The sequence below is a fragment of the Serratia sp. CY71090 genome (assembly GCF_052166845.1).
GTDB lineage: Bacteria > Pseudomonadota > Gammaproteobacteria > Enterobacterales > Enterobacteriaceae > Serratia > Serratia nematodiphila.
Window position 1 is genome coordinate 1 of sequence record NZ_JBJNOA010000009.1, and the last position, 57671, is coordinate 57671.

A 57671-nucleotide genomic window follows, 5' to 3' on the forward strand; every position below is an offset into this window, starting at 1 on the left:
CATGAATTTTACTTCAGTTAGTCACTCTTCAAGACTTGATATTTTTTTGCATCCGAAGATGCTGGATATCGTCTTGTGGAGTGCCCACACAGATTGTCTGATAAATTGTTAAAGAGCAGTGAGTTAGGCGCTTTCGCTTGCTAACTCGAGGTGGCGTATATTACGCTTTCCTCTTTCAGAGTCAACCCTAATTTTCAGGATTTTTTCTCTTTCTTCCCGGCCGCTGTGTGAAGTGAATCACTTGCGCCGTGTCGATGGAGGCGCATTATAGGGAGCCGGTTCAGAATGACAAGCGATAATATGCATTTTTTATCTGACCGCTCACTATTCATGCGTAACGCCTATTAAACCCGCTTTTTGATGGCTGCCGGCAGGTCCGCCAGGCTATTTAGCACCCAATCGGCCAGCTTTTCACCCTGCTCCGTCACCGGCTTGCCGGTACGCACCAGCACCTTGGTGCCGACGCCGGCCGCGATCGCCGCCTGCATATCTTCCGGTTTATCGCCCACCATATAAGAAGCGGCCATATCGATGTTCAATTCCTGCTGCGCTTGCAGCAGCATGCCCGGCTGCGGTTTACGGCAGTCACAGACCTGACGATACTCTTCCACTACCGCCTCCGGATGATGCGGGCAGAAATAGATGCCGTCGAAGTCGACGTCGCGATCGGCCAGCGACCAGTCCATCCACTCGGTCAGGTACATAAACTGGTCTTCGCTGAACTTGCCGCGCGCAATGCCCGACTGGTTGGTCACCATCACCAGCGCGAACCCCATCTTTTTGAGTTCGCGACAGGCGTCAATCACGCCGTCAATAAAGTGGAAATTGTCGATTTCATGGACATAACCATGGTCAACGTTAATCGTACCGTCACGATCGAGAAAAATTGCTGGAACGCTTTGTGTCACCGCTTTGCTCCTGAGGGGCTGAATACGCTGACAGTATCGCATGTTTTACCCCGCACTGAGAACGCCGGAGAACGTCGCTGGCCGTTGACTTAGACGTCTAGACGCCTTAACATCTGATCCATACCTTGGTTCCACGCCGAGGTTTACTTTTATCTAGCCACGGGCAACCACGCTAAAATAAGAAGAATATGATTAAACTTTCTAACATCACTAAAGTGTTCCAGCAGGGTTCGCGCACCATTACCGCGCTCTCTGACGTGACCCTTCACGTCCCTGCAGGGCAAATCTATGGCGTTATCGGCTCTTCCGGCGCCGGCAAAAGCACGCTGATCCGCTGCGCCAACATGCTTGAGCGCCCTACCTCCGGCCAGGTGCTGGTCGATGGCCAGGATCTGACGTCTCTGTCGGAAAGCGAACTGACGCGCGCCCGTCGCCAAATCGGCATGATCTTCCAGCACTTCAACCTGCTCTCTTCCCGCACGGTGTTCGGCAACGTGGCGCTGCCGCTGGAGCTGGACAATACGCCGCGCGCCGAGATCAAAAAGCGCGTGACCGAACTGCTGGAGCTGGTCGGCCTGGCGGACAAACACGACGCCTATCCGGCCAATCTGTCCGGCGGCCAGAAACAGCGCGTGGCGATCGCCCGTGCGCTGGCCAGCAATCCCAAAGTGCTGCTGTGCGACGAAGCCACCAGCGCGTTGGATCCGGCCACCACCCGCTCCATCCTGGAGCTGCTGAAAGACATCAACCGCCGCCTGGGCCTGACCATTCTGCTGATCACCCACGAAATGGACGTGGTGAAACGCATCTGCGACCAGGTCGCGGTCATCAGCCAGGGGCAGCTGATCGAAAAAGACAGCGTCAGCGAAGTGTTCTCACACCCGAAAACCCCGCTGGCCCAGCAGTTCATTCAGTCCACGCTGCATCTGGATATCCCGGACGACTACGCCGCGCGCCTGTCGCCGGAGCGTCAGGGCGACCGCCAGCCGCTGCTGCGCCTGGAGTTCACCGGTCAGTCGGTCGATGCGCCGCTGCTGTCTGAAGCCGCTCGCCGCTTCAACGTGAACAACAACATTATCAGCGCCCAGATGGATTATGCCGGCGGCGTGAAATTCGGCGTGATGCTGGCGGAGCTGCACGGCAGCGACGAAGACGCGCTGGCGACGATTAAGTTCCTGCAAGAAAATCAGGTAAAAGTAGAGGTTCTGGGTTATGTCTGAGGCAATGATGTGGTTGATGGCGCGTGGCGTGTGGGAAACCGTCATGATGACCTTTGTCTCCGGCTTCTTCGGTTTCGTGCTCGGCCTGCCGGTAGGTGTGCTGCTGTATGTCACCCGCCCGGGGCAGATCATCGCCAACAATTCGCTGTATAAGATCCTGTCCGGGCTGGTGAACATCTTCCGTTCCATTCCGTTCATTATCCTGCTGGTTTGGATGATTCCGTTTACCCGCATGATCGTCGGCACCTCGATCGGCCTGCAGGCGGCCATCGTGCCGTTGACGGTGGGCGCCGCGCCGTTCATCGCGCGCATGGTGGAAAACGCCCTGCTGGAGATCCCGTCCGGCCTGGTGGAAGCCGCGCGCGCCATGGGCGCCACGCCGATGCAGATCATCAAGAAAGTGTTGCTGCCGGAAGCCCTGCCGGGCCTGGTCAACGCCGCGACCATCACCCTGATCACCCTGGTGGGCTACTCCGCCATGGGCGGCGCGGTCGGCGCCGGCGGCCTGGGCCAAATCGGTTACCAATACGGTTATATCGGTTATAACGCCACAGTGATGAATACCGTATTAGTATTACTGGTAGTTTTGGTTTATCTGATCCAATTCTGCGGCGATCGCATCGTCAAAGCCGTTACCCATAAATAGTTTCACCGCATGTTAATGCGAGTCTAATGAGGAAGGGATATGTCGTTAAAATTTAAATCCATCGCGGCAATTGGCGCACTGATCGGCACGCTGGCTCTGGCGGGCTGTGGCCAGGATGAAAAGAATCCGAACCACATCAAGGTCGGCGTGATCGTCGGCGCTGAGCAGCAAGTGGCTGAAGTGGCGCAGAAAGTGGCGAAAGAGAAGTACGGTCTGGACGTTGAACTGGTCACCTTCAACGACTACGTGCTGCCTAACGAAGCGCTGAGCAAAGGCGATATCGATCTGAACGCCTTCCAGCACAAGCCTTATCTGGATCAGCAGATCAAAGACCGCGGTTACAAGCTGGTGCCGGTCGGCAACACCTTCGTTTACCCGATCGCCGGTTACTCCAAGAAAATCAAATCGCTGGACGAGCTGAAAGAAGGTTCGCAGATCGCGCTGCCTAACGATCCGACCAACCTGGGCCGTTCGCTGCTGCTGCTGCAGAAAGTTGGTCTGATCAAGCTGAAAGACGGCGTTGGCCTGCTGCCGACCGTGCTGGACGTGACCGAGAACCCGAAAAACCTGAAGCTGGTTGAGCTGGAAGCGCCTCAGCTGCCGCGCTCTCTGGACGATCAGCAGATCGCGCTGGCGGTGATCAACACCACCTACGCCAGCCAGATCGGCCTGACGCCGGCGAAAGACGGTCTGTTCGTGGAAGATAAAGACTCGCCTTACGTCAACCTGCTGGTTGCGCGCGAAGATAACAAAGATGCGGAAAACGTGAAGAAATTCGTTCAGGCCTATCAGTCTGACGACGTTGACGCGGCCGCCAACAAAATCTTCAACGGCGGCGCGGTGAAAGGCTGGTAAGCGCTTATTCACCCATTTTATTCCTATAATTGCAAGACGGGCCAAGGCCCGTCTTGTTATTTCCGCCATAGCTTGCTTCAATAGCGCCACTTTCATTAAGGCAGAGGAATCTCAATGCGTGTTTTACCTCTCTGTTTGTTAGCGCTCGCGCTGGCCGGATGTTCATCGCAGCGTATCGCGCCGTCCTCAACAAGCAGCACCAGCAAGCCGACTACCACCGCTCCGGCCAAAACTACGCCGGCCGCCCGCCCCGCACCGGTAAAACTGTACAAAAGTGCAGAAGAACTCGTGGGTAAACCGTTCCGCGATCTGGGTGAAGTGTCCGGCGAATCGTGCCAAACCACCGTGCAAGACTCTCCACCGAATCTGGCTACCGCCCGTAAACGCATGCAAATCCGTGCGTCTTACATGAAGGCCAACGCCGTGCTGCTGCACGACTGCCAAATTGTCAGCGGCGTCGCCGGTTGCTATCAACAGGCCGTTTGTCAGGGCTCGGCGCTTAACGTCTCCTCCAAATGACCGAATTCGTTTTCGAGCAGATCGGCGTGATCCGCTCGCCGTATAAAGAAAAATTCGCCGTGCCCCGCCAGCCGGGGCTGGTCGAAGACGGCGGCGGCGAACTGCTGCTGCTGCCGCCTTACAACCAGGCGGAAGCGGTGCGCGGCCTCAGCGATTTCAGCCATCTGTGGGTGATGTTCATTTTCCATCAAACCATGGAAGGCGGCTGGCGCCCGACGGTGCGTCCGCCGCGTTTAGGCGGCAATGCCCGCATGGGCGTGTTCGCCACCCGCTCCACCTTCCGCCCCAACCCGCTCGGCATGTCGCTCATTGAGCTGAAGGGCGTGCGGGTGAAAAACGGTGAAGTGGCGCTGGAACTGGGCAGCCTCGACCTGGTCGACGGCACCCCGGTGGTGGACATCAAGCCTTATCTGCCGTTCGCCGAGAGCCAGCCGCAGGCCCGCGCCGGCTTTGCCCAGGCCGCGCCCGCCGGCGATATGCCGGTGCGTTTCGCACCGCAGGCCGAGCAACAGCTGCAGCAACATCAGGCGCGCTACCCGCAATTAAGGCGTTTTATCAGCCAGGTGCTGGCGCAAGATCCCCGTCCCGCCTATCGTAAAGGAGAGGACGTCGAACGGGATTACGCCGTCTGGCTGTTGGATTTCAACGTGCGCTGGCGCGTCGTGGACGGCCGCACCGAAGTGTTGGCGCTCGACCCGCGTTAAAATTCCGCCGCCTCTCTTTTGGCGACCCGCTCGCGCTGGTAAACTAAACCACTTTTGTCACTTTTGGCCGCCACTCTGGCAGCCCGATGCAATTTGCAGTTCTAACGGAACCAAAACACCATGCGTACTAGCCAATATCTGCTCTCCACACTGAAGGAGACACCTGCCGACGCCGAAGTGATCAGCCACCAGCTGATGCTGCGCGCCGGGATGATCCGCAAGCTGGCCTCCGGTCTTTACACCTGGCTGCCGACCGGCCTGCGCGTTCTGAAGAAGGTTGAAAACATCGTTCGCGAAGAAATGAACAATGCTAACGCGATCGAAGTGTCCATGCCGGTGGTTCAGCCTGCCGATCTGTGGCAGGAAAGCGGCCGTTGGGAGCAATACGGCCCCGAGCTGCTGCGCTTCGTCGACCGCGGCGATCGTCCGTTCGTGCTGGGCCCGACGCATGAAGAAGTGATCACCGATCTGATCCGCAACGAGATCAGTTCGTACAAACAGCTGCCGCTGAACTTCTTCCAGATCCAGACCAAGTTCCGTGATGAAGTGCGCCCGCGTTTCGGCGTGATGCGTTCCCGTGAGTTCCTGATGAAGGATGCCTACTCCTTCCACACCTCACAGGAGTCTCTGCAGGAGACTTACGACGCAATGTACGAAGCGTACAGCAAAATCTTCAGCCGCATGGGCCTGGATTTCCGCCCGGTGCAGGCGGATACCGGCTCGATCGGCGGCAGCGCCTCGCACGAATTCCAGGTGCTGGCGCAGAGCGGTGAAGACGATATCGTGTTCTCCACCGGTTCCGACTTCGCCGCCAACATCGAGCTGGCGGAAGCGGTCGCGCCGGCAGAGCCGCGCGCCGCAGCCAGTGAAGAACTGCGCCTGGTAGATACGCCGAACGCCAAAACCATCGCCGAGCTGGTCGAGCAATTCCAGCTGCCGGTGGAAAAAACCGTGAAGACGCTGATGGTGCGCGCCACCGAAGAGAGCGGCCACAAGCTGGTCGCCCTGCTGGTGCGCGGCGATCACGAGCTGAACGAAATCAAGGCCGAGAAGCTGGCGCAGGTTGCCGCGCCGCTGACCTTCGCCACCGAAGAAGAGATCCGCGCCATCGTCGGCGCCGGCCCGGGTTCCCTCGGCCCGGTCAAGCTGCAGATGCCGGTGGTTGCCGACCGCAGCGTAGCGGCGATGAGCGACTTTGGCGCCGGCGCCAACGTTGACGGCAAACACTACTTCGGCATCAACTGGGAGCGCGATCTGCCGCTGCCGCAGGTGGCCGATATCCGTAACGTGGTGGAAGGCGACGCCAGCCCGGACGGTCAGGGTACGCTGCTGATCAAACGCGGCATCGAAGTGGGCCATATCTTCCAGCTCGGCACCAAGTACTCGGAAGCGATGAAAGCGACCGTGCAGGGTGAAGACGGCCGCAACCAGGTGCTGACCATGGGTTGCTACGGCATCGGGGTCACGCGCGTCGTGGCCGCCGCCATCGAGCAGAACCACGACGAACGCGGCATCATCTGGCCGGACGCCATCGCGCCGTTCCAGGTCGCTATTCTGCCGATGAACATGCACAAGTCGTTCCGCGTACAGGCGCTGGCAGAAGAGCTGTACAACACCCTGCGTTCCCACGGCATCGACGTGATCCTCGATGACCGCAAAGAGCGTCCGGGCGTGATGTTCGCGGATATGGAACTGATCGGCGTGCCGCACTCTATCGTTATCGGCGATCGTAACCTCGACAACGAAGAGATCGAGTACAAGAACCGCCGCATCGGCGAGAAGCAGATGATCAAAACCGGCGAAATCGTTGATTTCCTGCTGGGCCAGATCAAACGCTAAGCGTCGATCGCCAGAGAATAAAAAAACCCGCCTAGGCGGGTTTTTTTATATCCGAAACGCGTTACTTGCTGCTGCAGCTTTTACTGCGGTCGAACGCGATCTTGCCGTCCGGCACCACCGCTTTTTCAATCTGCCCCTCTTCCATCGACGGCTGCACGCTGAAGTGCGCGTTGAAGGTCAGGAACACCGGCTCGCCGGCAGTCTTATTGGCCTTAGCGTAACCTTGCTCCAGCGCGATGTTGTTATCCACCGGGAAAGTGATGCCGGTGGCGCAATCTTTGAACACCGCCGCGTCGGCCATATAGCTGTAGCTGCCTTTCATCGCCATCGGGGTTTTAGGCAACGGTTTTTCAACCGGCTCCAGACGGTAATTCAGCTTGGACTCGATCGGCGCGCCGCTGCGATCCAGCATCTCCAGGCTCTTGCCCACCGGACGGAAGTAGCGTTTCTCGCCGGTGCTATCGGTCAGCACCAGCTTATCCGCGGTGCGCGCCCATTTGCCGTAGTCGGCAAAGGTCTGATCGCCGTCTTTGCTGCCGCGATAGGTTTCCTGCAGCACGAAGGTGCCGTCTTCATCCAGGAACAGCGCCGTATCCAGACCGCCGCAATCAGCGCAAGGCAACACCCCTTGATAACTCTGCGGCATCGCCTGCAGCGGTTGTTCCTTCGGCTGATAATGATTATTGCATCCCAACAACGAGAGTGCACCTGCCGCCAAGAACAGGGCTATCGTAATTTTCTTCACAGTTATTCTCCTACTGTGTTCATGTATTCCTAAGTGCGAACCTTGCCGCGCAGCGCCTTGGTGGCGCCTTTACGCGTCTTGCCTTCCAAACGACGCAGTTTCGCTCCTTTCGTCGGCTTGGTCGCCTTGCGCGTTTTTTCCACCACCATCGCCTGCTGAATCAACGCGACCAGCCTGGCCAACGCCGCTTCGCGATTCAATTCCTGACTGCGATACTCTTGCGCCTTGATAATCACCACGCCATCGGCGGTAATTAAATGGTGATTCAGCGCCAACAGCCTTTCCTTATAATACTCTGGCAGGCTGGATGCCCGGATGTCAAAGCGCAAATGGATCGCCGTTGAGGTTTTGTTCACGTGCTGGCCGCCCGCGCCCTGCGCGCGGATCGCCGTCAATTCCAGCTCATTATCCGGTATGGCGACGTTTCTTGACAGTTCCAGCACCGGTCACACCTGCGCCCGCTGCCACTCGGCAAACTGGATTTCCAGACTATTCTGAGCATCGGACAGCCAAATAGTTCCCTCCTGCAGCGTCGCCTGCAGCGTCATGGTGCGGCTGGCCAGCGCCGTCAGCCGCGCCAGCTGCTCGTCATCGAGGAAACGCACGCTCAGGTTCTTGTAACCGGCCACCTTGCCCTGCATTCCCTGCCACCACACGTGCGCGGCGCGCTCGCCGTAGGCGTACAGCACCACGCGCGGCGACTGGTTGCAGGCCTTGCGAATGCGCTTCTCGTCGGGCAACCCCATCTCGATCCACATTTCCAGCCCGTTATGGTCGTTGCGCTGCCAGATCTCCGGCTCATCGTCGGCGCTCAGCCCTTTGGTGAACACCAGCCGCTCGTCGGCATGGCAGATCCAGGCCAACAGGCGCAACATCATGCGCTGTTCATTTTCGGACGGGTGTTGCGCCAGCGTCAGCGTGGCGTCGTGATAGAAGTGACGATCCATATCAGCGATATTGACCGCGGCTTTATAAATGGTTGCTTTCAGCGCCATGGGTGACCTCGTTATTATTCGGCGACAGTGTACTTGATCAGGGGCGAACGCCGCCAGCGCAGCCCGGTTCGGCGCAGAACGAAAGGCGTGTCGAGGTGCTGATAACTCCATAACAGCTGTGCTATAGTCGTCTAGGATAGGATAAAACTCCGAGAGCCTGCGCCTCATCGCGAGAGCGGTCTTGATGATGCAGAGGTTCTTAAGGGAGGAAACTGTGCAACAATACTGTGAGTTAGTACGCCGTACTTACGCCGAGATTGGCAGTGGAGATCTTGGCTACGTGCCTGATGCGCTGGCTTGTGCGTTAAAGGCATTGGACGATGTCGCAGCGAACGACGCGCTACCGTCCTCCGTTAGGGAACAGGCGGCCTTTGCCGCCGCTAACTTATTGGTGAGCGACTATGTTGATGAATGATGAGTACCAACCCATCAATTGCGATGACTACGACAACCTGGAACTCGCCTGTCAGCATAAACTTATTCTGAAGCTGGAGTTACGCGACGGAGAAGTGATCGAGGCCAAGGCGATCGACCTGCTGCAAAAGAAACGCGTTGAGTATCTGACCATCGAACAGAACGGCCAGCAGCGCGACCTGCGTCTGGACCATATCAGCAGTTTCAGTCATCCGGAAATCGGTACCGTGGTCGTCAGTCTGTCGGACTGAGCAGCGGTAACCCCATCCCAACAGGGCAGCCCGACGGCTGCCCTCGTCATTTACGGCTTCAGGCTGGCATAGTAAGCCGCCAGATCGGCGATGTCGTTATCCGACAGCCCCGACACATAGGCCTTCATCACCTCGGCCTGGCCGCCGTTGCGCTCCCCTTTCCTATACGCCTGCAGCGCATGCTGCAGGTACATGGCGTTCTGTCCGGCCAGATTCGGGTACATCGGCACCGTCACCTTGCCCTGCGCGCCGTGGCACGCCGCACAGGCGGCGGCTTTCGCCTGACCGGCGGCCGCATCCCCCGCCGCCAACGCCGGCAGGCTGAACAGGCCGGCGGCCAACAGCGTGATCCCCACAAACTTCATCATTGCTCCTCACGATTATGATTTTTTTCCCAGCGCAGCCGCCACGGGCGTTCGCCTTCCGCCACCTGCCCCGCCTCACAGACGAATGCGCCCAAGGCAGCGATCAACTGCTCATCATAATAAATCAACGGGATGCGATCACGCTGCCAGGGAGGGATCCCCAGCTCCTGCCACAGTTTTTTTATCGGCCGCGAATGGGCGCGCCCCACGATGCGCACGGCGCCCTGCACGCCGCCGAAACGAATGCTGATCCGCTGCGATGACAGCGGCGCGCGCAGCGCCAGATCGCCCTCACCGGCGATCAGGCGCCCCAGCCCGTCCGGCAACGTCAGCGGCTCGTCAGGCCGCCAGAGCAGATGCACACCACGCAGCGCCGCCAGCGGCGGCAGCAGGTGCAGTCGGCCACGGAAACGGCGGATCTGATAGGCGCCGAGCTGCAGCTGCGGTTCGGCGTCTTCCCGGCTGAGTGCCACCTCCTCCCACAGGCGCTGTAGCTGCTCACGCGCCGGCATAGTGACGTTAAACAACGCGATCCAGCGCCGCAACAAGGCGAAACGCCGCACCGGCGAACAGTCGGTCAGGCCGTCGATCGCCAATGAGCGATCCGCCGCCAACAGGCTTTGCAGCGGTTCCGCCAGCAGTTCGTCCAGCAGCTGCTCCTGCTCGGCGCACAGGCTGGCGCTGCGCGCCACCGCCGAAGCGAAGTGCGGCCAGCGCTGATTGAGCAGCGGCAAAACCTGCAAACGCAGGAAATTGCGATCGAAGCGCGTGTCCTGATTGCTGTCGTCATCTATCCAGCTTAAGGCGTGGCGCTGCGCGTAGCTTTCCAGCGTTTGACGCGAGCAGCCCAGCAACGGCCGCAACAGCAAGTGCTCGCCCAGCGTGGCGCGCGCCGCCATCGCCGACAACCCCGCCGGCCCGCTGCCGCGCTTGAGCGCCAACAGGAAAGTTTCGCTTTGATCGTCAAGGTGTTGAGCGGTAAGCAGCGCTTCTCCCTCCGCCAATGCTGCGCTGAAGGCGGCATAGCGCGCCGCACGCGCCGCCGCTTCGATGCCGCCCTGGCGGGCATCCACCTGCACGTGCGTCACCGTCAGCGGCACCCGCCAGTCGGCGCACTGGCGGCGGCAATGCTCAACCCAACGGTCGGCAAAGGCGCTCAGGCCATGATGCACGTGCAGCGCACGCAGCTGCAGCGCCGGACGCTGGCGGCGCAACGTCGCCAGCAGATGCAGCAGCACGCTGGAATCCAGGCCGCCGCTGAACGCCACCAGCAGCCGCTGCTGCGCGCCCAGCTGGTCCGCTACCTGCGTCGTTAATTGATCAGTATCCATCGGTAGGCTTTGTCACTTCTACATAGCTGCACGTTAACCCCGCCTACCGCCATCAATCAAGCATTAACCGTCCGGGCCTGGCGCCGCGTCAGCAGCCACCAGCCGCCCAGCACCGCGATCACCGCCAGCGCGCACCCGGCCGCCCCCCAGCCGATCTGGGCGAAAATGCGGCCATACGCCTGCATCGCCGCCCCCTCGATGTGGTCTTCGGCGGTCTGATTGGCGATGATGCCCGCCAGATAGTTGGCGATCGAACCGGTCGCCAGCATATAGATACCGGTCAACACGCCGGTGGCGCCGGGGATATTCAGCCGGGTGATCTGCGCCATCGCCACCGGATCGATAAACAGTTCGGCGAAGCCCATCACCGCCAGGCCGGCGATCATCAGCCCCATCGAACCCGGCCCGTGCAGCCGCGTATTGAGCGCCATCAGCATAAAGCCGACGCCGATCAGCAACAGGCCGAAGGCGAACTTGCACCAGATGCGCAGCGTCCGGTCGCCCGCGCCACCGCCGCTCGCCAGCCAGGCCAGCGCCACGCCGCCCAGCATCACCGCGCAGGCGTTAACCGACTGGAACAGCGCGGTCGGCACCGTCCAGCCGAACCAACGCCGGTCGACGAAGTGATCGATAAACAGGCTGATGGAGCTGCCGCCCTGCTGGGCAAAAGCCCAGAACAGCGTGCCCAGCAGCATCAGTACGATGATCTGCCACAGCCCCCGCCGCTGGCCGGCGTCCGCGCGCAGCATAATGCGCGCCACCAGCGCCACCGCCGCCACGCACACCAACCCGAGCAAATAGCCGGCCCAGTCGCGTTCAAACAGCAGCGTGAAGAACAGCGGCGACGCCAGCAGCGCCGCCAGCAGCCAACCCCAGTGCGGCAGGCCCAGGCTTTTGGCGCGCATCAGCGGCACATTGACGCCGCGGGTGTGGCGAAAATGGCGCCCGCCGAGCAGGAAGATCGCCAGGCCGGCGAACATGCCGATCCCGGCCAACGCAAAACCGACGTGCCAGCCATAGCGTTCAGCCGCCAGCCCGCAGGCGATCGGCGCCAAAATGGAACCGACGTTGCCGGCGGCGTACAGCAGCGAGAAGCCTCCTTCGCGGCGCGAGTCCTGCGCCGGGTACAGCTCACCCAGCAGGCAGCTGATATTGGATTTGAACAGGCCGTAACCACAGATGATGATCGCCAGCGCCAGATAGAGCGACTGGGCGGAGACCGCGCTCAGGCCAAGCACGATATGCCCCAGGGTCATCAGCGCCGCGCCGGCGATCACCGCGACGCGGTTGCCCAGCAGGCGGTCGGCGAGCCAGCCGCCCAAAATTGGAGTGACGTAAACTAACGAAGCGTAAGCGCTGTAGAGATCGATGGCGTGGCTGTCGGTATAGCCGAGTTGGTGGGTCAGATAGAGGATCAGTAACGCACGCATGCCGTAAAAGCTGAAATATTCCCAAATTTGTATCGCTACGACATAGTAGATTGCGCGCGGCTGTGAGGGTGTTTTCATGGTGGTCTCCCATCAGTCGGTGAACGACAAAGGGGAAGCGCGAGCGCCTCCCCTGTTTTTGGCTGCGGTTATTTCGCCTTCAGCACTTTCACCCGATAACGTCCGTCCGCCTGACGGTAGGCGCCGTGAATGTCGGTTTCAAAGCCCGGATAATGCGCGCCGATTTCGCACAGCATCTGCAGGAACTCCAGCACCGGCCGGCTCTCTTCGGTCAGCATCTCGCCCGGCATCACCAGCGGCACGCCCGGTGGGTATGGCAGGATCATGTTGGCGTTGACCTTACCGACCATCTCTTCCAGATAGACCTCTTCCACTTCGCCGTGCAGCTCTTTCTGGAACGCCTGGTACGGGTTCATCACCATGGTTGGCAGCACTTCGAACGCGCGGTACATCAGGTCCGGCAGGTTGTGTTGCTCCACCAGGCGGTGAATGTTCTGCGCCAGATCCTGAATGCGCATGTTTTCATAGAAATCAGGCGCTTCCTGATACAGAGAAGGCAGCATGTTTTTCACCCGCAGGTTCAGGTCGAACGAGCGTTTGAAGTCGGTCATCGCGCGCAGCAGGCTGAGCGCCTTGGTTTTATCGATGCCGATGCTGAACAGGAACAGCAGGTTGTACGGCCCGGTTTTCTCGACGATGATGCCGCGCTCGTCGAGGTATTTCGCCACGATGCTGGCCGGGATGCCGAACGGCTGCATCTCGCCTTCCTTGCTCATCCCCGGCGTCAGAATGGTGACCTTGATTGGGTCCAGATACATGTGTTCATTGTCGATGTTCTTGAAACCGTGCCAGGCGCTGTCGGAGCGCAGCGGCCAGCACTCCGGCTCATCGATGTGCTCCGGCTGCCAGACGTCGAAGAACCAGCCGTCGGATTCGACTTTCAGACGTTTGATCTCTTTACGGAACTTGATCGCGCGTTCGATAGAACCGTGGATCAGGCGCTTGCCGGCGTTGCCTTTCATCATCGCCGCAGCGGTTTCGGTCGAGGCCACAATGCCGTAGTGCGGCGAAGTGGTGGTGTGCATCATGTAGGCTTCGTTGAAGGTCTCTTCGTTGATGTCGCCCTTCACGTGGATCATCGACGCCTGCGAGAAGGCCGCCAGCAGTTTGTGGGTGGACTGGGTTTCATAGATCACCTTGCCCTCCACGCGGCCGCCGCTCATGCCGCACTTGCCTTTATAGATCGGATGGAAGTTGGTGTAAGGCACCCAGGCGGAATCGAAGTGGATAGACTTCACGTCCAGAGTGTTCTTGATAAAGTCGGTGTTGTACAGCAGGCCGTCATAGGTGGAGTTGGTGATCACCGCGTGCACCGGCCAGGTGGCGTTCGGGGTGTCCTTCACGCGTTTGGCGATGGTGGCGCGCTGGAACTCGCTCTGCGGGATGCCGCCGAGGATGCCGTAAGCGTTGCGGGTCGGGCGGAAGTAGATCGGCGTGATGTCGCTCATCATCATCAGGTGAGTCAGCGACTTGTGGCAGTTGCGGTCAATCAGCACCGTGCTGCCCGCCGGCGCCGAATACATGCCGACGATCTTGTTGGCGGTGGAAGTGCCGTTGGTGACCATGTAGCTGCGTTCGGCGTTGAACACGCGAGAAATATACTCTTCCGCCTCTTTGTGCGGGCCGGAGTGATCCAGCAGCGATCCCAGCTCGGACACCGAAATCGAGATATCCGACTTCATGGTATTCGGGCCGAAGAAATCGTAGAACAGGCTGCCCACCGGGCTTTTCTGGAACGCGGTGCCGCCCATGTGGCCCGGCGTACAGAAGGTGTATTTGCCTTCGCGCACGTATTTGAACAGCGCCTTGGTCAACGGCGGCAGGATGGTGTCGATATACTCGTCGGTATTCTGTTTGATCTTGGCGGCGATGTCGGTTGCCGCGCCGAGCGCATATTCGAAGAAGCGCACCTGCATGCGCAGATCGTTCAGGCTGACGTCAAGCGTCGAATAGGTGTTGGCGAATGCGTACAGCGGCATGTACTCGTTCAGTTGGCTGATCTCTTCGCACAGCTCCAGGTTGTATTTGTCCCAGTCGAAGATCACCCCGCACAAGCGGGCGTTGTTCTCGATCAGTTTCAGCAGGTCTTCGCGATCGTTAGGGTAAACGATGCGGAAATCCAGACTTTCCAGCGCCTGATGCAGTTCACGGATAGGCTCTTCTTTAAAGTAGACACCCATGTGATTCATGATGGCGATAACGTTCATATGCATTTCTCCTGGCAAAGCAAGCCCCTTCCCGTCGCGGCTGACAGGTCGGAAAGAAAGGGGCTGGGTAAATTCAGTCGGTCAGCGGACGCGAATCAGTGCGCTTTGGCCGTGGTGTTTTCATCAACCGCCGCGGCGTTGGCAGCCTGACGGGTATTCATTTTCCGGGCGTAGAACATCAGGATAATCAGGCTGATGATAAAGGTGCCGGACAGTTCGAAAGAGTTGGCGCCCATCAGCGCGATGAAGCAGAAGCCGCAGCCGCACACTGAAGCGATCAGGCTCAGCAGGTTGCGCACGTTGACCCCTTCAAAGCGGATCAGGTCTACGCAGGAGTAGAAGTAAGGCAGCATGGTCAGCAGCACCGCGATGCCGGTCAGCTCACCGAACAGGTCGGAGGCTTTGCCGCCGGCGGAGCTCATCAGGGTGATCAGCACCATCAGCGCGGTCATTTTGCAGCCAGCCAGCAGCAGGCCTTTCTTCGGAATGCCGTTTTTATCCAGCTCGCCGTACACTTTCGGGAAGTTGCCGTCGTTGGCGGCGCGCACCCCGGCCTGGCCGACCAACATCATCCACGAACCGAGCGAGGTCAGGCAGGCGAAGGCGGTGAAGGCGGAAACCATCGGCGCCGCCCAGTTGCCCATAATCGCCGAGGCGCTGATGGCGAACGGCGCGCCGCTGGCGGCCATTTCAGACGCCGGGAACATGCCGCTGATCACCTGGGTGGCGGCGATATAGATGATGCCCGCCAGACCGGTGCCGAGCATGGTCGCCAGCGGTACGGTGCGTTTCGGGTTTTTCACCATGCCGGTGCTGACCGCCGCGGATTCCACGCCGATGAACGCCCACAGGCACAGCAGGATACTTTTGATGACCGCATGGCTGTCGGTGGTGCCGGAGGTATTCCAGTTAGCCTGGTAGGTGGCGGCGTCAAACCAGTGCCAGCCGAGGGTGGCGGTCACGATCACCGGGATCAGCACCAGCACCAGGCCCAGCGTGGTCAAACGGCTGACCCAGGTTCCGCCCAGCATGTTCACGAAGGTGAAGACCCACACGATGGCGATACAGGCGATGCCGGCGGGCACCGGGTTGTTCAGCGCCGGGAAGAAGGTGGAGAGATAAGAAACGGCGGTAATGCCGATGGCCAGATTACCGATCCAGTTGGCATGGTAATAAAGCACGCCGGTCTGGAAACCGAAGGCCGGGGAAATTTCACCGGCGTAGGCGATAGGGCCGCCCTGCTGTGGGTTTTTGGTGGCGAGGCGGGCATACACATAAGCCAGCGACATTGCCCCGATAATCGAGATCACCCATCCCCAAATGGCGATGGATCCGAGACTCGCCAGGTTGGCGGGCAATAAGGCAATCCCGCTCCCCATCATATTACCGGCGACCACGCCGGTGCAGGCAATAAGCCCTATTTTCTTGGGTGAAGCCATGGTCAGTTTCTCCTGATTTACGTTTCTTATAAGCCACGCCCATAAATAAAAGATTTTAATGAGCCGGCTTGATAGTCAGGATGCTAACCATCGGGGGGAATAAAGTCCTAAAGATAAAGTGAGATTACGCTCATGATCATACAAATGATAACCTGAGGTTTTTTATTAACACATCAAGATAAAAAGACAGGCTAAAGAAAAGATAAACATCATTTAAAAACAAAAAGATGACAAGGTTAATAACGCATAACAAATGGCAAAAAAGAGATAATATCGCGCAGCAAAATAATACATTCACGCAACATAACTTCACCAATAAATAACGCCGCCATGATCCCCGAAGAATAAGAGCGGCGTGATATTGGGTTAATTATTGGCGCTGATAGTTATTTAAATAAGGCACCACGTTGGTCAATGACGTCTGGAATACGCCATTGGTGATCCAATGCAAGGTATCCTCACCGGGGCGAAGATTGAAGGCGGTAATATAAGAGTCGGCCGCCAAATGATTCTGCCCCTGCATTTCATACACCTTGCCCAGCAGCACATAATTCAGCCACGACATTTGCAATTCAATCCCCAGATCGATCGCCCGGTGCGCCTCGTCAATGCGCCCCTGCGTCAAGGCATCTACCGCCAGAACTTGCTGCATGATCGGCGTGTTCTTCAATTCGGGGATCGCCGCCAGATGGCTGATATCGGCCCGCAATTGCGCCAATGTCTGGCTGTCGAACGGTTGATAAGAATTGCGCAGCAGATCCACCAACGCTTTTTCAGCCAGCAGATAGCGGAAGTTCGGCGCGCTGTTAATCAGCTCGCTCAGCTGGGCGCTGGCGCGGGTCAACGAATCGGCGTCACCGCGGATCAGCAACTGATGCGCCTGGTAGAAACGCTGCAGCAACGGCCCGTTGTCCGGCAGCAACTGCGCCAGACGCTGCTCCAGCTGTGGCGGCCAAGGCTGCTTCAGCGCCGCGGACAGGCTGGCGAGGAAGTCGGTCTGGATCTTCAGCTGGTTATCGGCGGTGATGAAGTAACGCTTGTCCAACATGATCGAACTGTCGGCGTTATCCACCAGCCGCACGGAGAGGAAACACTGCTGGGCGCGGTAGTGGCGCTGATTGACGAACTCGATATACAGCGACTTGCCCGAGTTGCTGGGGCCGGAATAGTTGTAGTTGGTCTGGTCGTGCACCAGGAAGGTAGAGTAAGTGTTCAACGAATCGGTAATCAGCTCGCTGACGCCCACCACATAAGAGAGCTGCGGCATCCAGTTGCTGCAGCTCTCGCCGCCCTGAATGCGGATATCGATATCGCGCGGGTTGAGCAGCACCGGCATGGTCGATACCGGCACGCGCTGCGACAGCGTGGCGATGCCGACAAACGCCACGCAGACGCTTAGCGCACTCAGAAACGCCAGCCACACCCAGAACGTCGAGCGGCGATAAAAATGCGGCTTATTTTCGCCGGGCGCAGCAGCCGGCACGCTTGCCCGGCGCGGCGGCACGTAGGGCGTATCTTCTTCATCATCGCGGCCGTCTTCCGGCTCATGCATGATCACCGCGATCTGCGGCGCCGGTGCAATCGCGGGTTGTGTCTCCCCTTCTTCACACCAGATCACCGACGTCGCCAGCTTATACCCGCGCTTGGGCACGGTGATAATGTATTCCGGGCTGTCGCTGTCGCCGTCTTTCAGGTACTTGCGCAGCTCTGAAATACATTGGGTCACCACGTGGTTGGTGACGATATTGCGCTTCCAGACGTTGTCGATCAGCTCGTCGCGGCTCAGCACCACGTCGGGGTGCCGGGCGAAATAGCACAGCATGTCGATCAGGCGCGGTTCCAGCGTTTTCTGGCGACCATCGCGGCTGATGGTGTTGTCGGCAGGAGTAACCAGCCACTCCCCGACGCGAAAAGCAGGCTCTTGCATGGCGGAAATAACTCTGTAGGCATGTAGGGCAAGGGCGCGATCATAGCATAACCGCCCCCGGCTGTGGCCGCCGGGAGGCGATTAAGCCGTTAACTCTCGTATAATTCTAACGGTAAACCATCGGGATCGCTGAAAAAGGTAAAGCGGGATTGGGTGTAGGGATCGACACGCACCGGTTCGCAGGCAACGCCGGCCGCCTGCAGATGAGCGATAGCCTGATCGATGTCGTCGACGCTGAACGCCAGATGGCGCAGGCCACAGGCCTCCGGGCGGCTGACGCGAGCCGGCGGCGAGGGGAAAGAAAACAGCTCGATGGTGTATTGCCCGTTGAGCGCCAGATCCGCTTTCCAGGAGCCGCGCTCCTCACGGTAGACTTCGCTCAGCAGGGTAAACCCGAGAATGTCGCAGTAAAAACGCTTGCTGGCGGCGTAGTCCGCGCCAATGATCGCGATGTGATGCACCTGACGTAATGCCAGCATAGAAACCCTCCCCTGTTCATTCTGATGGGGCACGGTATCCGGCGGCGGCGATGCCGTCAATGAAAAAGCCCGGCTTATCTTGCCAAACCGCCGGGCGCGTTATGGCCTTATGGCTGCGGGGCTTTCAGCACCTTCACCAGATAGCACCCGTCTTCCGTCAGTTTGGCGCCGTGAATATCGGTTTCAAAACCGGGATAGCGCTCACCGATCGAGCATAGCATCAGCAGGAAATCGAGCACCGCCCGGCTCTCTTCGGTGATCATTTCCCCCGGCATCACCAACGGCACGCCCGGCGGATAAGGCAGGATCATATTGGCCGCCACCTTGCCCACCAGCTGATCCAGCTCGCAGGTTTCGACATTGCCGCGCACCTGCTCCTGGAACATCTGGTGCGGCGTCAGCTTCATTTCCGGCAGCACGTCGAACGCCCGCTGCATCAGGCCTGGCAGATCGTGTTGGCGGATCAGGCGATGAATGCCGGCGGCCAGATCCTGGATGCGCATATGGCGATAGAAATCCGGATCTTCGGCGTACAGATCCGGCAGCATGTTCTTCACCCGCAGGTTGAGATCGTAGGCGCGCTTGAAGTCGGTCAGGCCGCGCAGCAGGCTCATCGCCTTGGTTTTATCGATGCCGATGCTGAACAGGAACAGCAGGTTGTACGGCCCGGTCTTCTCCACCACGATGCCGCGTTCGTCGAGATACTTCGCCACCAGCGCCGCCGGGATCCCCTCTTCCTCCAGCGCGCCCAGCTCATTCATGCCCGGTGTCAGGATCGTTACCTTGATCGGATCGAGGTACATATGATCGCGATCGGTCTGGCCGAAACCGTGCCAGTTATCGTCCGGATCCAGCGGCCAGCACTGCGCCTCATCGATCTCTTCCGGCTGCCAGATATCGAAGAACCAGCTGTCGCTTTCCTCGCGCAGCCGCTGCACTTCACGGCGAAAATGCAGCGCGCGTTCCACCGAACGGTTGATCAAACGGCGCCCCGGGTTGCCGCGCAGCATGGCGGCGGCGGTCTCCATCGACGCCACGATGCCGTAGTGCGGCGAAGTGGTGGTGTGCATCATGTAGGCTTCGTTGAAGGTGCTCTCATCGTAGTCGCCCTTGATATGAATCATCGAGGCCTGCGAGAAGGCGGCCAGCAGCTTGTGGGTAGATTGGGTTTCGTAGAAAACCTTGCCGGGCACCCGCTCGCCACTCATGCCGCTCTTGCCGTCGTAAATCGGATGGAAGTTGGTGTAAGGCACCCAGGCGGAGTCGAAGTGGATCGACGGCACCTCCAGCGTCTGCTTAATGTAGTCGGTGTTGTACAACAGGCCGTCATAGGTGGAGTTGGTGATCACCGCATGCACCGGCCAGGTGGCGTTCGGCGTCGCCTGCACCCGGGCGGCGATGCTCTCACGCGTGAATTCGCGCTGCGGAATGCCGCCGAGGATGCCGTAGGCGTTGCGCAGCGGGCGCAGATAGATCGGCACGATATCGCTCATCATCAGCAGGTGGCACAGCGATTTGTGGCAGTTGCGGTCGATCAGTACCGTGCTGCCCGCCGGCGCCGAATACATGCCGACGATCTTGTTGGCGGTGGAGGTGCCGTTGGTGACCAGATAGCTCTGCTCGGCGTTGAAGGTGCGCGCGATATACTCTTCGGCCTCCAGGTGCGGCCCGGTGTGATCCAGCAGCGAACCGAGCTCGGTGACCGAAATCGAGATGTCGGCCTTCAGGGTATTGGCGCCGAAGAAGTCATAGAACAGGCAGCCCACCGGGCTTTTTTGAAACGCAGTGCCAGCCATGTGGCCCGGCGTGCAGAAAGTGTACTTGCCTTCGCGCACATAGTTGAACAGCGCCTTGGTCAGCGGCGGCGTAATGGTGTCGATGTATTCCGCGGTGTACTGCTGGATGCGCTGCGCGATGTCGTCCGCCGCATTCAGGCCGTACTCGAAGAAATAGAGCACCATACGCATTTCATGCAGGCTGACGTCGAAGGTGGAGTGGGTATTGATAAAGGCGTACAGCGGCAGGTATTCGTTCAGCTCGTTGATCTCGCTGCACAGCTCCAGGCTGTAGTCGTCCCAGTCGAAGATCACCCCGCAGATGCGGGCGTTGGCTTCGATCAGCTTCAGCAGGTCACCGCTGTTTTTGGGGTACACCAGCTGGAATCCCATGGCGGCCAGCGCAGCGTGGAGCTCGCGAATCGGCTCATCTTTGTAGTAGACGCCCGTCGGGCCCATGATGGCGATGATATTCATCGGCAGCTCCTGTCAGTTAACGGCCAAGTCTCTATAACACCACGAAAATCCGGCGGTGTGTAGCCAAAAAAAAACCGCCCGGAGGCGGTTTCTTGCAGCGAAGCACAGAACTCAGCAGTAGCCGTAGTTCATCAGACGCTGGTAACGGCGGTTGAGCAACTCTTCGTCGTTCAGACCATCCAGATCTTTCAGATCGGCCAGCAGCTGCGCTTTCAGCGCGGCGGCCATCGCCGGCACGTCGCGGTGCGCGGAACCCAGCGGCTCCGGGATCACCGAGTCGATCAGCTTCAGCTCTTTCAGACGCGGTGCGGTGATGCCCATCGCTTCTGCCGCCAGCGGGGCCTTATCGGCGCTCTTCCACAGGATGGAAGCACAGCCTTCCGGCGAAATCACCGAGTAGGTGCTGTACTGCAGCATGTTCACCTTGTCGCCCACGCCGATCGCCAGCGCGCCGCCGGAGCCGCCTTCGCCGATGACGGTGCAGATGACCGGCACGTTCAGACGCGACATCTCACGCAGGTTGCGCGCGATAGCTTCCGACTGGCCGCGTTCTTCCGCGCCCACGCCCGGATAAGCGCCCGGGGTATCAATAAAGGTGATGATCGGCATCTTGAAGCGTGCGGCCATTTCCATCAGGCGCAGCGCCTTGCGGTAGCCTTCCGGCGCCGGCATGCCGAAGTTGCGGCGGATCTTCTCTTTGGTTTCACGGCCTTTCTGGTGCCCGATGATCATCACCGGGCGGCCATCCAGACGCGCAATCCCCCCGACGATCGCTTTGTCGTCAGCGTAAGCGCGATCGCCCGCCAACTCTTCGAAGTCGGTAAAGATGTGTTTGATATAATCCAGGGTATAAGGACGGCGCGGGTGGCGTGCCAATTGGGCAATTTGCCAAGCCCCAAGATCGGCAAAAATCTTGCGCGTCAGCTCAACGCTCTTTTCACGCAGGCGCTGAACCTCTTCGTCCAGATTAATATCTAATTTTTCGTCTTGACGGCTGACTGCAGTCAGCGAGTCAATTTTCGCTTCCAGCTCTGCAATCGGCTGTTCAAAATCAAGAAAATTCAGACTCATAGCATTCCTATTTTAGTCAAATTCCAAGTCCACCTGCTCATTGCCTACCAACGTCCGCAAGTCGATCAACAAGCGGTCGGTGGGCGTCACGCGCCAGGTTGCGCCAAAACGCAGCTTGGCTCGCGCATCTTCCCGTTGATAGTAGAGATGCACTGGAATCGTCCCCGAGCGATGGGGTTCCAACGACTGACGGAGACGGTTCAAAAGCTGGTCATCAATTTGCCTGTCAGTCAGCGAGATAGCAAGCCCGCGAGCGTATTTTTCCCGGGCTTCACTGATGTCCATTACCTCGCGGGCCATCATTTTAAGCCCGCCGCTAAAGTCATCAAAGCTGACCTGTCCACTGGCGATAAGGATACGGTCTTTTTCCAACAAATGCTGGTATTTTTCTAACGCTTCGGTGAATAACATCACTTCCAGACGGCCCGAACGGTCATCCAGCGTGCAGATGCCAATGCGGTTGCCGCGCTTGGTCACCATCACCCGCGCGGCGACCACCAACCCGACGGCGGTAGTCATTTTGCCCCGATCCGTCGGGTGCATGTCTTTCAAACGCTGGCCACCGGCGTAACGTTCGATCTCCTTCAGGTACTGGGTGATCGGGTGGCCGGTCAGGTACAGCCCCAGCGTCTCCCGTTCACCGTCCAGCACCACCTGCTCCGGCCAGGGCGCGATATTGGCGTAGGATTGCTCCACCTGCTCCGGCGCTTCCGCCAGCACGCCAAACATATCCACCTGGCCAATAGCTTCGGCTTTCGCATGCTGATCCGCCGCTTTCAACGCGTCGCCGAGCGAATTCATCAGCGCGGCGCGGTGCGGCCCAAGGCGATCGAACGCCCCGGACATGATCAGTTTTTCCAGAATGCGGCGGTTCAGTTTCTTGATGTCGGAGCGCGCGCAGAGATCGAACAGGTCTTTGAAGTAACCTTGTTCGCCGCTGTTGCGCGCCTCGATGATCGCCTCGATTGGCCCTTCCCCTACGCCCTTGATGGCGCCGATGCCGTAAACGATCTCGCCGTCGTCGTTGACGTGGAAGTGATACAGGCCGCTGTTGATGTCCGGCGGCAGGATCTTCAGCCCCATGCGCCAGCATTCGTCCACCAGACCCACCACTTTGTCGGTGTTGTCCATATCGGCGGTCATCACCGCCGCCATAAACTCGGCCGGGTAGTGGGCCTTCAGCCACAGCGTCTGGTACGACACCAGCGCATAGGCGGCGGAGTGCGATTTGTTGAAGCCATAACCGGCGAATTTCTCCACCAGGTCGAAGATTTTCACCGACAGTTCGCCGTCGATGCCGCGCGCTTTGGCGCCGTCTTCAAAGCCGCCGCGCTGCTTGGCCATTTCGACCGGGTTCTTTTTACCCATCGCACGGCGCAGCATGTCCGCTCCGCCCAGCGTATAACCGGCCAGCACCTGGGCAATCTGCATCACCTGTTCCTGATACAGGATGATGCCGTAGGTCGGCTCCAGCACCGGCTTGAGCGACTCGTGCTGCCACTGAATGTCCGGGTAGGAGATCTCTTCACGGCCGTGTTTGCGGTCGATGAAGTTATCCACCATGCCCGACTGCAGCGGCCCCGGACGGAATAGCGCCACCAGTGCGATCATGTCTTCGAAGCAGTCGGGCTTCAGACGTTTGATCAAATCTTTCATGCCGCGCGATTCAAGCTGGAACACCGCCGTGGTTTCCGAGCGCTGCAGCATGTCGAAACTTTTCTTGTCATCGAGCGGGATGGCGGCGATGTCGATCGGTTCCAGCCCGGTCTTGGCGCGCCGGGCGTTGATCATCTCCAGCGCCCAGTCGATGATGGTCAGGGTGCGCAGACCGAGGAAGTCGAACTTCACCAGCCCGGCGTATTCCACGTCGTTCTTGTCGAACTGGGTCACCGGGTGGTTCCCTTCGGCATCGCAGTACAGCGGCGCGAAGTCGGTGATCTTGGTCGGCGCGATCACCACGCCCCCGGCGTGTTTACCGGCGTTACGCGTCACCCCTTCCAGCTTGCGCGCCATGTCGATCAGCGCCTTGACCTCTTCGTCGGCCTCGTAAATTTCCGGCAGCTGCGGTTCGGCGGCGAAGGCTTTCTCCAGCGTCATGCCCGGATCCGGCGGCACCAGCTTGGAAATGCGATCGACGAAGCCGTACGGGTGCCCCAGCACGCGGCCCACGTCGCGGATAACCGCTTTCGCCGCCATGGTGCCGAAGGTGATGATCTGCGATACCGCTTCGCGGCCGTACATCTCCGCCACGTGCTCGATCACCTGGTCACGCTTCTCCATGCAGAAGTCGACGTCGAAGTCGGGCATTGAGACACGTTCCGGGTTCAGGAAGCGTTCGAACAGCAGATCGAACTCCAGCGGATCGAGGTCGGTGATTTTCAACGCATAGGCCACCAGCGAACCGGCGCCGGAGCCGCGCCCCGGGCCCACCGGCACGTTGTTGTCCTTCGACCACTGGATAAACTCCATCACGATCAGGAAGTAGCCGGGGAAGCCCATCTGGTTGATCACCTTCAGCTCTACGTCCAGACGCTCGTCATATTCCGGGCGGCGCTGCGCGCGCACTTCAGGATCGGGGAACAGGAACTCCAGACGCTCTTCCAGCCCCTCTTTCGATTTGAGCACCAGGAAGTCCTCGGTGCTCATATCGCCGGTCGGGAACTGCGGCAGGAAGTATTCGCCGAGGCGAATGGTGACGTTGCAGCGCTTGGCGATTTCGACGCTGTTCAGCAGCGCTTCCGGGATGTCGGCGAACAGTTCGCACATCTCGTCTTCGCTGCGCATGTACTGTTGCGGGCTGTAGTTACGCGGCCGCTTGGGATCGTCCAGCGTAAAGCCGTCGTGAATGGCGACGCGAATCTCATGGGCGTCGAAGTCATCTTCCACCAGGAAGCGCACGTCGTTGGTGGCCACCACCGGCAAGCCGCGCTCAGTGGCCAGCGCCACCGCCGCATGCAGGTAGTTCTCTTCGTCCTGACGGCCGGTGCGGATCAGTTCCAGATAGTAACAGTCCGGGAAATGCTGCTGGTAGAAATCAAGACACTGATCCACCTGCGCCTGGTTGCCGCGCAGCAGAAACTTGCCGACGTCGCCCTGACGCGCACCGGAGAGCAGGATCAGCCCTTCGCGATGTTCAATCAGCCAGTCGCGATCGATGGTCGGGCCGGCGGCGCCGTAGCCACGCTGATAGGCGCGGGAAATCAGCAGCGTCAGGTTCTGGTAGCCTTCGTTGTTGCTGGCCAGCACCGTCAACTGAGCCAGTTCATCGCCCAGCTCTTCGCTTTGCACATGGAAATCCGCGCCGATGATCGGTTTGATCCCGGCGCCGTGCGCGCTGCCGTAGAATTTCACCAGCCCGCACAGGTTGGTGAAATCGGTGATTGCCAGTGCAGGCATGGCTAACGCGGCGGCTCTTTTCACCAGCGGCGCCGTCTTGGCCAATCCATCAATCATGGAGTAGTCACTGTGGACGCGCAGGTGAATAAAACGAGGTTCGGCCATCTCCAGATACCTGATTGAAGGGGCTCAGCGTGCTGAGCCCGGGTTAATGCTATCGTCGAGCCGGTCAGGCTCGCAGGCTACAGCGCCAGCGCTCTTTTCACCGGCGCGAAGCTGCGACGATGATGCTCGGTGGCGCCCAGCGCGGCCAGCCGCTCCAGGTGGAAGGCGGTCGGGTAGCCTTTATGCTGCGCGAAACCGTAGTCCGGGTACTCGCTGTCCAACTCGGCCATTTCGCGATCGCGCGTGACCTTCGCCAGAATGGACGCCGCGCTGATCTCCGCCACGCGGCTATCGCCCTTCACCACCGCCTGCGAACGCATCGGCAAGCTCGGGCAACGGTTACCGTCGATTAAAACCATGTCCGGCGCGATATGCAACCCGGCCACCGCGCGCTGCATCGCCAACATGGTGGCGTGCAAAATGTTCAGTTGGTCGATTTCCGCCGGTTCGGCGCGCCCCAGGCTCCAGGAGAGCGCCTTGGCGACGATTTCGTCATACAGCGCCAGGCGGCGTTTTTCACTGAGTTTCTTGGAGTCCGCCAGACCGACGATCGGCTGCGCCGGATCGAGGATCACGGCGGCGGTGACCACCGCGCCGACCAACGGGCCGCGGCCCACTTCGTCCACACCGGCAATCAGCGTGGCAGCGGGATAGATAAAGGGTTCAATCATGCTTTCGCCAGCTCCAACACAGCCTGAGCGGCCTGTTCGTCCGCACCGCAACGGATGCTTTGGTGCAAGGTAAGGAAAGTGTGTTTCAACGCTTCGGTTTCCGGGCTCTCTTCCAGCAGCGGCATCACGGCGGCGGCCAGTTTGTCCGGCACGCAGTCATGCTGCAACAGCTCGGTGACGATCTCGCGCCCCGCCAGCAGATTCGGCAGCGAAACGTAAGGCGTTTTTACCAGCTTCTGCGCCAGCCAGAAAGTGAACGGTTTCATGCGATAGCCCACCACCATCGGGCACTTGGCCAGCATGCACTCCAGCGCCGCCGTACCGGATGCCAGCAGCGCCGCGTCGCTGGCGATCATCGCTTCGCGCCCCTGCCCATTCAGCAGGTGTACGGTCAAATCCGGCGCAACCTCGGCCTTGATGCGCTCAAACTGCTCGCGCCGTTTGGCGTTGACCAGCGGCACCACCACTTCCAGCTCGGGATAACGGGTGCGCAGCAGCTGCGCGGTTTTGAGGAAATCGGCGCTCAGCATCTCGACTTCGGCGCCGCGGCTACCCGGCAGCAAGGCCAGACAGCGCGCCTGCGGAGCGATGCCAAGCTGAGCGCGCGCCGCCAGCCGGTCGGGCTGCAACGGCATGGCGTCCGCCATGGTGTGGCCAATAAACCGGCAAGGCACGTTGAAACGATCGTAAAACGCTTTTTCGAAAGGGAGAAAGGCCAGCACCAGATCGGTGGCTTTGCCTATTTTGAAAACGCGCTTTTGCCGCCAGGCCCACACGGAAGGGCTGACGTAGTGGATGGTGCGGATACCGCGCTGCTTGAGGCGGCCTTCCAGCGTGATGTTGAAGTCCGGCGCGTCGATGCCGACAAACACGTCCGGCCGCAGCTCACCGAAGCGGCGGGTAAGATCCTTGCGGATCTTCAACAGGCGTGGCAAACGCTCGAGCACTTCCACCACGCCCATGACCGCCAGCTCTTCCATTTCGTACCAGGCTTCGCAGCCTTCGGCCTGCATCAACGGGCCGGCAACGCCTACGAAACGCGCGTCGGGGATCTGCGCCTTGAGCGCACGGATCAAGCCGGCCCCGAGAATGTCACCGGAGGTTTCTCCGGCGACCAGTCCGATAGTCAATGGACGATTCGACATAACTCAGCGAATGATGCCACGGGTGGAACGGGTGAAGAAATCGAGGTATTGCTGCACCACCGGCTGTTCTTTGGCCAGGGCTTCGATTTCCGCTTTCGCTTCATCCAGCGTTTTCTCGCTGCGATACAGGATTTTGTAGGCGTTGCGGATTGCCTGCATTTCATCCTTGTCAAAACCGCGGCGCTTCAGGCCGACCGCGTTGACGCCGAACGGCGTAGCGTGGTTGCCCTGAGCGATGACGAAAGGAGGCACGTCCTGAGCGACACCGGAACAACCGCCTACCATCACATGCGCGCCGATAATGCAGAACTGGTGGATCGCCGTCATGCCGCCGATGATGGCGTGATCATCGATTTCCACATGCCCCGCCAGCGTGGCGTTGTTGGCCAGCACGCAAGCATTGCCAACCACGCAATCGTGGGCGACGTGCACGTTGACCATCAGCAGGTTGTCGTTGCCCACTTTAGTCAGGCCGGTACCCTGCGCGGTGCCGCGATGAATGGTCACGCTTTCGCGGATGCGGTTGCGATCGCCCACTTCAACGCGCGTCGGTTCGCCCGCGTATTTCAGATCCTGATTCACTTCGCCGATAGAGGCGAACTGATAAATCTGATTATCGCAGCCAATCTTGGTAATGCCATTCACCACCACGTGGGATTTCAGCACCGTGCCGGCGCCGATTTCCACCTGAGAGCCGACGTAGCAGAAAGGGCCGATATGCACGTTGGCGCCGATCACGGCGCCTTCTTCGACTATCGCGCTAGGATGGATAAAGGCGGTTTGGTCAATCACGGATTAAGCCTCCCGGCTGCGGGCACACATCATGGTTGCTTCGCAGACAATTTTACCGTCAACGGTCGCCACGCCTTTGAAGCGAGTCAGACCGCGGCGCGTTTTCTCGAAGGTGACTTCCATGACCATCTGATCGCCTGGCACCACAGGGCGCTTGAAGCGTGCTTCGTCGATACCGGCGAAGTAATACAGCTCGCCCGGCTCCAGTTTGCCGACGCTTTTAAACGCCAGGATACCGGTGGCCTGCGCCATGGCTTCCAGGATCAATACGCCTGGGAAAATCGGTTTGCCAGGGAAATGGCCCTGGAAAAACGGTTCATTCACCGATACGTTCTTCACCGCACGCAGATATTTGTGCTCTTCAAACTCGAGGACGCGGTCGACCAGCAAGAACGGGTAACGGTGAGGAAGCAGATCCAAAATTTCTGCAATATCCAGAGTATGAGTGTCAGTAGTCAAAATACTCTTCCTGTCTCTAAAAACTGATGGCATCAACAACACGGCCTGCGCTGACCCCAAAAGGAGATCATCATGCAGGCCGCAAATTAACATCTCTTTGCGCTTTTGGTCTCACGACCAACGCGTTTCGTTTTGTACCCGCCAGGGCGGGCGGCAATGATTAGTCTTTTCCGACTTTACGTTCGACAGCTTTCAAGCGCTTGCTGATCTCATCGATATTCATCACCAACGCAGCGGTTTTACGCCAAACCTTGTTAGGCTGCAACGGAATGCCCGAAGAGTATACCCCAGGTTCGGTGATTGGTCGCATAACCATTCCCATTCCGGTAACAACAACCTTGTCGGCAATCTCCATGTGACCGTTGATCACGCTGGCACCGCCGATCTGGCAGTAGCGGCCGATTTTCAGGCTGCCAGCCATGATCACACCGCCAGCGACGGCGGTATTGTCGCCAATCACGACGTTATGTGCAATCTGACATTGGTTGTCGATGATAACACCATTCCCGATTTGGGTGTTATCCAAAGCGCCGCGGTCAATGGTGGTGCAAGCGCCGATTTCGACGCGATCGCCGATAATCACCGTGCCCAACTGAGGGATTTTGATCCATTCGCCGCGCTCGTTCGCATAGCCGAAACCGTCCGCGCCGATCACGGTGCCGGACTGGATCAGGCAGCGCTGGCCGATTTCAACCGCATGATAAATTGTGACATTCGCCCACAGACGCGTTCCCGCGCCGATGCGTGCGTGTTTACCGATGAAGCAACCCGGGCCGATAACCACGTTATCGCCAAGCACCGCACCCGACTCAATCACCGCGTTCGCCCCAATGGCGACGTTCTGCCCCAGCTGCGCTTCAGGCGAGATCACCGCGCTTGGCGCGATATCCTGCGCCGGTGCCGGCGTAGTGTCCATCAGTTGCGCCATGCGCGCGTAGGTCAGATAAGGGTTTTTAACCACCAGCGCCGCAGCACGGCAGTGTGGTAAATCCGCTTCGGTAAGCACCACGGCGCTTGCCTGGCAGGAAGACAGCTGCTCTTGATAGCGGCTGTTTGACAAAAACGTGATTTGGCCAGGCTGTGCCGAATGCATAGAAGCAATGCCGGTGATGACGAGATCGCCATCACCGTGCAATTGTGCATCCAACTGCTGCGCTAAATCAGCCAGTCGAATTGAAAGCATGTGTTATTTAACCTGTTTCAGCACGTCAGCAGTGATATCTTTGGAAGAGTCTGCATAGGCAACGGCGTTGGCGTCGATCACCACGTCATAACCGCCTTTGCTGGCGACAGATTTCACCGCGTCCTGAATGCGGCTCAGGATCTTGTTACGTTCTTCCATCTGGCGACGGCGGTTGTCCTGCTCGAAAGCCTGGGCTTTCTGAGAGAACTGCTCGCGTTGCGCCATCACGTCTTTTTCCAACTTGCTGCGGTCGCTGGCTTTCATGGTAGCGCCGTCACGCTGCAGACGTTGCATTTTGGTCTGCAGGCTACGTTCCATGTTCTGGAGTTCGCTTGCACGGCCTTTAAACTCGTTTTCCAGCTGTTTAGCGACCGCTTCGCGGGCCGGCAGCTGTTGGAAAATGCTGGAGACGTTAACGACAGCGATCTTATCTGCTGCCTGAACGCCAGCTGAAGCAGCCATTGCTAAACCGAGGCCTGCGGCACACAACCACTTTTTCACTATAAACTCCTTACCATCACCCATTTGTGTCATATGACACTGAAGTACACAATTTGCCAGACTTGTCCCACCAAACAATGAGAATCATCTCCCTCTGCCGGCGGGCGCCTGGCCATTGCGATTCTTAATAACTGTTATGCCCAGAGGCGAGACCCGTTACCAGGTCTTACCGATGTTAAACTGGAACTGTTCGGACTTGTCGCCTTCGTATTTCTTGATCGGGTTGGCGTAAGAGAACACCAATGGCCCCAATGGCGACATCCACTGCAGCGCGATACCGGCGGAAGAACGAATATTGCTGGCCTTGCTGTAGTCCGGCACGCCGTACATCAGCGTTTCGTCGGTATTCTTCCACTTGGTATCCCACACGGTACCGGCATCGATGAACAGCGAGGTCCGCACCGAGTTGGCGTATTTCTCGCTGATGAACGGCGTCGGGGTGATCAGCTCCAGGCTGGCGACCGCCATGGCGTTACCGCCCACCGCGTCATCCGAGCTACAGATGCTCTGACGCGAGGTCGTGCTGCCGGCGTTGAACTGACACTGGTACGAGTTGGAGTTGTAGTACACCGCCTTCGGACCAATGGTGTTGGACTGGAAGCCGCGCACGGTGCTCGAACCACCGGCGTAGAAGTTCTCGTAGAACGGCATTTCCTTGCCGCCCAACCCATCCGCGTACCCCAGACGGCCACGGCCCAACAGCACCCAGGTGCGATCGTCGTTGATCGGCACGTACTGTACGCTGTCCAACGTCACCTTGTAGTATTCGTTGTCCGAGCCCGGAATGGTGACCTTGCCGTTCAACGTGGTGCGGTTACCCGAGGTCGGGAAGTAGCCGCGGTCCAGGTTGTTGTAGGTCCAGCCCAGGTTCAGCGTAAAGTCGTCGGTCGAGTAGCTGGCGCGGTCGGTTTTATTCGCATCCACGCCCATCGAGTCGAGGTAACGCCACATGGCGATCTGCGGCTGCATGTTCGACAGGCCGTTGTGGACGTAGCCCAGGCCGGTACGCAACGAGTTGTTTTCGTTGATCGGGAAGCCCAGCGTGCCGTCGATACCGTAACTCTTGTTGGTATAGTCCGACAGATCCGCGTCATCCGCCTTAAAGTCGTTGTAGAAGATGCGGCCGCCCAGGCTCACACCGTCAACGGTGAAGTACGGGTTGGTGACCGACAGTTCGGTATAGGTCTGATAGTCGTTCTTGGTGCCGCTGATGCCGACCGAGTACCCGGTCCCCAACCAGTTATCCTGCTGCACGCCCGCCTGGAAGCTGACGCCGCTCTCGGTGCCGTAACCGACGCCGAAGTTGAAGGTACCGGTGTTGCGTTCTTTCACCTTGTAGGTCACATCGACCTGATCGGCGGTGCCCGGCACGCGCTGGGTTTCCACGTCAACCGTTTCGAAGTAGCCCAGACGGTTCAGACGCTCTTTGCCCTGCTCGACCTGCTCGTTGCCGAGCCAGGCGCCTTCCATCTGGCGCATTTCGCGACGCAGTACGGAATCCTTGCTGGTGTCGTTGCCTTCGAACTTGATGCGACGCACGTAGAAGCGGTTGCCCGCGTCAACGTTGACGTGCAGTTTGACGGTTTTATCCGCGTCGTTGATCTCAGGCTGAGTGCCAACGCGCGGGTAGGCGTAACCATAACGGCCCAACATCGTTTTGATGTTGTCTTCCATTTTGGTCACCTTGCTGCCGTTGTACAGCTCGCCTGGCTCGATTTTGGTGATCTGAGCGACTTCCGCCGAGTGGCCGGCCAGATTGCCGTTCACGACAACATCGGAAAGCTTGTACTGCTCGCCTTCGGTGATGTTGATGGTGATGTAGATGCCTTTTTTATCCGGCGTCAGGCTCACCTGGGTAGAATCGATGTTGAAGCGAGCATAGCCGCGATCCAGATAGAAGCTGCGCAGGGTTTCGAGATCGCCCGCCAGTTTTTGCTTCTGGTATTTGCGATCGCCGACCAGGTTCCACCATGGCACTTCGTCACGCAGTTGGAAGCGTGAGATCAGTTCGTCGTTGGTGAAGGCATGGTTGCCGACGATGTTGATTTGTTGAATCTTGGCGGAGACCCCTTCCGTGAACACCAGCTTCAGGTCGACACGGTTGCGCGGCAACGGCGTGACTACGGCTTTCACCGAGGCGCTGTATTTACCGACGCTGTAGTAGAAGTCTTCCAGCCCTTTTTCAATGCTGGAGATCGTGGTGCGGTCGAGCGCCTCGCCCACCCGGACGCCGGAGGCTTCCAGGTTCTGCTTGAGCATGTCATCCTTCACCGACTTGTTGCCGGAGAAAGTGATGCTGGCGATGGTAGGACGTTCCTTCACCTGAACGATCAAGGTATTACCATCGCGCAGCACGCGCACGTCCTCGAAGTTGCCGGTGGCAAACAAGGCACGGATGGTATTACTGATGTCATCGTCAGTGACGGTATCGCCGACGCGAACCGGCATGTTGAGTAACGCCGCACCGACGGCGACTCGCTGCAGGCCTTCGAAATGAATGTCTTTCACTACGAACCCGTCTGCACCGTATACGGTGGCGCTGCCAAACAGCAGCGACGCTATGAGCAACTTTTTCATCGCCATCGTTGTTATGCGTTCTTCCTAACCTATCCCCGCCCCTAGAGGCGGGAAAAATCATTGAAAAGTGCAAGACCCATCAACAACACCAGCACGATCGAACCTATGCGGTAGCTGTAGTCCTGTACTCGCTCGGAAACCGGCCCACCCTTCAGCTTTTCTATCGCCAGGAAGAGGAGATGCCCACCATCTAACACCGGTAATGGGAACAGGTTGATGATACCCAGGTTGACGCTAATCAACGCCAGGAACATCAGATAATACACGAACCCGACTCCGGCTGACGCCCCAGCTCCCTGTGCAATCGAGATCGGGCCACTCAGGTTGTTCAGCTTTACATCACCGGTTATTAATTTGCCCAGCATGTTGACCGTCAGCCGCATCAGCTGCCAGGTCTTGTCGCCGGCCTGATACAGCGCCGGGAACGGTCCATACTGGCGAATCGTTTTATACTCGTCCGGCAGCGGCAGCACTTTTGGAATGATGCCTGCAAACCCCACCGATTTGTCTTTTCCCACCGGCTTTGTATCCGGTATCAGCGTCAAAGACAAGGGGGCGCCGTTTCTTTCAATCTCCAAAGCCAGCGGTTGCCCCGGGCCATCGTGGATACGCTTCACCAGCGTCTGCCAACGACCCAACGGCTGACCATCGACTTTAACGATCCTGTCCCCCGCTTGTAAACCCGCCTTTTGCGCCGCCGAGTTAGGCTGTACTTCCGCCAACACGGATTCGATCTGCGGGCCGCGCGGCATAATGCCCAGCGCGACAACGGGATCCTGCTTGTCCGGTTCAAAGTTCCACTGGCGCAAATCCAGGGTTTTGGTCACCACCTGCGAAGAACCGAACGGCGCGACGCCGACTTCGGTTTGCGCATCGCCAATCTTCGCCACCAGCGCCAGACGAACTGACTCCCAATCAGGCGTTTCGATGCCGTCAACCGACTTTAGTTCCATGCCAGACGAAATTTCGGCCTTGGCGGCGATGGATTGCGGCGCGATTTCGCCGATCACCGGGCGGAAACTCGGCACGCCGATGATGAACACCAGCCAATAGGCAAGGATAGCAAACAGGAAGTTGGCGATGGGGCCGGCGCTGATGATGGCCGCGCGCTGCCAGACGGTTTTGTTGTTAAAGGCCTGATGGCGCATTTCCGGCGCCACCGACTCCACGCGCTCGTCCAGCATCTTCACGTAGCCACCGAGCGGAATCAAAGCGATGACGTACTCGGTGCCCTGGCGATCGGTGCGGCGCCACAGCGCCCGGCCGAAGCCGATGGAGAAGCGTTCAACGCGCACGCCGCAACGACGGGCAACCCAAAAGTGTCCGAACTCGTGCACGGTAATCAAAATACCGAGCGCAATCAGAAACGCCACCAGGTTCCAAAGCACGCTGACCATCATCCCTCACTTTCCGTCATTGACGGATTAAAACACCAACAGCATCAGGCAGGCAAACACCGGCACCGCCGCGGTCAGGCTGTCGATACGATCCAGTATGCCGCCGTGGCCGGGAATCAAATGACCGCTGTCCTTGATGCCCGCTTCGCGTTTGAACATGCTTTCGGTCAAATCGCCCAGCACCGAAGCCAGCGCGGCGATCACCGAACAGGCCAACAGCGTGGTCGGCACCACGTTCAGCGGCGCGTAGCGGCCGAACAGCCAGGAAATGACCGCCGATGTCAGCAGCCCGCCGATCAACCCTTCCCAGGTTTTACCCGGCGAGACCTTCGGCGCCAGCTTATGCTTGCCGAACAGCTTGCCGAACATATAGGCACCGGAATCCGCGCCCCACACCAGCAGCATCACGTACAGCAGCCACCAGGCGCCGGTAAACGGGTTTTGCTCATAGCCGAACTGGCGCAGCGCCAGCATGCCCCAGAAGAACGGCACGATGGTCAGCAGGCCAAACAGCAGGCGCAGCGGGCGCGAATTGCGCCAGATGGCGGCCGAGCCGGGGTAAAACAGCACCAGCAGCAGCGCCGCCAGCCACCAGGCCAGCGATAGCCACAGCGAGCCGCTTACCTGCGGCACGGATTGATGGTAGGCGGGAACGCTGAGCATCATCAGCGCCAGCAGAAAACCGCACAGTATCGCCAGCCAGATGCGCTGCGAACGGGAGGTAAAACCGGCCAGTTGGCCCCACTCCCAGGCTGCTAACATGCACACGACGAGCGTTACCAGAGCAAAGGCCAGCGGCGGCAACAGGAACAGCGCCGCGATAACGATCGGGATTAAAATCAGAGCAGTTATGAGGCGATACTTCAGCAAAAGTTCTCCCTAGGACGCATCGGCGCCGATAGGTGTTGTTCCCCCGAAGCGGCGCTCACGTTGTGCAAATGCATTCAGCGCACCTTCAAAGACAAGTTCATCGAAATCAGGCCAGAGCACATCAGTAAAGTAAAGTTCAGCATAGGCGATTTGCCACAGCAGGAAGTTACTGATGCGATGCTCGCCACCGGTGCGGATAACCAGATCCACCGGCGCCAGGTCGCTCATGCAAACCCGTTCGCTCAATAATTCCTCGCTGATCTGATCCGGGTGCAACTCCCCGCCCCGTACCTGCTCGGCCAGTTCCCTTACTCCCTGAATGATATCCCAACGGCCGCCGTAGTTGGCAGCGATATTGAGCGTCAGGCCATCGTTATTTTCCGTCAGTGTTTCAGAGCGGCGGATCCGCTCCTGCAAACGCGCGCTGAACCGGCTGATATCGCCGATTACCCGCAACCTGACGTTATGTTTATGCAGGCTTTTTACTTCACTATCCAAAGCGCGGACAAAAAGCTCCATCAGGGCGGAGACTTCCTGCACCGGACGGTTCCAGTTTTCGCTGCTGAAGGCATAAAGCGTGAGTGCATCTAAATGGTGGCTGGCGGCAAAACTGACCGCGCGGCGAACCGATTTCACCCCTGCTTTATGACCGAAGACACGTAACTTGCCCTGACGTTTGGCCCAGCGTCCGTTACCGTCCATGATAATGGCGACATGGCGCGGCCCCGGGGAAGATGGATTAGCCTCTTGTTGGTTTGCGGACGACATAACTCGTACTTATTTCCTCAATAGAAATATAACTGCCTTTCCGGAACATCAGACCCTTACGCGCAAAAAAAGCCGTGTGCCCGACACGGCTTTCAGCCTGCCCTCGCGATACCCGACGCAGCCGGGTCGCCATTGGCGCACAAGGCGCCAATCGAGCCATAATTCAACGGTATAACCGCTGACAGGTGGCGCAGACTATACCACCTCAGCGGGGCATGAACAAACGGCCCCGCGGCGGCACGCGCGAATTACGAGCAAAATCGGATAATCGCCGTGATCAGCCGCACAACGCGCGAACGCGTTCCTCGGCGGCGGCGCGCGCCTGGCGGTCAATGTCTAAGACCGCTTCGATGCAGGTCGGTTCCTGCAGCGCGAGACGCTCCACCACCTGGCGGTTGACCACCGCAATGTCGGTGAAACGAATCTGCTGCTGCAAAAATGCCGCCACGGCGATTTCGTTGGCCGCGTTCAGCGCGGTGGTCGCCGCCTGGCCAGCCTCGAACGCTTCGATCGCCAAATACAGGCAAGGATAACGCTCGCGTTCCGGTTCAGCGAAGGTCAGCGAACCGATGCGGCAGAAGTCCAGCGCTTCCACGCCGGAGTTCACGCGCTGCGGATACGCCATCGCGTGGGCGATCGGCGTGCGCATATCCGGCGTACCCAGCTGCGCCAGCACGCTGCCGTCGGCATAGCGCACCATCGAGTGAATCACCGACTGCGGGTGCAGGATCACTTCCATTTGCTCGGCCGAGGCGTTAAACAGCCAGCGGGCCTCAATGTATTCCAGACCTTTGTTCATCATGGTGGCGGAATCCACCGAGATCTTGCGCCCCATCGACCAGTTCGGGTGGGCGCAGGCTTGATCCGGCGTCATCGCGGCGAACTGTTCCAGCGGCGTGGTGCGGAACGGGCCGCCGGAGCCGGTAAGTACGATGCGCGAAACACCATGACTGTCCAGTGAAGAGTATCCCAACTGGCGCTGAATACTCTCAGGCAAACTCTGAAAAATCGCGTTGTGCTCGCTGTCGAGCGGCAGCAGTTGCGCCTGGCTTTGCCGCACCGCGTCCATAAACAGGCGGCCGCAGGTGACCAGCGACTCTTTGTTGGCCAGCAGCACCTGCTTGCCTGCGCGGATCGCCGCCAGCGTCGGCAACAGCCCCGCAGCGCCAACGATGGCCGCCGTCACTTGATCGACGTCGTCCAAAGCCGCCAGTTCGCAGGCCGCTTGCTCCCCGGCCAATACCTCGGTAGCGACGCCGTTTTCCGCCAGAATGGCGCGCAGCTCGCGGGCGGCGCTTTCATCCGCCATCGCGGCGAAGGCGGGCCGGAATTCGATGCATTGCTGCGCCATAACCGCGACGTTGCGGCCGGCCACCAGCGCTTTGATCGCAAAACGCTCGGGATTCGCCCTGACCACGGCCAGGGTGCTGGTCCCTACCGAGCCGGTCGAGCCAAGAATGGTCAGTTGCTTCATGAGTTCACTCTGAATAACTGTCTGATGAGATCGGAGGTGCTCCAGTGTGGAACCTTGGACAGCGCTTGTCCATGATCTTTCAGTACGATGAAACGGGATCTGCGCCACAAAAAACAAAGCGCCGCCCAGGCGACGCTTTTTTTCTGCGCGATGCTGATTAGAAATCCATCAGCTCTTTTTCTTTCTCCGCCAACGCGGCGTCGACCAGCTTGATGTAAGCGTCGGTCATTTTCTGAATCTCGTCTTGTGAACGACGTTCTTCGTCTTCGCTGATCTCTTTGTCTTTCAGCAGCGCCTTGACCTTATCGTTGGCGTCGCGACGCACGTTACGCACCGCTACGCGGCCCTGCTCGGCTTCGCCGCGTACGATCTTGATCAGATCCTTACGGCGTTCTTCGGTCAGCGGAGGCAGCGGAACGCGAATGTCAGAACCGGCGGAAGACGGGTTAAGGCCCAGATCGGAGCTCATGATCGCTTTCTCAACGGCCTGGCTCAGGCTGCGGTCGAACACGTTGATTTTCAGCGTGCGGGAGTCTTCCACGGTCACGTTGGCCAGTTGACGCAGCGGCGTAGCGGCACCGTAGTATTCCACCATGATGCCGTCCAGAATGCTTGGCGAAGCGCGGCCGGTGCGGATCTTGCTGATTTGGTTTTTGAATGCTTCTACGCTTTTTTCCATGCGTGAATCAGCATCTTTTCTGATTTCATTAGTCACGTTGCAAACCCTTGGAAGCTGGTTACTTGGCAGGCGATACTCAAGTATAGCCCGTAATCGTACTCGGAGAGCGCGCGGCGCCTGGCGTCACGCGCTCCGAAAAAGGGGTGTGAACAGCCTTATTTGCTGATCAGCGTACCTTCGTTCTCACCCATCACCACGCGGCGCAGCGCGCCAGGCTTGTTCATGTTGAACACGCGGATCGGCAGACCGTGATCGCGAGCCAGCGTAAACGCCGCCAGATCCATCACTTTCAGCTCGCGCTCCAGCACGTCCTGATAGGTTAATTGTTCATACAGCGTCGCATCCGGGTTTTTCACCGGATCGGCAGAGTAGACGCCATCCACTTTGGTGGCTTTCAGCACCACGTCCGCTTCGATCTCGATGCCGCGCAGGCAAGCGGCGGAATCGGTGGTGAAGAACGGGTTGCCGGTACCAGCGGAGAAGATCACCACGCGGTTGTTGCGCAGCAGGCTGATCGCCTCTGCCCAGCTGTAATTGTCACACACGCCGTTCAGCGGGATCGCCGACATCAGGCGGGCGTTCACATAGGCACGGTGCAGTGCATCACGCATAGCCAGGCCGTTCATCACGGTAGCCAGCATTCCCATGTGGTCGCCCACTACGCGGTTCATGCCGGCTTGCGCCAGGCCCGCGCCGCGGAACAGGTTCCCGCCGCCAATAACTACACCGACCTGAATTCCCAGTTCGACCAGCTCTTTCACTTCCTGAGCCATGCGATCCAAAACGCTGGCGTCGATACCAAAACCTTCTGCACCTTGCAGGGCTTCGCCACTCAGTTTAAGCAGAATACGCTGATATACGGGTTTTGCATTGGTTGCCATGGTGTTCTGTCCTAAGAAGCAGTATTAGTATTGGGGATTTCAGCCGATGAAACGCGCCTGAGGTGAGTATCACGCTGCAGGGCTTGCCACCGGTGTAATTCTGGCTGGATAGTATGGAACCGCCAGACGGCGGTTCCATCGACAGTCATTAAGACTGTTTGCTCATCGCGGCAACTTCAGCAGCGAAGTCGGTTTCGACTTTCTCGATGCCTTCGCCCACTTCGAAGCGAATGAAGTTGGTCACGTCAGCGTTGTGCTCTTTCAGCACCTGAGCAACGGATTTGCTCGGATCCATAACGAAAGGCTGACCGGTCAGAGAAACTTCGCCGGTGAATTTCTTCATGCGGCCTTCAACCATTTTCTCTGCGATTTCTTTCGGCTTGCCGGACTGCATGGCGATGTCCAGCTGAACCTGGTACTCTTTCTCTACCACTTCAGCAGACACGTCTTCTGGCTTCACGAACTCTGGCTTGCTCGCCGCAATGTGCATTGCGATTTGCTTAACCAGCTCTTCGTCAGCGCCTTTAGCCGCAACCAGAACGCCGATACGCGCGCCGTGCAGGTAGCTGCCCAGCACTTCGCCTTCCAGGGAAGCAACGCGACGAATGTTGATGTTTTCGCCGATTTTTGCCACCAGCGCTACGCGCTCTTCTTCGAACTGCGCTTTCAGCACGTCAACGTCAGTGATTTTGCCAGCAACAGCGGCATCCAGCACTTTGTCGGCGAACGCCTGGAAACCGGCGTCTTTTGCTACGAAGTCAGTCTGGCAGTTAACTTCCAGAATGATGCCGTAGTTGCCTTCGATCTTGGTTTTGATCACGCCGTCAGCAGCCACGTTGCCTGCTTTTTTAGCGGCTTTGATCGCACCGGACTTACGCATGTTTTCGATTGCCAGTTCGATGTCGCCGTTGGATTCAACCAGCGCTTTCTTGCAATCCATCATGCCAGCGCCGGTACGCTCGCGCAGTTCTTTTACCAGGGCAGCGGTAATATCAGCCATTTCTTTTTCCTCGGTTATCTCGCGTGGAGACAGTTCTCATTCAGATAAGCAAAGGGGGCCTTAACAGGCCCCCCTAACCAACATATGTCAATACCTGGTTAATAAGGGCTCAGTGACGAGCTTGCCTTATTATTCAGCTTCTACGAAGCCTTCTTCCGCCTGAACGGCCAGATCTTGAGAACGACCTTCACGCACAGCGGCAGCAACAGCAGTCAGGTACAGGTTTACTGCACGGATTGCGTCGTCGTTACCAGGGATGATGAAGTCAACGCCGTCTGGGTTGGAGTTGGTATCAACGATAGAGAATACCGGGATACCCAGGTTGTTGGCTTCTTTGATCGCGATGTGCTCGTGATCGGCATCGATAACGAACAGTGCGTCTGGCAGACCGCCCATATCTTTGATACCGCCCAGGGAGTTTTCCAGCTTGGCCAGTTCACGAGTGCGCATCAGCGCTTCTTTCTTGGTCAGCTTGTCCAGGGTGCCGTCTTGAGACTGGATTTCCAGATCTTTCAAACGCTTGATGGACTGACGAACGGTTTTCCAGTTAGTCAGCATACCGCCCAACCAGCGGTGGTTCACGAAGAACTGGTCACAGCTGTTCGCAGCGTCTTTTACCGCTTCGCTTGCTGCGCGCTTGGTACCAACGAACAGGATCTTGCCTTTACGGGAAGAGATCTTGGTCAGTTCAGCCAGAGCGGCGTTGAACATTGGTACGGTCTGCTCCAGGTTGATGATGTGAACCTTGTTACGAGCGCCGAAGATGAAAGGCTTCATTTTCGGGTTCCAGTAACGGGTCTGGTGACCAAAGTGAACACCAGCCTTGAGCATGTCGCGCATGGAAACAGTTGCCATGATTAAACCTCTATAGATTAATTGGGGTTATGCCTCCACGTATCCCATAACGCCGACCCTGGCGGCGACAAGTCACCTCAGGGCACCCCGGCGGATGTGCCGATACGTGTGTGTTATTTACACAAAATGAGTGCAGTTAAAGTATTTTCGGCCGATTTCCGCCAGGCCACAAGAACCAAGTCGCGGATCGCCGGCGCGCTTTATACCATAAACCCGCCGCCGACACCAACTTTTGTTGCGTTTCGCCGGGCGTCAGGAAATGAAATTTGGCAGCCCCCGGCCGGGCTGATACCATAAGTCACTGCTTCTTATTGTCGACGATAACGACACCTGCGGACGAATTTCATGGCAATCTCAATTAAAACACCTGATGACATCCAAAAAATGCGCGTGGCCGGCCGCCTGGCCGCCGAAGTGCTGGAGATCATCGAGCCGCACGTCAAACCTGGCGTGACCACCGGCGAACTGGACCGTATCTGTCACGAGTACATCACCAACGAGCAGCAGGCCATCTCCGCCTGCCTCGGCTACCACGGCTTCCCGAAATCCGTGTGCATCTCGGTGAACGAAGTGGTGTGCCACGGCATCCCGAGCGACGACAAAACGCTGAAAGACGGCGACATCGTCAACATCGACGTGACCGTGATTAAAGACGGTTTCCACGGCGACACCTCGAAGATGTTCATCGTCGGCAAACCGACCATTCTGGGGGAGCGCCTGTGCCGCGTCACTCAGGAAAGCCTGTATCTGGCGCTGAAGATGGTCAAACCGGGCATCCGTCTGCGCACCCTGGGCAAGGCCATCCAGCAATTCGTCGAGGCCGAGAAATTCTCCGTGGTGCGCGAGTACTGCGGCCACGGCATCGGCGAAGTGTTCCATGAAGAGCCGCAGGTATTGCACTATGACGCGGACGACGGCGGCGTGGTGCTGCAGGCGGGCATGGCCTTCACCATCGAACCGATGGTCAACGCCGGCGACTACCGCATCCGCACTATGAAAGACGGCTGGACGGTAAAAACCAAAGATCGCAGCTTGTCGGCGCAGTATGAGCATACTATTGTGGTCACTGATAACGGCTGCGAGATAATGACGTTGCGCAAGGATGACACCATCCCCAACATCATTACGCACGAGATGTAAGCACTGCGGCGCACGCCGCGTGCAGAATGTCACCAGGCCGGCTTATGCCGGCCTTTTTTATGGGCTGCGCACTATGTCTGACAATCTCCTTCAACCGGCCGTGCCGATGCCGCCCGCCTCTCCCAGCGTCTACGGCGACGACGAGCTCACCTGCCCGCTGCTGAAACAGCGGCTGGAGCAGTTCCAGCTGTGGCTGGCGGCGGCGTTCGACGCCGGATCCAGCGCCGAAAGCCTGGTGGCAGCGCGCAGCGACTTCATCGATCGCCTGCTGCGCCGGCTGTGGACGTTCTACGGCTTTGAAGATATCCCGGAAACCGCGCTGGTGGCGGTCGGCGGCTACGGCCGCGGCGAGCTGCATCCGCTGTCGGATATCGACGTGCTGGTGCTCAGCCAGCGCCGGCTGACGGAGCAACAGTCGCAGCGGGTCGGCGAATTCATCACCCTGCTGTGGGATCTCAAGCTGGAAGTAGGCCACAGCGTGCGCACCCTGGAAGAGTGCCTGCTGGAAGGGCTGGCGGATCTGACCGTGGCCACCAACCTGATCGAATCGCGCATGATCTGCGGCGACGTTGCGCTGTTCCTGCAAATGCAGAAGCATATCTTCAGCGACGGCTTTTGGCCTTCGCCGCAGTTCTTCCACGCCAAGATCAGCGAGCAACAGGAGCGTCATCAGCGCTACCACGGCACCAGCTATAACCTGGAACCGGATATCAAAAGCAGCCCCGGCGGCCTGCGTGACATCCACACGCTGCTGTGGGTGGCGCGTCGCCACTTCGGCGCCACCTCGCTGGACGAAATGGTCGGCTTCGGTTTCCTCACCCAGGCCGAACGCAACGAGCTGAACGAATGCCAGAGCTTCCTGTGGCGCATCCGTTTCGCGCTGCATCTGGTGCTGCCGCGTTACGACAACCGTCTGCTGTTCGATCGTCAGCTCAGCGTGGCGCAGCTGCTGCGCTATGAAGGCGAAGGCAACGAGCCGGTCGAGCGCATGATGAAAGACTTCTACCGCATGACGCGCCGCGTCAGCGAGCTGAACCACATGCTGCTGCAGCTGTTCGACGAAGCCATCCTGGCGCTGGACGCCACCGAAAAGCCGCGCCCGCTGAACGACGATTTCCAGCTGCGCGGCGATCTGATCGATCTGCGCGATGAAACGCTGTTCATCCGCGAGCCGCAAGCCATCATGCGCATGTTCTACCTGATGGTGCGCAACCGCGAGATCAAAGGCATTTACTCCACCACCGTGCGCCAGCTGCGCCACGCGCGCCGCCACCTGAAACAGCCGCTGTGCACCATCCCGGAAGCGCGCGATCTGTTTATGGCCATCCTGCGCCACCCCGGCGCGGTGTCGCGCGCGCTGGTGCCGATGCACCGTCACAGCGTGCTGTGGGCCTATATGCCGCAGTGGGGCAAGATCGTCGGGCAGATGCAGTTCGACCTGTTCCATGCCTATACCGTCGACGAACACACCATCCGCGTGCTGCAGAAGCTGGAGAGCTTCGCCGATCCGCAAACCCGGCCGCGCCATCCGCTGTGCGTGGAACTGTACCCGCGCCTGCCGCACCCGGAACTGCTGCTGCTGGCGGCCTTGTTCCACGATATCGCCAAAGGGCGCGGCGGCGATCACTCGATCCTCGGCGCGGAAGACGTGGTGGAGTTCGCCGAACTGCACGGCCTCAACTCGCGAGAAACCCAGCTGGTGGCCTGGCTGGTGCGCTGCCACCTGCTGATGTCGGTCACCGCGCAGCGCCGCGATATTCAGGATCCGACGGTGATCCAGCAGTTCAGCAGCGAAGTGCAGAGCGAAACCCGCCTGCGCTATCTGGTGTGCCTGACGGTGGCGGATATCTGCGCCACCAACGAAACTCTGTGGAACAGCTGGAAGCAGAGCCTGTTGCGCGAGCTGTATTTCGCCACCGAAAAACAGCTGCGCCGCGGCATGCAAAACAGCCCGGATCTGCGCGAACGCGTGCGCCACCATCGCCTGCAGGCGCTGGCGCTGCTGCGCATGGACAACATTGACGAAGAGGCGCTGCACCGCATCTGGAGCCGCTGCCGCGCCGATTACTTCCTGCGCCACTCGCCGAATCAGCTGGCCTGGCATGCCCGCCACCTGCTGGCCCACGACTCCACCCAGCCGCTGGTGCTGGTCAGCCGCCAGGCGACGCGCGGCGGCACCGAGATCTTCATCTGGAGCCCGGATCGCCCTTACCTGTTCGCCGCCGTCGCCGGAGAGATGGATCGCCGCAACCTGAGCGTGCACGACGCGCAGATCTTCACCAACCGCGACGGTATGGCGATGGACACCTTTATCGTGCTGGAGCCGGACGGCAGCCCGCTGGCGCAGGATCGCCACGCGGCGATCCGCCAGGCGCTGTTGCAGGCCATCACCCAGCGGGAGTACCAGCCGCCGCGCGTGCGCCGGCCGTCATCCAAGCTGCGCCACTTCAGCGTGCCGACCGAGGTCACCTTCCTGCCGACCCACACCGATCGCCGCAGCTACCTGGAGCTGACCGCGCTCGATCAACCCGGCCTGCTGGCGCGGGTGGGCGAAGTGTTCGCCGATCTGGGGCTGTCGCTGCACGGCGCGCGCATTTCCACCATCGGCGAGCGGGTCGAGGATTTGTTTATCCTGGCCGACGGCGAGCGGCGCGCGCTCGACCAAGAAACGCGCAGAAAGTTGGAGCAACGGTTGACAGAGGCCCTCACCCCAAACGATAAAATGTGATACAAGTAACTTTTTACCGACAACATCAGGAAAGAGAACAGCATGCAGCAATTACAGAACGTTATTGAAAGCGCCTTCGAACGCCGTGCGGACATCACTCCGGCGAACGTAGACACCGTAACGCGCGAAGCGGTAAACCAGGTGATCGGCCTGCTGGACAGCGGCGCCCTGCGCGTCGCCGAGAAGATCGACGGTCAATGGGTCACCCATCAGTGGCTGAAGAAAGCCGTGCTGCTCTCTTTCCGCATCAACGACAACAAGGTGATGGACGGCGCGGAAACCCGCTACTACGACAAAGTGCCGATGAAATTCGCCGACTACGACGAAGCGCGCTTCCAGAAAGAAGGCTTCCGCGTCGTGCCGCCGGCCACCGTGCGCCAGGGCGCGTTCATCGCGCGCAACACCGTGCTGATGCCGTCTTACGTTAACATCGGCGCCTACGTCGACGAAGGCACCATGGTCGACACCTGGGCCACCGTCGGTTCTTGCGCGCAGATCGGCAAAAACGTTCACCTGTCCGGCGGCGTCGGCATCGGCGGCGTGCTGGAGCCGCTGCAGGCCAACCCGACCATCATCGAAGACAACTGCTTTATCGGCGCGCGCTCCGAAGTGGTGGAAGGCGTGATCGTGGAAGAAGGTTCGGTGATTTCAATGGGCGTCTACCTCGGCCAGAGCACCCGCATCTATGACCGCGAGACCGGCGAAATCCATTACGGCCGCGTGCCGGCGGGTTCAGTGGTGGTTTCCGGCAACCTGCCGTCGAAAGACGGTTCTTACAGCCTGTACTGCGCGGTGATCGTCAAGAAGGTCGACGCCAAAACGCGCGGTAAAGTCGGCATTAATGAGTTATTGCGCACTATCGACTAAATTGAAATAGCGGGTGATTCACCCGCTATTTTTTTGTCTGCGTTTCGCTGGCAGTCACAGTCGCAGATCTCGCTTTCCGCCATAATCGCAGTCGTGGAATATAACGATCACATCTAAAGAGGGCGCAGTATGTACGATAACTTGAAGAGTTTGGGCATCAATCAACCGGAAGACGTCGATCGCTATAGCCTGCGTCAAGAGGCGAACAACGACATCCTCAAGATCTATTTCCGCAAGGACAAGGGCGAGTTCTTCGCCAAGAGCGTGAAGTTCAAGTATCCGCGCCAGCGTAAAACCGTGGTGGCGGACAACGCCGGCCAGGGCTACAAGGAAATTCACGAGATCAACCCGAACCTGCGTTACGTGATCGACGAGCTGGATCAGCTGTGCCAGCGCGATCAGGTGGAAGTGGATCTGAAGCGTAAAATCCTCGACGACCTGCGCCATCTCGAAGGCGTAGTGTCGCACAAGATTGCCGAGATCGAAGCCGATCTGGAAAAACTCACCCGCGGCAAATAATGCGGATCGGTTGACCCGCATCATCGCCAAGGCGCCCTTTTGCGGCGCCTTTTTACTTTACGATTGCAGCAGCGTGCCCCACTGCTCGACCCACGGGCAGGCGGCCACTTCCGGTTCCGGCTGTTCCATCGCATCGATCTCCAGCACTTCGCCAACGCGGGTGGCGCCCTGCTCCTGCAGCAGCGCGTCGAACGCGCGCCCGGCGCCGCAGAAGTTGTCATAGCTGCTGTCGCCGAGGGCGATCAGCCCATAGCGCAGCTCCGGCTGATAGCCAACCTGATCGCGGATAGCGTGGAACAGCGGCGCGATGCTGTCCGGCAGATCGCCCTGCCCGGTGGTGGAGGTGATCACCAGCGCGTAGTGCTGACGATAATACTGCCAGGCCTCCAGCGTGCCCTCTTCGAACAGTTTGACCTCATGGCCCTGCTCGCTGAGGATATTTTGCGCCTCTTCCGCCACCAGCAGCGAATTGCCGTAGACCGTTCCCACGAAGATACCAACCTGAGCCATGGCTCCTACTCCCTTCATTACCTTTAAAAATTGTCAGCTATCCTGACCGTTAGCCGCGCTAAACTCAACCCCGGCAAGTTCAGGGAATACCCCCGCCCAGCCGAACTGCGCCATCACCCCTTGCCAGGCTTCGTCCCAGCGCGCCGTCACCTGCAGCGGCTCGCCGGTCACCGGGTGCGTCAGCTGCAGATGGCTGGCGTGCAGCATCAGGCGCGGGCAGCCGAAATGCTGCGCCATCCCGCGGTTCTGCCGCAGATCGCCGTGCTTACTGTCGCCGATGATCGGATGGCGCAGGTGCGCCATATGGCGCCGCAGCTGATGTTTGCGGCCGGTTTCCGGCTGCAGTTCCACCAGGCTGTACCGTGCGCTGTCGTAGCGGCCGACGGCCACCGGCATCTCCACCTGCGCCAACGGCCGGTAATGCGTTACCGCCGGCTGCGGCCCCTTATCGGCATCGGCATGTTTATCGGCGATTTTGTCCAGCTCCGCCGTCAGCGGATAATCGAGGGTCGCCCCCTCCTGCACGTAACCCCGCACCACCGCATGGTAGGTTTTCTGCACCTGATGTTGTTCGAACTGCTGCGACAGCAGGCGCGCCACCTCGCTGGACAGCGCCATCAGCAGCACGCCGGAGGTCGGACGATCGAGACGGTGCACGGTAAAAACGTGCTGCCCGAGCTGATCGCGCACCGTCTGCATCATAAAGCGGGTTTCATGACGATCCAGCCAACTGCGGTGCACCAACCAACCCGACGGCTTGTTCACCGCCACCAGGTGTTCATCCTGATACAAAATCTCAATCACATCACGTTCCCAGGTCAATAGCCGTTTCGGGCGCGAGTATAACAGGCATGAGACGCAACGCTAGTTCACCCATTCGATGGTCACCAGCCGCGTATCGGCGCGGCCGCGCTCGTCCACAGCCCGAATGCGGTAGCGCCCGTTGTCGATAGGCCGCCAGTCGATCGGCTTTTTGCTGGCGCTGCTGCCGAGATAGATATCGTCGACGAACCAGTACACCGTCTTGCTGTCGGCGTCCGTCACCGCATTGAAGGCGATTTTGTCCCGTCCCTGCTGCGACTGGCGCAGGGTATAGGTGGTGTTTTTCAGCGGTGAAGTGATGCGCGGCGCGCTGCCGCCGACGGCGATGCCGTTGTCCTTGCAGCGATTGATCGGCGGCGCCCGCTTCGGCAACCCGGCCTGAGCGAACACATTGGCCAGATCGGAAGGCCAGAACTCAAAGATTTCGGTGCGGGTCTGCGCCGCATCATACGGCGGGCAAACGACCTCACCGCTGTGAATATCCAGCACCACCGGCCGGTAAACGCTGTCGACCTTGATCGGCGACTTGCCGGGAATGAACCAGGTCTTGCCCTTTTGCTGGCACCACGGCGTCGGCAGATCGCCGCTGGCGAGACAAATGTCCACCCGCCGCAGCCGTTTGGGGAACGGATGCTTCGGTTCCCGCAGGCCGGGGTAACTGGCGTTGACGCTGTCGATGATGTTGAAGAACAGCGGCGCGGCCGCCTCGGCGCCGACCAACGCATTGTTGCCGCGCCCGTCGAAGTTGCCTTCCCACACCACCAGCACATAAGGGCCGAAAATCCCGACGCTCCAGGCGTCGCGAAAGCCCCATGAGGTGCCGGTCTTCCAGTACACCGGCAGCGACGAAGAACGCTGCGCCAGCGTATCGCCCGGCCGCCGGTGCTGGCGCAGCATATCCAGCGTGATGAAACTGGCCTCCTCGCTCAGCAGCCGTACCGGCGTCGATTCGGCCTGGTTCAGCTGCATGCGAAGCGGCCGCAGCTCGCCGCGGTTCGCCAGCAGCGCATACAGCTTCGCCAATTCCTGCGCCGTTACCTCGCCGCCGCCCAACACCAGCGACAGTCCGTAGTGGCTCTCGTTGGCCATATTGGCGACGCCGGTCAGGCGCAAGAACTGATAAAAGGTTGGCTGACGCAGCTGCGAGGCGACATAGACCGCCGGAATATTGCGGCTGAAATTTAACGCGTCGGTGGCGGTCACCGGGCCGAGAAAGCGCCGATCGAAGTTTTCCGGCGCATAGGCGCCGAACGACGAAGGCACGTCTTTAAGAATGGTCATCGGATGCAGCACGCCCTGCTCCATGCCCAGCGCGTAGATGAACGGCTTCAGCGTCGATCCCGGCGAACGCTTGGCGTTGGTGCCGTTCACCTGCCCCTGAATCGGACGGCTGTAATAGTCCGCCGATCCCACCAGCGCGCGCACCCCCATATCGCGGCTGTCCACCAGCAGCACCGCGGCGTTTTGGATGCCGCGGCTGCGGTTGCGGGCGATAAAGGCGTTGACCTGTCGTTCGACCAGCCGCTGCAGCCCGGCGTCCAGCGTGGTGTCGACGCGGGTATCGCGCTGTACCAGTTGCTGCGTCTGCAGGCGCAGCTGTTCGATAAAGTGCGGTGCGATATAATGCACTTGTTCAGGCTGCCGCAGCGCCAACGGCAGGCGGAACAGCGTTTGCTGACTGGCGTCGGTGGGGTAAACCTGTTGCCAGCGCAGGAACAGACGGTTGCGCGCCTGCGTCAATGCGGCGCCGAGCACGCCGGTTTTCGGCTCCAGACGGTAGCTGGGCGACTGCGGCAACACCGCCAGCGTCAGCGCCTCCGGCAGGGTCAAATCCTTCGGCGACTTGGCGAAATAGATCAGGCTGGCGGCGCCGATGCTTTCAATGTTGCGGCCGTAGGGCGCGTAATTCAGATAGGCTTCCAGGATATCGCGCTTGGAGTAGCTCAGTTCCAGCTGCACCGCGCGCAGCACCTGTAACACCTTGCCGCCCGGCGTACGGGTATTGAGATGCCAGCGCATCCGCGCCAGCTGCATGCTGATGGTCGAACCGCCCTGCATTTTGCCGCCGGCGACATAGCTGCGCCAAAAACCGCGCATCAGGCTGACGGGGTTAAAGCCGGGGTTATAGTAGAACCAGCGATCTTCGTGCAGCAGCAATCCGTGCACCGCCAGCGGCGACACTTGCTCCAGCGGGGTCCACAGCCGGTAGCGATCGTCGTTGGCCAGCGTAATGCGCAGCAGCGCGCCGTGCCTGTCGTAATAAACGGAAGACTGCGGCAGCCCCTGCCACAGGGGCGGATGCGGCCACAGCCGAATTGCGGTCAACAGCAACGCCAGTAAAAACACCGCCATCAAGCCGTTTTGCAGCACGCGCCCGGTCAGGATCTTCATACGTTCTCAGCATTCCGGCGCCAGACGCTGGCCTGGCGCCGGATATGGTCTAGTCGTTGCCCGCCGGCACCACCGCCAGCTTGCCGCCGCCGACCGACATGGCCTGCACTTCACGGTCATACATGGCTTCGCCATAGGCCGGTGGAACAATAAAGCTGCCGGTATTGGTGGCTTTGATTTGATAAACGAACTCCTGCACTTCGGTGCCGGCGCTGCCGTAGATAATCACCCGATCTTCGCGGATATCGCTGTAGTCCGGCGCCCAGGTTGAGCCGGAGGCGGCCAGCGGCGACTGCCAGCCGCCGCGCTCGTCGCTCTCCTCGCCGGCGTCGGCCGGCTCCGGCGGCGTCTGCTGCACCACTTCGAACCCGCCCGGCAGCAGATCGACGATCGCCAGATTGCTCTGCCCCTCTTTCGAGTTGGCGCGCACCTTCAGATGGACGTTGATCTTCTGCCCCAGCGTCACCTGCGTCACCGGCTTGCCCTGTTCGTCGGTGTAATCGCGGACGATCTCAATTCCGCGCGACAGCGCTTTTTGCGGCGCATTCAGATCGTAACCGGCCTGCGTCACCACATACCAGGCCGGCGCGCTGCCGCCGTTGGTGAAGCGCACCGCGGTGGCATCGGCGTTAAACTGCCCCTGCACGAACAACCCTTGCAGCTCGCTGATGCGCTGCGGGTCGCCGTCGCTTTTGCCCACCTGCACGATGCCTAACGCGTCCGCATTGGCGGATTGCGCCGCCACCTGGGCCGAATAGCTTTCCAGCGCCAGGATGCTCATCGCGGAAGAGTAGGTGGTGTAACGCTCTTCTTTCAATGCCTTGACCATATTCTCCAGCACCTGCGGCGGGATCGACGCCACCTTCTCCGGGAAGTGACGGGTAATCAAATACAGCCGCGTCGCATCCTGCACCAGCGGATCGAAATAGTTCTGCGTCCACCAGGCGCTGTCATACGCCTTGCTCAGTTGCTGCCAGCTCGGTTGCAGCAGCGCGGCGGCTTCGTCGTCCATCTTCAACAGGCGATAGGAAGAGGCCAGATACAGCGCGCTCAGATCGGTTTTCCACCCCTCGCCATAGCGTTTTTGCAGCGTATCCTGCACCGCCGCCAGCGAGTTGGTGGTCACTTCGCCCTGCAGCGTCAGCAGGTAAGCCGCCCAGCTGCGCAGGCGCAGCAGATACAGATCGTCGAATCCGCTGGCCGCCAGCTCGCGCAATGCGCCGTTGGCCTCGTCCAGCATGCCTTCCGGCAGGGCGTAGCCCGCCGCTTTGGCTTCGAGCAGATACTGCACCACATAAGGCGTGACGAAAGGATCGGCATCCGGCGACGAACGCCAGGCGCCGATCGCCCCGCTGTCGTTCTGACGGGCGCGCAGCACGCCCAGCAGATTGCGCAGCTGCTTGCTGACTTCCGCCTGGCTCAGGCTGCTTTTCATCTCCGGATGACGGCTCTGCAGCATCAGCGGAATGGAGCGGCTGACGATCTGCTCGGAACAGTAATACGGGTAATCCGCCAGGTATTGCGCCAGCCCGCTGGTCAGCACCAACGGCGAATTCGACACCGCCGCCCGGCGTTGCGCGAAAGCGTCGAACATCTGGCGCAGACCGTCGACGTTTTGGCTGCCGCCGCTCATGCGCCCCATCACCGACTGGGTGCGGTACGGCGCCGCCGGCCGCACCGAGGTGCTGACGGTGCGGCGGCTGGCCTGGTCGCCGTAACGGGCGTCGAACACCAGCGGCGCATCGCCCAGCGCGGCTTTGGCGCGCAGGCGGAAGGTGATAACGCCTTCGCGTTTTTCCGCCAGCGTCAGGCTTTGCGTCGCGTTGCCCACCACCTCCAACTGCGGCGGCGGCGTCAGCAGGACGTTGATGGCCACCGACTGGCCGTTCAGCCCTTCGAGGTTGTTGCTGACGCCCACGCTGACGTCGAACTCATCGCCCGGCGCCACCATCGCCGGCACGTTCGGCGTCATGATAAAGCTGTCGCGCACCGTGGCGGCGGTTTGCGCCTTGCCGATTTTTTCCGGCGTCACCGAAATCGCCATGACGCGGATCTTGCCGTTGAAGTAATCCGGCACCGGGTAGACGAACTGCTTCTCGCCGCTGACTTCGGTAATGCCGGACCAATAGGCCACCGGCTTGTCGCGCTTGCGTTTGAACGGGTTGAGGTTGAGATCCAGCCCTTCGCCCGCATCGCCGCCCGGCGCCGCGGTCAGCGCCATCAGCTTGCTGAATTCCGGCAGGATCAGATCGAGGATCTGCGAGCTGCTCACGTTCAGTTCGCGCTTGCTGAAGAAGAACTCCAGCGGATCCTTCAGGCGGTAACGCGCCACCTGCAGAATGCCCTCATCGACGGCGAACAGCGCCACCTGCTGCGGCGCATCAGTCTTGACCGTCATCGTCAGGTTTTCACCCGGCTTGATGACCTCCGGCGCCGTCACCTCGAGGCTGTTTTGGCGCGCCTGGGTGCTGATCTTGAACGGCATCACGCCGTAGCTCAGCGGGCTCATGAAGATCTCGCTGGAGTTGATGTCGCGCACGAACTGCACGTTGATGTAGCCGTTGCCCTCCATGCCGGCTGGCACGCGGATCGTCTGCACCGAGCTGGTGGTATCGGTGTGGAACCACTGCCAGGCGTAAACCTTGTCCTTTTCAATGGTGATCAAGCCGCTACCGGTATAAGGCGCGTTGATCGCCACCTCGATCTCTTCGCCGGGCAGGTATTCCGCCTGGTTGAGTTTCAGCTTCAGTTCGGCATTGCGATCCAGCGAACGGCTCAGGTTGGCGTTGCCGGCCACGCTGTAGGCGACGCGATTGAGCGTCTTGCCCTGCGCATCTTCAATCACCAGCACGAAGTCGCCAGGCTTATCGGTCGCCAGCCTCAGATCCGCGCCCTGCTCGCTCAGCGCCAGCGGCTGTTCCGACAGCTGCACTTCCTTCATCTTCGACTGGTATTTGTAAACGCCCGAATCCTGTTTGGTCAGCACCGAAATGTATTTCTGCTCGATCAACACCTGCTTCAGGTTCGGCATGGCGATCTGTTTCAGGGTCGGATCGATGGCGATCACGTTCAGATGCCGCTCCGCGTCGCGGTTGATGTAGCCCAGATCGCCGTCGGCCTTCACCCCAATCAGGTAATCGTAAGGCGAAACCAGCGTACGGGCGGTCGCCGCCACCGAGCGCCCGCCGCCGGCAACGAACGCCTCCGACAACAGCTGCAGCTGATAAGTGGCGTCGGCGTAGGATTTCAGATCGAGCGGAATATCGGCCGCGCCGTGCTCATCGGTGGTGCGATCTTCCAGCTCGGTCTCGAACCCGTCGCTGTTTTGCCGGTTTTCGTAGAACGCATAATCCGGGAAGCGATCGAAGCTCGGATACATTGGCCGCAGCGTCAGCCTGGTGGTCACACGGCGATCCTGCGCCGGGGTGCCGAACAGGTTCTGCACATCGATGCTGGCCTTCAGCTCGGACGGTTTTACCCAGCCTTGCTGGCGGTCAGGCGTCAACGCCAGCTTCACTTTCAGCTGATCCGGTTCGAACTCCTTCACATTGACTGCGGTATGGCCGAGCAGCGTGGAGGTATCGTTATTTTTGCCGATCAGATACAGATAGACGTTCCACTCGCCGGTAGGCGAATTTTCATCGGTGGTATAGCTCAGCTCGTTGAAACCGCTGGCGCCCAGCGTCAGCGGCACGGTGGACATCAGCTTATCGCGCGGATCGCGGATTTCGGCGCGCACCGGCACGCCGGCCAGGCCAACGCCCCAGTCGGCGGCGCGGGTGATCAGGCCGATGTTAAAGGTATCCCCCGGCCGATAAACGCCGCGATCGGAGAACAGGTAGCTGCTGAGCGTGCGCGGATCGGTCGGCGTTTGTTCACCGGCAACGTCGAAGCGCGAGAAATCCAGCCCGCGATCGTTATAGCTGCCGGTCGGCAGGAAGGAGACATCCCCTTCTTTCTCCACCAGGAACATCACCGGCTGGCGCTCGTTGGTGTACACATCCAGCGCCGGGAAACGCACGTGCCCATCGGCGCCGGTGGTTTGGCTGAGCAGCGTCACGCCGTTTTTGGCCACCACCGACACGGTGGCGCCGCTGACCGGCGCGCCGCTTTGGATCGACTGCACAAAGACGTCGCGCGTCTTGTCCTGCGAGCTCTTGGCGACGATGCCCAGATCGGTCACCACCACAAAGCGCGAATCGCCGACGTCGGGCTGTTCTTCCCCTTCGCTCTCATCCTGTTCCTGATCCTGCTCGGCGCCCGCCTCTTCCGCCGCCGGTTTTCGGTTCGGCTGCCATTCAGACAGCGTCAGCAGGAACACCCCGCGATGGGAACTGGCGTTGGTGGAGAGATAGCGGGAAAGATCGATGCCCTGATAGTTCACTTCCCCCGGCCGCTCGTTGTTGAGCGCCGTCTGGTATTTGAAATGCTCGGTGAAATATTCGTCGTTGAGCCGGTTGAATTCCGTGGAGGAGTATTCCCGGCTTTTGAAGGAGACGATGTGCTGCAGCTGGCTCGGGATCACCCGTTTGATGTCCAGCCGCAGGCCCGCCACGTTGCGCGCCGCCACGCTGATCTGCTTGTCGCCGTTGACCGACAGCAGGGAGCCCTGCGACATGAACTGCAGCGATTTCGGGAACTCCGGCACTTCGACCACGCGGTAAACCTTCTTCGGCATTTTGTAACCGCCGGCGGAAACCAGCTGGTTATCGATCTCGAGCAGCACAAAGCGGTGCGCCGGGGCGTCGAAACGGAAGCTGAACTGCGGTTGGTAAGCCTCTTCCGCCTCGTTAAGCGTCAACGGCAGCGGCGTCGCCTGCGCCAGCACGTTTTTACCGACGCTGTCGACCGTCCATTGATAGAAATCGTCGGCATCGTCGGCGGCCTCGGCATCGCTCGGATCGTGCTGCGGCAGCAGCCAGGCTTTCGCGGCCCGCGCCAGCTCTTTATCCTTCACCGCATCGCTGAAACCGACCACCAGGGCACGCTGCCCTTGGCCGCCGTCGGTATCCACCACCTGGGCGCTGGCGTCGCTCAGCGCCAGGCTGTACAGCGTCGGTACTTTGACCCAGTTGCTTTTCGCCTCTTCGACCGCATTGCCGGCCGCCGTCGATTTAACGCCCTTGCCGACGGTCAGATGCACTGCCCCGCCCTGATCCAGCGCCTGCAGCGGCTCGGAATGCACCCAGGCGTTCAGTTTTTTCTCGTCATAGACCAGAGAGAAATTCAGCTTTTTCTCGGAGGTGGCGCTGCCTTCTTTCAATCTCAGCGAAATCTGTTTTTCAAAGCTGCCGACGTCAACCGGCGCGTTGAACTGCAAATTGAAGATCGCGCTGCGTTTTTGCGCATTTTGCGGATCGCGGTAATACTCGGCCTGCCCCAGGCGGTAATCGAACGCGGGCACGGTGAAGGCATAACGGGTTTTGACTAGCTTGACCTGCGGCGCCAGCAACGTGGCGGGTTCAAGGGTCACCTCATATTTCGCGCCCATCGGCAGCGGCTTTTTCGCCGTGAACACCAGTGTCGACTCATTGCTCCATGCCCACTGCCCTTCCGCCGACGGTTTCAGAGTGATGCCGGCGCTCACGGTTTTGCCCGCCGCGGTTATCGGCGCAGCCGAGCCGCTGAAGGTCAGGCTCACCGTTTGCGGCGCCTGCCGGGCGGCGGCGTAGTCTATCGGCTCGGGGTTGGACAACTCGGCGTTGATCTCCTGAACCACCATCGGCGCAGGTTCAATCGGTTGGGGCCGGTTTTGCCACCAGTGCCAACCGTAAAATGCGCCGCCCGCAACGCCTGCCAGCAGCAGCAGGCTCAGACCGACCGCTTTCGGGTGTTTATCCACGCCGCTTTCCAGCCGCAAAAAACCGCGCGGCAGCGCAGCCCACCAGGCCGGCGCACGCCAGCTGAGGTTGCCGACCAGCGGTCTCAGCAACCGCCCCAACAGCGACAACGCCCCGCCCAGCAGGCGACAAACGCCCTTAACCAGGGTAAAAGGCAAACGCAGGATAAACCTTAATAAATCCATTATTGCAGCACCTCATCATCCTAATGCAGCTCCCGGTCAACCGCCGCGGTTAAACCGAGCCGAAAGACGCCGTCGGCTCTCCTGCCCGGCATCCGCGCGAGTACTCTACACTGCCGGGCGGCAAAAATCTGCGCGCCGCCGGCGCATTACGGCTCTTTATTCAACATCAAATCCAGCTGTTGCAGCAGCACCAGCAGCGGCAGACTGCTCGGTTCACGATCTTTCAACGCCTCTTCGAAATAAGGCGTGATGGCGAAGCGCGTCGGCAACGGCGCCTCGGCGTCCAACAACGCATACATGCGCGGCAAGAACACCCACTGCAGCCAGGCTTCGGCCGACATGCTGTCGATGCAGAACGGCTCGGTGCTGGAGAAAGCCTCATGCTCAGGGGGCGCGGCCTGCCACAGCGCCAGATCGCGCATGGATTGTTCAATCGCCTGCAAACTGCGGCGCACCTGGTTATGTATACTCATCTGCATTCCCGATCTCTTTTCATCATGGTATTCAGCGCTCTGGCTGAAAGGCGGCAAAGCATAGCATTTTTATAGCCCAAATTCGGCGCGCCTGAGACAGCTCGCCGTTTTTATCTGGTGACGTTCGCCGTCGCGCGGCACAATAGGCCCACCGAATTCACCACACAGATAAAGATTCATGTCCGTAATAACAGAGAAAAAAAACCACGCGACGCCCGGTAAGGCCATGTTGGCCTCGGTCACCGGTTATGCCATGGACGGGTTTGACCTGCTGATCCTCGGCTTTATGCTGCCGGCCATCAGCATCGAATTGGGATTATCCTCATCGGCCGCCGGTTCGCTGGTCACCTGGACGCTGATCGGCGCGGTGCTGGGCGGCGTGATCTTTGGCCACCTCAGCGATCGCTTCGGCCGCATCCGGGTGCTGACGATCACCATCCTGATGTTTTCCCTGTTCACCGGCCTGTGCGCCGTGGCGCAAGGCTATTGGGATCTGCTGGCCTATCGCACCCTGGCGGGCATCGGGCTGGGTGGCGAGTTCGGCATCGGCATGGCGCTGATCGCCGAGGCCTGGCCGGCGGAGAAACGCAATCGCGCTTCGGCTTACGTCGGCATGGGCTGGCAGTTGGGGGTGCTGGCGGCCGCTTTCCTGACGCCGCTGCTGCTGGAACACATCGGCTGGCGCGGCATGTTCCTGGTCGGCCTGCTGCCGGCGCTGGCGTCATTCCTGATCCGCCGCACGCTGGGCGAACCGGAGGAATTCGTGCGGCAGAAAGACGCCGGGCAGCCGCTTTCCTTCCTGCAGCGTTTGCGCCTGCTGTTTAAGGATCGCGCCACCGGCAAGGCCAGCATCGGCATCTTCATTCTCTGTTCGGTGCAGAACTTCGGTTACTACGGGCTGATGATCTGGATGCCGACTTACCTGGCGAAAAACTTTGGTTTCTCGCTCACCAAGTCCGGCCTGTGGACGGCGGTGACGGTCGTGGGCATGACGTTCGGCATCTGGCTGTTTGGCGTGCTGGCCGACCGCTTCGCCCGCTGGAAGATTTTCGTGCTGTATCAGGTCGGCGCGGTGGTGATGGTGATCGGCTACGCCCAGTTGAGCGACCCGATGCTGATGTTGTTCGCCGGCGCCGTGATGGGCATGTTCGTTAACGGCATGATAGGCGGCTACGGCGCGTTGATTTCCGATACTTACCCGGTACAGGCGCGCGCCACCGCGCAAAACATCCTGTTCAATCTCGGGCGCGGTGTCGGCGGCCTGGGGCCATTGGTGATCGGCGCGCTGGTGACGCAGGTGTCGTTCACCGCCGCTATCAGCCTGCTGGCGGCGATTTACCTGCTGGATATCTACGCCACGCTGTTCCTGCTGCCGAAAAAACAGGGCGCAGGCGATACGCTGGGCGCGATTGGTTAACGCGGAAGAAGGATTGAGACGGGGCGCACGCGCGGCGGGATAGAACAAAAAGTTGGGGGCACTGCGTTAACAGTGCCCCCGGTTCGTTTTATAGCCATCCCGCTACACAGCGTGCTCCCTGCTCAATCCTTGAAAACTTTTCCTGCGGCCATCCTGACCAAGTGGTCCTTGCATCATCCTGCAGCATCGTCCTGACGCGGTTCCTCAGCCTTCCTGACCCGCCGACAATCCGGTGCCGGCTCTCAATCTCCGTCCTGGAGGTGTCCCTGGTTTCTATCCTGAAACATCCTGGGCATCTCCTGACGCCATCCCTCGCTCTTGCCTGAGCGCATCCCTTTCTTCTTCCTGAAG

The 57671-nt window shown here is 59.6% G+C and carries 47 protein-coding genes; 13 read left to right on the forward strand and 34 right to left on the reverse strand.

Translation table 11 applies throughout. The annotated features are described in order from the left end of the window. Nucleotides 1-344 precede the first annotated feature (344 nt). Nucleotides 345-908, reverse strand: a complete 564-nt coding sequence (gene gmhB / locus ACJ8OK_RS16800) for a D-glycero-beta-D-manno-heptose 1,7-bisphosphate 7-phosphatase (protein ID WP_015378880.1) — start codon at nt 906-908, stop codon at nt 345-347. A 188-nt stretch (nt 909-1096) separates the two neighbouring features. Here gmhB and metN point away from each other — a divergent pair, with 188 nt between their 5' ends. The 6 genes from metN (at nt 1097) to proS (ending at nt 6691) form a co-directional block, all read left to right on the forward strand. Beyond that, entirely contained in the window at nt 1097-2128 is a 1032-nt protein-coding gene (gene metN, locus ACJ8OK_RS16805; RefSeq protein ID WP_004932012.1) for a methionine ABC transporter ATP-binding protein MetN, read from the forward strand. Then, nucleotides 2121-2774 carry a methionine ABC transporter permease MetI gene (locus ACJ8OK_RS16810; RefSeq protein ID WP_004932010.1) on the forward strand — a complete coding sequence of 218 codons (654 nt, stop codon included), beginning with the start codon at nt 2121-2123 and terminating at the stop codon, nt 2772-2774. Before metN ends, ACJ8OK_RS16810 begins: the two co-directional genes overlap by 8 nt. A gap of 39 nt (nt 2775-2813) precedes the next feature. After that, nucleotides 2814-3629 (forward strand): MetQ/NlpA family lipoprotein, encoded by an 816-nt coding sequence (locus ACJ8OK_RS16815; protein ID WP_033632261.1) that lies wholly within the window; start codon nt 2814-2816, stop codon nt 3627-3629. Between the two features lie 114 nt (nt 3630-3743). Next, nucleotides 3744-4148 (forward strand): Rcs stress response system protein RcsF, encoded by a 405-nt coding sequence (gene rcsF, locus ACJ8OK_RS16820; protein ID WP_004932006.1) that lies wholly within the window; start codon nt 3744-3746, stop codon nt 4146-4148. Beyond that, on the forward strand, nt 4145-4852 hold the full coding sequence (tsaA, locus tag ACJ8OK_RS16825; protein WP_033632260.1) for a tRNA (N6-threonylcarbamoyladenosine(37)-N6)-methyltransferase TrmO: 708 nt from the start codon (nt 4145-4147) through the stop codon (nt 4850-4852). The genes rcsF and tsaA overlap by 4 nt, the downstream gene beginning before the upstream one ends. 120 nt (nt 4853-4972) lie before the next feature. Continuing rightward, nucleotides 4973-6691, forward strand: coding sequence for a proline--tRNA ligase (proS, locus tag ACJ8OK_RS16830; RefSeq protein WP_082997397.1), 1719 nt, complete (start codon nt 4973-4975; stop codon nt 6689-6691). Between the two features lie 61 nt (nt 6692-6752). On the opposite strand, the gene nlpE is transcribed toward proS, so the two are convergent. Genes nlpE through ACJ8OK_RS16845 form a run of 3 tightly spaced genes read right to left on the reverse strand, consistent with a single transcriptional unit; the run spans nt 6753 to nt 8431 of the window. Then, on the reverse strand, nt 6753-7436 hold the full coding sequence (gene nlpE, locus ACJ8OK_RS16835) for an envelope stress response activation lipoprotein NlpE (RefSeq protein ID WP_033632258.1): 684 nt from the start codon (nt 7434-7436) through the stop codon (nt 6753-6755). A gap of 29 nt (nt 7437-7465) precedes the next feature. Then, the gene (gene arfB, locus ACJ8OK_RS16840) at nt 7466-7879 is read right to left on the reverse strand and encodes an alternative ribosome rescue aminoacyl-tRNA hydrolase ArfB (protein ID WP_004931997.1); all 414 of its coding nucleotides are present in this window, start codon (nt 7877-7879) and stop codon (nt 7466-7468) included. Between the two features lie 3 nt (nt 7880-7882). Continuing rightward, on the reverse strand, nt 7883-8431 hold the full coding sequence (locus ACJ8OK_RS16845) for a YaeQ family protein (RefSeq protein ID WP_004931995.1): 549 nt from the start codon (nt 8429-8431) through the stop codon (nt 7883-7885). Between the two features lie 214 nt (nt 8432-8645). Here ACJ8OK_RS16845 and ACJ8OK_RS16850 point away from each other — a divergent pair, with 214 nt between their 5' ends. Then, on the forward strand, nt 8646-8846 hold the full coding sequence (locus tag ACJ8OK_RS16850) for a YaeP family protein (RefSeq protein WP_004931993.1): 201 nt from the start codon (nt 8646-8648) through the stop codon (nt 8844-8846). Next, nucleotides 8833-9096, forward strand: a complete 264-nt coding sequence (rof, locus tag ACJ8OK_RS16855; protein WP_004931991.1) for a Rho-binding antiterminator — start codon at nt 8833-8835, stop codon at nt 9094-9096. Before ACJ8OK_RS16850 ends, rof begins: the two co-directional genes overlap by 14 nt. A 50-nt stretch (nt 9097-9146) precedes the next feature. Here the strand turns inward: rof and ACJ8OK_RS16860 are convergent, their stop codons facing one another. From ACJ8OK_RS16860 to rpsB, 25 genes are all read right to left on the reverse strand, one after another. Beyond that, the gene (locus ACJ8OK_RS16860; protein ID WP_049277238.1) at nt 9147-9461 is read right to left on the reverse strand and encodes a c-type cytochrome; all 315 of its coding nucleotides are present in this window, start codon (nt 9459-9461) and stop codon (nt 9147-9149) included. Then, the gene (gene tilS / locus ACJ8OK_RS16865) at nt 9461-10792 is read right to left on the reverse strand and encodes a tRNA lysidine(34) synthetase TilS (RefSeq protein WP_033632256.1); all 1332 of its coding nucleotides are present in this window, start codon (nt 10790-10792) and stop codon (nt 9461-9463) included. Before tilS ends, ACJ8OK_RS16860 begins: the two co-directional genes overlap by 1 nt. A 56-nt stretch (nt 10793-10848) precedes the next feature. Next, the gene (gene dtpD / locus ACJ8OK_RS16870) at nt 10849-12300 is read right to left on the reverse strand and encodes a dipeptide permease DtpD (protein ID WP_082997399.1); all 1452 of its coding nucleotides are present in this window, start codon (nt 12298-12300) and stop codon (nt 10849-10851) included. Nucleotides 12301-12368: 68 nt separating this feature from the next. Next, nucleotides 12369-14507, reverse strand: coding sequence for a lysine decarboxylase CadA (gene cadA, locus ACJ8OK_RS16875; RefSeq protein ID WP_004931982.1), 2139 nt, complete (start codon nt 14505-14507; stop codon nt 12369-12371). 95 nt (nt 14508-14602) lie between these two features. Next, nucleotides 14603-15946 (reverse strand): cadaverine/lysine antiporter, encoded by a 1344-nt coding sequence (cadB, locus tag ACJ8OK_RS16880; RefSeq protein ID WP_033639529.1) that lies wholly within the window; start codon nt 15944-15946, stop codon nt 14603-14605. Between the two features lie 370 nt (nt 15947-16316). After that, nucleotides 16317-17873: a lysine decarboxylation/transport transcriptional activator CadC gene (gene cadC / locus ACJ8OK_RS16885; RefSeq protein WP_442530732.1), complete on the reverse strand. Its 1557-nt coding sequence runs from the start codon at nt 17871-17873 to the stop codon at nt 16317-16319. Between the two features lie 89 nt (nt 17874-17962). After that, complete coding sequence (locus tag ACJ8OK_RS16890) at nt 17963-18352, reverse strand: VOC family protein (RefSeq protein ID WP_015378887.1); 390 nt, start codon at nt 18350-18352, stop codon at nt 17963-17965. Between the two features lie 107 nt (nt 18353-18459). Then, nucleotides 18460-20604, reverse strand: a complete 2145-nt coding sequence (locus tag ACJ8OK_RS16895) for a lysine decarboxylase LdcC (RefSeq protein WP_004931974.1) — start codon at nt 20602-20604, stop codon at nt 18460-18462. A gap of 111 nt (nt 20605-20715) precedes the next feature. Continuing rightward, nucleotides 20716-21675 (reverse strand): acetyl-CoA carboxylase carboxyl transferase subunit alpha, encoded by a 960-nt coding sequence (gene accA, locus ACJ8OK_RS16900; RefSeq protein ID WP_004931972.1) that lies wholly within the window; start codon nt 21673-21675, stop codon nt 20716-20718. Nucleotides 21676-21687: 12 nt separating this feature from the next. Continuing rightward, entirely contained in the window at nt 21688-25176 is a 3489-nt protein-coding gene (gene dnaE, locus ACJ8OK_RS16905) for a DNA polymerase III subunit alpha (protein ID WP_004931970.1), read from the reverse strand. Nucleotides 25177-25253: 77 nt separating this feature from the next. After that, nucleotides 25254-25847 (reverse strand): ribonuclease HII, encoded by a 594-nt coding sequence (rnhB, locus tag ACJ8OK_RS16910; RefSeq protein WP_015378890.1) that lies wholly within the window; start codon nt 25845-25847, stop codon nt 25254-25256. Further along, the gene (gene lpxB / locus ACJ8OK_RS16915) at nt 25844-26992 is read right to left on the reverse strand and encodes a lipid-A-disaccharide synthase (protein ID WP_033632250.1); all 1149 of its coding nucleotides are present in this window, start codon (nt 26990-26992) and stop codon (nt 25844-25846) included. The genes rnhB and lpxB overlap by 4 nt, the downstream gene beginning before the upstream one ends. Nucleotides 26993-26995: 3 nt before the next feature. Then, complete coding sequence (gene lpxA / locus ACJ8OK_RS16920) at nt 26996-27784, reverse strand: acyl-ACP--UDP-N-acetylglucosamine O-acyltransferase (RefSeq protein ID WP_004931964.1); 789 nt, start codon at nt 27782-27784, stop codon at nt 26996-26998. A 3-nt stretch (nt 27785-27787) separates the two neighbouring features. Then, nucleotides 27788-28243 (reverse strand): 3-hydroxyacyl-ACP dehydratase FabZ, encoded by a 456-nt coding sequence (gene fabZ / locus ACJ8OK_RS16925; RefSeq protein ID WP_004931962.1) that lies wholly within the window; start codon nt 28241-28243, stop codon nt 27788-27790. Nucleotides 28244-28403: 160 nt separating this feature from the next. Next, a complete protein-coding gene (lpxD, locus tag ACJ8OK_RS16930) occupies nt 28404-29426 on the reverse strand; it encodes a UDP-3-O-(3-hydroxymyristoyl)glucosamine N-acyltransferase (protein WP_004931959.1) in 1023 nt (340 codons plus the stop codon). Nucleotides 29427-29429: 3 nt separating this feature from the next. After that, entirely contained in the window at nt 29430-29927 is a 498-nt protein-coding gene (skp, locus tag ACJ8OK_RS16935; protein WP_004931958.1) for a molecular chaperone Skp, read from the reverse strand. A gap of 156 nt (nt 29928-30083) precedes the next feature. After that, complete coding sequence (bamA, locus tag ACJ8OK_RS16940) at nt 30084-32510, reverse strand: outer membrane protein assembly factor BamA (RefSeq protein ID WP_004931955.1); 2427 nt, start codon at nt 32508-32510, stop codon at nt 30084-30086. 35 nt (nt 32511-32545) lie between these two features. Further along, nucleotides 32546-33901 (reverse strand): sigma E protease regulator RseP, encoded by a 1356-nt coding sequence (rseP, locus tag ACJ8OK_RS16945; protein ID WP_004931952.1) that lies wholly within the window; start codon nt 33899-33901, stop codon nt 32546-32548. Between the two features lie 27 nt (nt 33902-33928). After that, the gene (cdsA, locus tag ACJ8OK_RS16950) at nt 33929-34771 is read right to left on the reverse strand and encodes a phosphatidate cytidylyltransferase (RefSeq protein ID WP_004931949.1); all 843 of its coding nucleotides are present in this window, start codon (nt 34769-34771) and stop codon (nt 33929-33931) included. A 9-nt stretch (nt 34772-34780) separates the two neighbouring features. Further along, nucleotides 34781-35539 (reverse strand): (2E,6E)-farnesyl-diphosphate-specific ditrans,polycis-undecaprenyl-diphosphate synthase, encoded by a 759-nt coding sequence (gene ispU, locus ACJ8OK_RS16955; RefSeq protein ID WP_033632249.1) that lies wholly within the window; start codon nt 35537-35539, stop codon nt 34781-34783. A gap of 277 nt (nt 35540-35816) precedes the next feature. Further along, nucleotides 35817-37013 carry a 1-deoxy-D-xylulose-5-phosphate reductoisomerase gene (ispC, locus tag ACJ8OK_RS16960; protein ID WP_060560112.1) on the reverse strand — a complete coding sequence of 399 codons (1197 nt, stop codon included), beginning with the start codon at nt 37011-37013 and terminating at the stop codon, nt 35817-35819. Nucleotides 37014-37170: 157 nt separating this feature from the next. Beyond that, entirely contained in the window at nt 37171-37728 is a 558-nt protein-coding gene (gene frr, locus ACJ8OK_RS16965) for a ribosome recycling factor (protein WP_004931943.1), read from the reverse strand. Between the two features lie 119 nt (nt 37729-37847). Continuing rightward, entirely contained in the window at nt 37848-38573 is a 726-nt protein-coding gene (gene pyrH / locus ACJ8OK_RS16970) for a UMP kinase (RefSeq protein WP_004931940.1), read from the reverse strand. A 148-nt stretch (nt 38574-38721) separates the two neighbouring features. After that, complete coding sequence (gene tsf, locus ACJ8OK_RS16975; RefSeq protein WP_033632247.1) at nt 38722-39573, reverse strand: translation elongation factor Ts; 852 nt, start codon at nt 39571-39573, stop codon at nt 38722-38724. 129 nt (nt 39574-39702) lie between these two features. After that, nucleotides 39703-40428: a 30S ribosomal protein S2 gene (gene rpsB, locus ACJ8OK_RS16980; protein WP_004931937.1), complete on the reverse strand. Its 726-nt coding sequence runs from the start codon at nt 40426-40428 to the stop codon at nt 39703-39705. 345 nt (nt 40429-40773) lie between these two features. On the opposite strand from rpsB, the gene map reads away from it, so the two are divergent. The 4 genes from map to ACJ8OK_RS17000 all read left to right on the forward strand — a co-directional run bounded on the left by map (nt 40774) and on the right by ACJ8OK_RS17000 (nt 45682). After that, nucleotides 40774-41568 (forward strand): type I methionyl aminopeptidase, encoded by a 795-nt coding sequence (gene map / locus ACJ8OK_RS16985; RefSeq protein ID WP_004931936.1) that lies wholly within the window; start codon nt 40774-40776, stop codon nt 41566-41568. Between the two features lie 73 nt (nt 41569-41641). Next, nucleotides 41642-44296 (forward strand): bifunctional uridylyltransferase/uridylyl-removing protein GlnD, encoded by a 2655-nt coding sequence (glnD, locus tag ACJ8OK_RS16990; protein WP_082997453.1) that lies wholly within the window; start codon nt 41642-41644, stop codon nt 44294-44296. Between the two features lie 42 nt (nt 44297-44338). Beyond that, a complete protein-coding gene (dapD, locus tag ACJ8OK_RS16995; RefSeq protein WP_004931932.1) occupies nt 44339-45163 on the forward strand; it encodes a 2,3,4,5-tetrahydropyridine-2,6-dicarboxylate N-succinyltransferase in 825 nt (274 codons plus the stop codon). 129 nt (nt 45164-45292) lie between these two features. Next, on the forward strand, nt 45293-45682 hold the full coding sequence (locus tag ACJ8OK_RS17000) for a DUF3461 family protein (protein WP_004931929.1): 390 nt from the start codon (nt 45293-45295) through the stop codon (nt 45680-45682). Nucleotides 45683-45739: 57 nt separating this feature from the next. Here the strand turns inward: ACJ8OK_RS17000 and ACJ8OK_RS17005 are convergent, their stop codons facing one another. The 5 genes from ACJ8OK_RS17005 to ACJ8OK_RS17025 all read right to left on the reverse strand — a co-directional run bounded on the left by ACJ8OK_RS17005 (nt 45740) and on the right by ACJ8OK_RS17025 (nt 55903). Next, nucleotides 45740-46192: a flavodoxin gene (locus ACJ8OK_RS17005; protein WP_016929894.1), complete on the reverse strand. Its 453-nt coding sequence runs from the start codon at nt 46190-46192 to the stop codon at nt 45740-45742. Nucleotides 46193-46225: 33 nt separating this feature from the next. Then, nucleotides 46226-46996 carry a tRNA pseudouridine(65) synthase TruC gene (gene truC / locus ACJ8OK_RS17010; RefSeq protein ID WP_033633590.1) on the reverse strand — a complete coding sequence of 257 codons (771 nt, stop codon included), beginning with the start codon at nt 46994-46996 and terminating at the stop codon, nt 46226-46228. Nucleotides 46997-47056: 60 nt separating this feature from the next. After that, on the reverse strand, nt 47057-49405 hold the full coding sequence (gene pbpC / locus ACJ8OK_RS17015; RefSeq protein WP_261441164.1) for a penicillin-binding protein 1C: 2349 nt from the start codon (nt 49403-49405) through the stop codon (nt 47057-47059). A gap of 49 nt (nt 49406-49454) precedes the next feature. Further along, nucleotides 49455-55430 carry an alpha-2-macroglobulin family protein gene (locus tag ACJ8OK_RS17020; RefSeq protein ID WP_442530736.1) on the reverse strand — a complete coding sequence of 1992 codons (5976 nt, stop codon included), beginning with the start codon at nt 55428-55430 and terminating at the stop codon, nt 49455-49457. A gap of 146 nt (nt 55431-55576) precedes the next feature. Then, nucleotides 55577-55903 carry a YqcC family protein gene (locus ACJ8OK_RS17025; RefSeq protein WP_028127529.1) on the reverse strand — a complete coding sequence of 109 codons (327 nt, stop codon included), beginning with the start codon at nt 55901-55903 and terminating at the stop codon, nt 55577-55579. Nucleotides 55904-56081: 178 nt separating this feature from the next. Here ACJ8OK_RS17025 and ACJ8OK_RS17030 point away from each other — a divergent pair, with 178 nt between their 5' ends. Then, nucleotides 56082-57320 carry an MFS transporter gene (locus tag ACJ8OK_RS17030; RefSeq protein WP_015378900.1) on the forward strand — a complete coding sequence of 413 codons (1239 nt, stop codon included), beginning with the start codon at nt 56082-56084 and terminating at the stop codon, nt 57318-57320. Nucleotides 57321-57671: the final 351 nt, after the last annotated feature.

What these genes read in the sequence shown, in the direction of transcription:
- metN (WP_004932012.1), top strand. Translation starts at nt 1,097, where the DNA reads ATGATTAAACTTTCTAACATCACTAAAGTGTTCCAGCAGGGTTCGCGC.
- ACJ8OK_RS16810 (WP_004932010.1), top strand. Translation starts at nt 2,121, where the DNA reads ATGTCTGAGGCAATGATGTGGTTGATGGCGCGTGGCGTGTGGGAAACC.
- ACJ8OK_RS16815 (WP_033632261.1), top strand. Translation starts at nt 2,814, where the DNA reads ATGTCGTTAAAATTTAAATCCATCGCGGCAATTGGCGCACTGATCGGC.
- rcsF (WP_004932006.1), top strand. Translation starts at nt 3,744, where the DNA reads ATGCGTGTTTTACCTCTCTGTTTGTTAGCGCTCGCGCTGGCCGGATGT.
- tsaA (WP_033632260.1), top strand. Translation starts at nt 4,145, where the DNA reads ATGACCGAATTCGTTTTCGAGCAGATCGGCGTGATCCGCTCGCCGTAT.
- proS (WP_082997397.1), top strand. Translation starts at nt 4,973, where the DNA reads ATGCGTACTAGCCAATATCTGCTCTCCACACTGAAGGAGACACCTGCC.
- ACJ8OK_RS16845 (WP_004931995.1), bottom strand. Translation starts at nt 8,431, where the DNA reads ATGGCGCTGAAAGCAACCATTTATAAAGCCGCGGTCAATATCGCTGAT.
- rof (WP_004931991.1), top strand. Translation starts at nt 8,833, where the DNA reads ATGTTGATGAATGATGAGTACCAACCCATCAATTGCGATGACTACGAC.
- ACJ8OK_RS16860 (WP_049277238.1), bottom strand. Translation starts at nt 9,461, where the DNA reads ATGAAGTTTGTGGGGATCACGCTGTTGGCCGCCGGCCTGTTCAGCCTG.
- tilS (WP_033632256.1), bottom strand. Translation starts at nt 10,792, where the DNA reads ATGGATACTGATCAATTAACGACGCAGGTAGCGGACCAGCTGGGCGCG.
- dtpD (WP_082997399.1), bottom strand. Translation starts at nt 12,300, where the DNA reads ATGAAAACACCCTCACAGCCGCGCGCAATCTACTATGTCGTAGCGATA.
- cadA (WP_004931982.1), bottom strand. Translation starts at nt 14,507, where the DNA reads ATGAACGTTATCGCCATCATGAATCACATGGGTGTCTACTTTAAAGAA.
- cadB (WP_033639529.1), bottom strand. Translation starts at nt 15,946, where the DNA reads ATGGCTTCACCCAAGAAAATAGGGCTTATTGCCTGCACCGGCGTGGTC.
- cadC (WP_442530732.1), bottom strand. Translation starts at nt 17,873, where the DNA reads ATGCAAGAGCCTGCTTTTCGCGTCGGGGAGTGGCTGGTTACTCCTGCC.
- ACJ8OK_RS16890 (WP_015378887.1), bottom strand. Translation starts at nt 18,352, where the DNA reads ATGCTGGCATTACGTCAGGTGCATCACATCGCGATCATTGGCGCGGAC.
- ACJ8OK_RS16895 (WP_004931974.1), bottom strand. Translation starts at nt 20,604, where the DNA reads ATGAATATCATCGCCATCATGGGCCCGACGGGCGTCTACTACAAAGAT.
- accA (WP_004931972.1), bottom strand. Translation starts at nt 21,675, where the DNA reads ATGAGTCTGAATTTTCTTGATTTTGAACAGCCGATTGCAGAGCTGGAA.
- dnaE (WP_004931970.1), bottom strand. Translation starts at nt 25,176, where the DNA reads ATGGCCGAACCTCGTTTTATTCACCTGCGCGTCCACAGTGACTACTCC.
- rnhB (WP_015378890.1), bottom strand. Translation starts at nt 25,847, where the DNA reads ATGATTGAACCCTTTATCTATCCCGCTGCCACGCTGATTGCCGGTGTG.
- lpxB (WP_033632250.1), bottom strand. Translation starts at nt 26,992, where the DNA reads ATGTCGAATCGTCCATTGACTATCGGACTGGTCGCCGGAGAAACCTCC.
- lpxD (WP_004931959.1), bottom strand. Translation starts at nt 29,426, where the DNA reads ATGCTTTCAATTCGACTGGCTGATTTAGCGCAGCAGTTGGATGCACAA.
- bamA (WP_004931955.1), bottom strand. Translation starts at nt 32,510, where the DNA reads ATGGCGATGAAAAAGTTGCTCATAGCGTCGCTGCTGTTTGGCAGCGCC.
- rseP (WP_004931952.1), bottom strand. Translation starts at nt 33,901, where the DNA reads ATGGTCAGCGTGCTTTGGAACCTGGTGGCGTTTCTGATTGCGCTCGGT.
- ispU (WP_033632249.1), bottom strand. Translation starts at nt 35,539, where the DNA reads ATGTCGTCCGCAAACCAACAAGAGGCTAATCCATCTTCCCCGGGGCCG.
- ispC (WP_060560112.1), bottom strand. Translation starts at nt 37,013, where the DNA reads ATGAAGCAACTGACCATTCTTGGCTCGACCGGCTCGGTAGGGACCAGC.
- pyrH (WP_004931940.1), bottom strand. Translation starts at nt 38,573, where the DNA reads ATGGCAACCAATGCAAAACCCGTATATCAGCGTATTCTGCTTAAACTG.
- tsf (WP_033632247.1), bottom strand. Translation starts at nt 39,573, where the DNA reads ATGGCTGATATTACCGCTGCCCTGGTAAAAGAACTGCGCGAGCGTACC.
- rpsB (WP_004931937.1), bottom strand. Translation starts at nt 40,428, where the DNA reads ATGGCAACTGTTTCCATGCGCGACATGCTCAAGGCTGGTGTTCACTTT.
- map (WP_004931936.1), top strand. Translation starts at nt 40,774, where the DNA reads ATGGCAATCTCAATTAAAACACCTGATGACATCCAAAAAATGCGCGTG.
- glnD (WP_082997453.1), top strand. Translation starts at nt 41,642, where the DNA reads ATGTCTGACAATCTCCTTCAACCGGCCGTGCCGATGCCGCCCGCCTCT.
- dapD (WP_004931932.1), top strand. Translation starts at nt 44,339, where the DNA reads ATGCAGCAATTACAGAACGTTATTGAAAGCGCCTTCGAACGCCGTGCG.
- ACJ8OK_RS17000 (WP_004931929.1), top strand. Translation starts at nt 45,293, where the DNA reads ATGTACGATAACTTGAAGAGTTTGGGCATCAATCAACCGGAAGACGTC.
- ACJ8OK_RS17005 (WP_016929894.1), bottom strand. Translation starts at nt 46,192, where the DNA reads ATGGCTCAGGTTGGTATCTTCGTGGGAACGGTCTACGGCAATTCGCTG.
- pbpC (WP_261441164.1), bottom strand. Translation starts at nt 49,405, where the DNA reads ATGAAGATCCTGACCGGGCGCGTGCTGCAAAACGGCTTGATGGCGGTG.
- ACJ8OK_RS17020 (WP_442530736.1), bottom strand. Translation starts at nt 55,430, where the DNA reads ATGGATTTATTAAGGTTTATCCTGCGTTTGCCTTTTACCCTGGTTAAG.
- ACJ8OK_RS17025 (WP_028127529.1), bottom strand. Translation starts at nt 55,903, where the DNA reads ATGAGTATACATAACCAGGTGCGCCGCAGTTTGCAGGCGATTGAACAA.
- ACJ8OK_RS17030 (WP_015378900.1), top strand. Translation starts at nt 56,082, where the DNA reads ATGTCCGTAATAACAGAGAAAAAAAACCACGCGACGCCCGGTAAGGCC.